We start from the raw sequence: 56,367 nt of genomic DNA, 5'->3' as shown, positions 1-56,367 counted from the left end.
CGGTGCATCTCGATGCGCGGAACGGTTTCCTGCAGGTTACGTCCGCCGCCGTCGGCGGGGCAAGCCTGCCGGCTCGCACTAACCGCGCTTTGCGAGAATCTCCGCCAGCGCGTGCCGCGCGACGATGCCGAGCTCGCCAAGCGTGGTGTGCCCGGCCCGCGCAGCTTCGATCAGGCGTTCGGCGATGAACCTGCGGCTGTCGTGATCGCCGCCATGCGGCAATTGCCGGCACGTCTGCTCCAGGACGACGTCCATGTTCGCTTTGGTCCGCTCACTCAACTCTGGCATGACGCTCGATCGTTACGCGTGGCTTGTAACCGCAAGCATACACAGGCGGATCGGGCATGATTAGCCCGGGCAATCACGGCCATTGTGCATCGCGGTGCGTGTAGTGCCGCAACATTCACGTGTCACGGTGATGCCGCAAACGCCTACCGAAGATTGCACTTGCTGTGATGACAAGCCGTGCATGTGGCGATAGCCTGCCGGCAAAACAAAACATACGGGAGGATGCCATGCCAGATGCGATGGTTGCCACACGTGCCTCCGATGAGCGCGGAACCGCTCAGCAGGTCGATGTCGCCGTGGTCGGCGCCGGCTTTGCCGGCCTTTACCTGCTTCATCGCCTGCGCAAGGCCGGCCTCTCGGCGGTCGGGCTTGAAGAGGCCGGCGACGTCGGCGGCACCTGGTACTGGAACCGCTATCCGGGCGCGCGCTGCGACATCCAGACCATCGACTACAGCTACACCTTCGATCCCGAGCTCGAGGCGGCCTGGACCTGGTCGGAGAAATACGCGACCCAGCCCGAAATCCTGCGCTATCTCGGCTTCGTCGCCGACCGCTACGACCTCAGGGGCGACATCCGCTTCAGCACCAAGGTCACCGAAGCCAGATGGGACGAGAAGGCCGAGCGCTGGCAGCTCACCACCGACAATGGCCCACCGGTCTCCTGCCGCCATTACATCATGGCCACCGGCTGCCTCTCGGCGCCGAAGCCGCCGGAGATCGACGGCGTCAAGGATTTCAAAGGCGAGGTCTATTTCACCGGACGCTGGCCGCATGGCGGCGTCAATCTCGCAGGAAAGCGCGTCGCCGTGATCGGCACCGGCTCGTCGGCGATCCAGTCGATCCCGCTGATCGCCGAGCAGGCCGCGCATCTGACCGTGTTCCAGCGCACGCCGAACTTCGCACTGCCCGCGCATAATGGCCCGGCGCCATCGGACCGCATGAGCCTTTTGCAGGGCGATCGCGCCGCCTATCGTGAGCAGGCGCGCCAGTCGATGGCGGGCGTGCCCTATCCGCAGCAGATGGCAGTGAGCTGGCAGCTCAGCGACACCGAGCGCCGCGCGCGCTTCGAGGAAGCCTGGAGCAAGGGCGATCTGGTCTATATCCTGACCCAGCTCTGGGCCGATCAGGCGGTCGATGTCGACGGCAACAAGCTGATCTGCGATCTCATCCGCGAGAAGATCTCGGCGGCCGTGAAGGATCCCGAAACCGCCGCGGCGCTGATGCCGCACGACCATCCGTTCGGCGCCAAGCGTCCCTGCCTCGATACCAACTACTATGCCACCTACAACCGGCCGAACGTCACGCTGGTCAATCTGCGGCAGGAGCCGATCAAGGCGATCACGGCAAGTGGCATCTCCACGAACGGCCGCAGCTTCGACGTCGACGTCATCGTGTTCGCGACCGGCTTCGACGCCATGACCGGCGCGATCCGCGCCGTGCATCCGATCACCGGGCGCGGCGGCAAGTCGCTGACCGATGTCTGGGCGCAGGGGCCGCAGACCTATCTCGGGCTCACGGTCGAAGGCTTTCCCAACTTCTTCATGATCACCGGGCCGGGCAGCCCGTCGGTGCTGTCGAACATGGCGGTGTCGATCGAGCAGCATGTCGACTGGGTGGTCGACCGACTGGCCGCATTGCGTGATGCCGGTTTCACCACGATCGAGCCGACCGAGACGGCGCAGGCCGGCTGGAACAGACACATGGCCGACTGTTCGATGCTGACGCTGCATCGGCTCGCCAACACCTGGTACACGGGCGCCAACGTCCCCGGCAAGGTACAGGGCCTGATGCCCTATACCGGGGGCGTCGGCCCCTATCGCAGCATCTGCGACGAGGTGGTCAGCCGCGGCATGCTCGGCTTCAGGCTCACCGGCCCTGGCGGCACGGAGCAATGCAATGACGGCGAGGTGGTGCGGCTGCAGCCCGACGTGCGGCTGGTGATGAACCTGCTCACATCGCTGAATCTGCCGCCGATCGAGTCGATGGGCGCGATCGGCGCGCGCGAGTTCGTGAACGAGTTCAACAAGGGCCGGCCCGCCGGACGGCCGATCGGCGACATCATCGACGGCACCCTGCCCGTCACGGGCGGCGCGCTGCGGTACCGCGTCTACAAGCCGGCGACGCCGGGCCCGCATCCGGTCGTGGTCTATTTCCACGGCGGCGGCTGGGTGCTCGGCGACGAGCAGTCGGACGAGCCGTTCTGCCGCGACATGGTGCGGCGGACCGGCATGACGTTCGTCAGCGTCGGCTATCGCCACGCCCCTGAGCATCGCTTCCCGACCGCTGCCGAAGACGGCTATGCGGCCACGCGCTGGATCGCCGAACACGCCACTGAACTCGGCGGCAAGCCGGGCCCGGTAATGGTGGCGGGCTGGAGCGCCGGCGGCAACATCGCCGCCGTCACCTGCCAGCTCGCGCGCGACCGCGGCGGGCCGGAGATCGCTGGCCAGCTCCTGATCTGCCCGGCCACCGACTGCACCTTCGATCGCCCGTCCTATAACGACAATGCGACCGGCTACTTCCTGACGCGATCGCTGATGTACTGGTTCTGGGACCTCTACTGCTCGCCGGCGGACCGCACCGATCCGCGCGCCTCGCCGCTCCGCGGCAGGGTCGAAAGGCTGCCGCCGGCCTTCGTGGCGACCTGCGAGTTCGATCCCTTGCGCGACGAAGGCATCGCTTATGCCGAAGCGATGGCGGCCGCAGGCGTCCCGGTCGAGCAGCTCAGGGCGCACGGCCATTTCCACTCGTCCTTCACCATGGTCGATGTGGTGATCACGGGCGTGCCGGGCCGCGTGCAAATGGCGGAAGCCTTGCGACGCTTCGCCGGGCTGCCGCCGGAGATCAGCCGCGGTGACGAGGACAATCACGGCAACGCCAGCCCAGGGCACAAAATCGCGGCGGCCGCGAGTTGAGCGGAAACGGAGCGGCCGGGAACCTTTTCCCCGCTGCCCCGTTAAGTGCTCGTGGCATTGAGATGCAGCGACAGGTATGGGCCCCGGCACGCAAATCCGCGTGCTGGGGTGTTTTTTGCGTGAGGTGGGACGATGGGGGACGTGGTTGCGGCTTCAAAGGTCGATTTCGATGCGCTGGCGGCCCTGCATAAATGGCCATCGCTGGCAAACCAGCGCCGGCCGGACCGGGAATCATACCCGATAAGGGAAGGCACGCTCGACGAGTGCATATCGGCGTTCATGGGGAAGCCGGCGACGACCCGGCATCTCTATGAGATCCGGACGCGGCGCAGCCGCCGCTCGTGACCGGCATCCTCTCGCCCGAACACGTCATCGAGCTGTCGCGCTGGAGAGAATTTCTCTGACGGCGCTTCACATGCAGGCGCGTTAGGAACCTTCTACCGGTTTTTCCCGTTGGTGGAAATCGGAAGTCAAGGCGTGAGTGCCTCACATGCTTGCAACTGGCGTACTACCCCCGGTCGTGCCCTATGGCGCAGACAAGACCCTGTTCGTGGTGATCGATCGCCTCGACCAGGCGACGGAGATTCGCATCGAGCGGAGCGATCTCGAAACCACGATCGGCGAGTTCGTCGCCGGTTGCTTCAACGACCCCATCAAGGTGATTTCGTTCAACACGCTCGAACATTGGATGAAGGACATCTCGACCGATGTCGCCGGCGCGATAAAGGCGCGCTGCGACATCTATGGCATAGAGCTGCCCGATTATCTCAGCGACTTCGTCGAGAGCCATAGCATGAATGCGGGAGTTAAGCGCGGCGATGCTTGCCGGCGATGACTTCGATCTCGCGGCGACGCTCGCCCGCGAAGGTCAGGAGCCTTTCGATCGTCAGCGTATCCGTGATCCGTTTGGCGAGCCGCTCGGCGCGCGCAGCCTGATCTTCGAGATACTGGATCGTGTTCAAGCGCCGCCTCCCCAGAAGACCCCGAACCTGGAGCCTCGACTTGTTGGACAGCCATGGTGCGACAGAGCAGCTAACAGCCGGTTAAGTGCGCGGGTCGATCTCGACGGGCCGGGCCTCATTGCACGACGTCGAGCCGGACATTGGTGATGCCCCTGTCGACCATGCCGAGCGCCTCGGCCGCGGAAGGCGAGACGTCGACGACGCGTCCGCGGATATAGGGACCGCGATCGTTGACCCTGACGGTCACGAAGCGGCCGGAGGAAACGTCGGTGACGCGCAGCTTGGTGCCGAATGGCAGGGTCGGATGGGCCGCGGTCAATTCGTTCTTGTCGAACTTCTCGCCGCTCGCCGTCTCCGTATCCGAATAGAAGCTGGCAACGCCGTGCGAGGCCGCTTGCTTTGCATCGCCGTTGGAAATGCGCGCCCGGCTGATCGGCCTTGGATGCAGCGCCGCCACCCGGTGCGGCCGCTCGATCGCGGCCTGCCGGCCGGTGCCCCCGAGATCGGCCTTCTGGCGGCCGACAGGCGATTGCGCGCAGGCGGCGAGCGAGGCGGCCCCGACGATGGCCAGCAGCAGCCGGCTCGCGGTTGCCAGTGAAATCCGGGCAGTTTCGGCACGTGCAATGCAAGACATGATGCGCCCTCCGAACTGCCCGGAGTTTCGGTGGGCAATGAGGGCAGAACCTTGTCGGAACAAAAGCGGGCGTGGGGCCGCCGCCGTTTCGCGTCAGCTGTGACGATTCCACCACACCTGCATGTCCTGAATCGGGACGGCGACCGCCCCAGAGGGGCCCTTCCCGTTCAGGCCGGAGGCGGGATCGCGCGCAACACGTCCCGGAAGACGCCGAACTGCAATCGAAACGCTTGCGAGCTGTAGTCCTGATAGTAACCCGCAGTCACTGCGACGACGAGATCGAGTTCCGGGACGATGCGGATCGACTGCCCGCCGCGGCCCAGCGCGCCGATCCAGTTGATCTTGCGGTCATTGAGGCGCGTTTGGCCGCGCCACCACAGATATCCGTAGGTTTGAGAGTCCGTCGCCTTGATCTTCTCTGCCGTCGAAGCCTCGATCCACGCCTTGGAGACGATCTGGCGGCCGTTCCAGCGACCGCCCGCAAGCACGAGCTGGCCGATCTTGGCCATGTCGCGCGGTCGCAAGCGCAATCCTCCTCCGGCATCGGTATCCCCCCTGTACCGGCCCCACGCCGTGCCGGTGATACCCAGAGGCTCGAACAAATTCTCGCGCGCGAATTCATCGAGAGGACGTCCCGTCGCCTTGCGGATGATGGCCGACACAAGCGTGAGCGCGCCGGTGTTGTAGAAGAACTCCTGCCCCGCCGCGGCGGTCACGGGAAGACCGAGAACGTAACGACACGGATCCCATGCCATATGCATGCGCGTCTCGTCATTGTCGTCGTCTCCCGTCGCGGGCGTCGCCTCGACCCACTTCAGGCCCATCGACATGGTGAGCACATGCACCAGCCGGATGCGGTCCTTTTCGGGAGAACGCAAGTCGGACAGCTCGGGGAAGAAGCTGAAGATCGGCTCGTCGACGCCGCGTATCAGCCCGCGATCGATCGCAATCCCGACGACGAGCGATGCAACGCTCTTCGAAACAGACTTCATGTTGTGCAACGTATCGGCATCGAAGGCGATGGTTTCCACACGGCGGCCGTAGATGTAGCCGGGTATCTCGTCGGCGCCCTTGAAGTAACGCTCGAACGCCAGCTTGCCGTCGCGGGCGACCAGCACCGCATGGATATTGGCATCGCTCGCGGCGAGCCGGTCGGCCATCCCGCACAGCGCCTCGCGATTGACGAGACTGTCGCCAGCGACGGAGCCGCCCGGCCAGCCGTCGCCCCGTTCGGGCGGAACACCGCAGCCGTCGGCTGCGTTCGCGCAGACCGCGGAGAGCGGCGCCAGTGCGGCGCCGCCGAGAAGCGAAATGAACTGGCGCCGCCTCATGCGAGCCTCATCCCTGTTGCGGCGCGGAGCCAGCTTCGGCGCCGGCGTATCGGAGCTGCGCGTTCTCCCTGAGGATGCGCGCGAACTCACGCCAATAGAGCCTTTGCCAATTCGTCTTCAAGCTGGCGAGAAAATCGAGCTCTCTTTGCGTCAGCGTGCACATTGCGCCTTCAGGCCACAAGGCCCCCCATCGGCTTGACGTCGGCGCTGCCGGGGAAAACCGCTTCCGCCAGCACCTTCTCCTCGACGCGCAAATGATCCCTGAGCAGGCCCTTGAGCACGGCGCGCAGATCGGTGGTCGGCTTGAGGTCGCGATCCTCGAACAGTTGCGCCGGCTTCAGCCCCGGCCAATCCGCGATCACGCGGCCGCCGGCGAGCCCGCCGCCGATCAGGAACGCGACCGTGCCGGTGCCGTGATCGGTGCCTTGCGTTCCGTTGATGCGCGCGGTGCGACCGAACTCGGTGACCACGGCGACCACGGTCTCGCCCCAGGCCTCGCCCATATTGCTCTCGATGGCGGCGAAGGCGCCGTCGAGCGCGCCGAGCAGATTGTAGAGCTGGCCCGAGGCCGCGCCTTCGGCGATGTGCGTATCCCATCCGACGAAGCCCATGGCGCCGACGCGCGGACCGTCTTGCTTGGCGAGATAGCGCGCGGCGGTGCCGGCGGCGTCGGCGAAGTAGGCGCGCACGCGCGCGATGCCCGGCGGCGCCAGGGTCGGATCGTCCGACATCGCATCGCCCGCGCTGGGTGCCCCGCTGAGCGAAGCGAGCTTCATGCGCGCCTGCAGCACGGTCGCGAGCTTCGGATCGGTGTGCTGGTAGAGATCGAGCAGGCGGCTCTGCGTGTCCTCGCTCGCCGGGAGCAATTTCTGCGGCACCCATGTCATGACCGGCGCCGAGCCGCGCACCACCAGCGGCGTCACCGAGCCGATGCCGAGCGCGCGGCTGCCGCGTGGATCGACGCGGCCGCCCGATTCCAGCGCGAGCAGCGCGCGGTTGAGCCATCCCGAACTGGTCATACCGGGCTTGACGAGCCCGCTCTCCAGCACGTCCTGGCCGTCGAAATGCGAGCGCTCGCGATAGGGCGTCGCAACTGCGTGGACGATCGCCGCCTTGCCGCTCTTGTAGAGCCGGTGCAAATTCGGCATCGCCGGATTGAGCGCGAAGAAGGCATCGAGCGGCAGCGCCGGCGGCTTGCCGTCCAGCACCAGCGCGCGATCGCCGCGCAATGAGATCCAGTCGGGATCGCCGACCGGCGCGACGGCGCCGAGACCGTCGAGCGCACCGCGCAGCACGATGACGAGCAGGCGCGGATCGCGCCCCTCCGCACGCGCGATCCTGGGCATCTGGCTCCATGCGAACAGCGCGCCGGAACCGACCAGAAGCTCGCGTCGCGTGGGCAAATGATTGACGACGCCCATGCTCACCTCCTCTGAAAATCCGCCGACATGAACAGCAGCGCCAGCGCCTGCTGCCGGCTCTCGGCGCGGCCGACCGCCTGCTTCACCTCGGGGGCGATCTGCGATGCAAAGACGTCCTCGATGATGGCTTGCGGATCGGCCATGCCGGTGATGCGCTCCGCGAAATTGTTGGCCACGTCGAGCCGCCGGCCGACGCCGTCGATCCAGCTTGCTTCATCATCCGGATAACCCTTGGGCGCGGGCGGACGCCACAGCGCCTCTCCCAGCAGCTCCTGGCCGCCGGTGAAGCGGACGGGATCGACCTGCGTGATGCCGGTTGCGCGCACCATGCCGACGACCCATTCGCCGGGACGCTTGAGCTTCGACGGCGGCGCGCGCCACGCCTCGTCCGACGACACCATCAGGGTCGCGACCTGCTTGAGATCGCCCTCGGTGTCGCGAAAAACCTTCGCCATCTGTTCGACCAGCGCCGGCGGCGGCTCGTCGGCGACGAAGTGGCGCGCGAGCTTGGTCGCGACATGAGTCGCCGTTGCCGGATGCGTAGCGAGATCGCGCAGCACGGCGCGGCCCTGCTCGACATGCTCCTGCTCATAGCGCTTGCCGAGCACGGTCTGTCCGCCGGGCTCGTGCAGCCGCGGATTGAAGGTGAACTCGCCGCCATGCTGGGGATCGGCGCCCGGCGGCACCAGCGTCCAGCCGGTCAGCACGTTGGCGAAGTTGATGACGTCGTCCTGGGTGTAGCCGGAGCGCACGCCGAGCGTATGCAGCTCCATGATCTCGCGGGCAAAGTTCTCGTTGAGGCCGCTGCTGCGGTTGATGCCCGCGGTCGAATTCGCCCCCATCGAACCGAGATTGTCGAGATAGAACAGCATCGCCGGATGGCCTTCGACGGCCAGCAGGAGATCGACGAACCGGCCAAGCGCATTGGCGCGAACCGCCTCGCGTTCATAGGCGCCGGACATGCTCTGGATCCGGTTGGCCGAGACGCAGAAATGATTTGACCAGAACCAGACCAGCCGCTCGGCAAAGCCGATATCGGCTGCAAGCGCCGCCTCCGTGCGCAGCTTGGCTTCCTGCAAATACATCGGACGTCCGGGATCAGGAATAGCGTCGGCGGCTTGCTTCGCCGCCATCTCGGCGGCGTCCTTTTCCTGGCCCGCTTGCCCCTGCGTCCGCGATTGCGGCTGAGCCTGGTCGTCAGCTGCGGTGGGCGCCGACGCCATCTGCTGCTTCTTGGCCTGCTGCTGCGCTTGCTTGGCGCGGGCCGTGCGCCGCGCATTGGCATCGGCCACGGTGCGATAGGCTTTCGCACTGGAGGGCAGGCTGGCCGCCGCGGCGAGCACGAGCGGCCGGTCGAGCTCGGCGATCAGCGCGCCACGCGGGTCGCTTCCCAGCGCGGCAATCGAGCCTGGCCGCGGCCCCATCCCAAAGCGATGGAGCGCCAGCACGGCTTCGGCCTTTGCGGAATTGCTCATGGCGAATGCCCAATTCTTCGAGCCGGCCCGACGGTGTCCGTTCGAGGCTACGAAATGTAATGCTACAAACCGTAGCACTTGCGCGTCCGGCCGACAAGCGGAGATTGAAACATCTCCATCAAGACATCGGGAGCGGCCGGCGGCCCTAGAAATTCGGCCCGAGCGCGATCTTCGTGATGGTGTCGTTCCTGACGCCGATGCGCCATTCCGCCGAGCCGTTGGCGAACTGGGCGATGTAGATGTCGCTGTCGAGCGCGGTGACGCCGCGGAAGGAGACCGCACGCAACGCACCGAGCCGCGCCAGGATCGCTTGGTCGAACGGCAACTGCTGACGCGTGATGTCGGCCACTTCCGAGGTCATGTGCTCGTAGTCCGGCTGTCCTCTGCCGACGCCCTCGATATAGCGGCGCAGCATCGCCTCGCCATTGGCGATCGGAACGGCGCGGCGCGCGGCGCGACCGGGATGCGCGCCGATATTCGAGGCTTCGACATTGTGGAAGCGGGTCTGCCGGCCCGGCATCAGGATCTCCAGACACCGTCCCGATTTGTCGGCGATCATCCAGGGATTATTTACGGTGGCGGTGGTGAACCAAGTCATGTTGGGCCTGACGATCTGCGCCTTGCGATTGCCGTCCGCGTCCAGCTTGAACACCTGGATGTCGTCGGCCATCTCGTTGTAGAGCATGATCCTGATCGGCGAGGTGCCGGCGCGGCCGCGAACGCTCGCCTCCTCCGCGCAAGGCACGATGCCGCCGAGCTCCTCATTGCCGTCGGCCCGGAACAGCACGTCGCCGGCCTTGCCGTCCGGCTCGATCATCAGGCGAAATTCCGCCGTGCCGTTCTCGAACTTCGCGCCATAGATGTCGTAGCCGCCGGGGCCGACGCCGCGGAAGAAGATCGATTGCACCGCGCCGAGCGCCACGAACGTCGTTTGCGACTCGCTGAGCTGCCGGTGAACCTTGGCCGCCAGCGGCGCACTCATCCGATCGTAGTTGGGCGTACCGCGGCGAAGATCCTCGATGCCGCGCAAGATCATCTCCTTGCCGCCGGGCGCCGGGACCTGCTCCCTGAATCGGTCAGGCACTTCCGCAAGGCGGCGCGCGAAATCCGCCTCGATCGCCTGAGCCACCGCCGCATCGATCCGGGGCGCCAGGCGGGCGCCAAAGACCGAATTGTGCACCAGCACGCGCGAGACCTTTGATTGCTCGTCACGCAGGAAGATCAGGAGATTTTCGCCACGAATTGAGAAGATGTCGGCACCTTCGGCGAGGAGCGTCGCCGGGCCCAGCACGGTTTCCTGCACCCGGAGCCGATCACCGTCACGCCGCACCGTCAGCACGCGGTTCGGCGCAATCCTGTACCAACCGACATACGGATCGAGCGATACCGGCTCGGCTACCGCCGCCGGCATCTCGGCGACACGAACCGCACGAATGTCGCGGCCGTTCATGCGCAGCGTCAGCTCGGACGAGCGGCGCTCCGCATCGAGCGCGAAGGTGATCTCGCCGGACGAGGCCGCGTAGGACGCCGTGCCGTCATTGCCGACCGTCAGGCGCAGCCTGCGCTGGCCCGTGAGCTGGCCATAAAGCTCGTCGCCCTCGCGGAAGACGGCGAACACCGAGGTCGGACCCATGGCGTAGAAATTGACGAACGGGCGGTAATGCTGGACGGGCACCTCGCCGATATCCGCGGCCACGGGCGCCGCGTCCGGCGTGCGATAGGCGATCATGCCGGCGGACACGATCACCACGGGGACGATCGCAGCCGCGATCCACAGCCGCTTGCGCCAGCTGACGGCGACGGGCATCGCGGCAGCCGCGATGATGCGCTCGACACGGGCGCGAACGGTCGAGGCCCGCGCCATCGCGAGCTCGACCGGGCGCGGCTTCACGGTGCTGGCGAAATCGAGCAGGATTTCCGCATAGGACAGCCGGTCGTCGATCACCTCGATCGCCTCGGCGTCGCTGATGATCTCGGCGAGCTCGGCAAGCCGCGCCAGCTGCCACCACGAGAACGGGCTGAACCAGAACACCGCGCGGTTGAACGACGCCAGCAGGAGGACGTAGAAATCGCGGTTGACGACATGCGCGCCTTCATGCGCGAGCACCGCAAGGCGCTTCTTCGCGTCCCAGCTGAAAAATTGCGGCGGCACCAGAATGGTCGAGCCGAAGGTGACGGGGCCGCCGACATCGCGGCTGACGCGCACGTCGGCGTCGATCATCTGCAGGCCCTTCATCGGCTTTGCCGCGCGCGCCAAACGCCAGGTCAGGCAGAGCCCGATCGCGAGCCGCAGCAGCAACAGGCCAGCGACGCCGGCATAGATCACGGTGGCAGCGAGCCACCAATTGATCGAGAGCCCGCTTCTGGCCTGCGGCGCGATGGCAATGCCGGGCGCGACTGGCAGCGCGGGCTGCGGCGTCTCCAGCATCGAGACGTCGGCCGGCAGAAAATCATCCGGCACGGCGACCGGCAAGGGCAGCCGGGTGATCGTGAGCGTCGGCCAATGCATCACGAACGGCATCGCCAGCGAGGCCAGCAGCACGACGACCCAGGCCGTCATGTGAACGTGCGGGTTGCGCACGCGAAACAGATTGAGACCGAACCAGACGACGCCTCCCAGCACAAGGGAGCGCAGTGCCGCCTCCGCCAGAGTTGCGATCATTCTTTCTTCACTCCCCTCGCCTTCTTCGCCTTGGCCACCTGGTCGGCCAGCGTGCGCAATTGCTGCTGGTCGAGCATCTTGTTGTCCACCATGCCGACGAGGACCTCCTCGATCGAGCCGTTGCAGAACCAGTCGACGATGCGCTGCACCGCCTTGGCCGCAACCTTCGCGCGCGGCTCGGCGGCCTGGTAGACGTAGGTACGTCCGTCCACGGTGTGATTAGCATAGCCCTTTTCTTCCAGCCGCCGCAGCACCGTGCGCACCGTCGATTCCTTCAGACGCCGCGACAACCGCTCGCGCACGATTTCGGCCGTGACAGGACCATGGGCCCAAACCAATTGCATAACCTCGTGCTCGAGGTCGCCCAGTTCGGGCAAACGATCGTCCATGGCGGCTTACCTTGCGGATTGAGTTTTCTTGTAGCGCTACAGACTGTCGCATATGCAGCCGCGCGGCACAATGGCGATTCCACCTGGGATGGTGACGCGATGCTGACCTAACGAGGCTTGATTCAGACAGTCGTCACGCCCGGGCTTGTCCCGGGCATCCACGTTCTTCGCACGACGCGGCGAGGCGTGGATGGCCGGGACAAGCCCGGCCATGACGGTGTCGCTCAGTAATGCGGCTCGTACATCTGCGACTGCACGAGCGCCTTGACGTCATTGGGCGCGGGTCCGTCGGCGAGCCCTCGTTGATAGGCGACGTCGGCAACGGCCGCGGCGATGCGGACCGAGACCTCGCGGATGCGCGGCAGGGCCGGATAGAGGCTGCCCTGCGCGAGATCTTCCTTGCCGACGCAATCGGCGAGCGTATGGGCGGCCGCCATGAACATCTCGTCGGTCACCAGCTTCGAGCCGCTGGCGATGACGCCGAGGCCGACGCCGGGGAAGATGTAGGAGTTGTTGCCCTGGCGCGGCACGAAACTGCGGCCGTTCAGCGTCACCGGATCATACGGACTACCGCAGGCGAACAGCGCGCGCCCATCGGTGTAGCGATAGGCGTCCTCCGCCGAGCATTCGGCCTTCGAGGTCGGGTTGGACAGCGCGAACACGATCGGCTGTTCGTTGAGCTCGGCCATCGCCTTGAGCACCTCGGGCGTGAAGGCGCCGCCAACCGCGGCGACACCGATGATCGCGGTCGGCTTCAGCGTCTTGATCGCGGTGAGGAAGTCGGCGATCGGCGCTTGACCCGTATGCGCATAGCGCAGCTTGTGGCCGGAAAGGCCCTCACGGCCGCCGACGACGAGCCCGCGGGAATCCACCAGCCAGTTGCGCCGGAGTGCTTCGGCTTCCGAAGCACCCTCCGCCATCATCGCGGAGACCACGAGATCGGCAATGCCGGTTGCCGCCTCACCTGCGCCGAGGAACAGGATGCGCTGATCCTTCAGCTTGCCGCCGTTCACGCGTAGCGCCGAGAACAGGCCAGCGAGCGCGACCGCCGCAGTGCCCTGGATGTCGTCGTTGAAGACGCAGGCCTCGTCGCGATATTTGTGCAGCAGCTTGAACGCCGAATGATTGGCGAAATCCTCGAACTGGATCAGCACGCCCGGAAAGGTTTTTCGCGCGGCTTGCATGAATTCGTCGACGAAGCTGTCATAGGCCTCGCCCGTCAGCCGCCGCTCGCGCAGGCCGAGATAATAGGGATCGTTCAAGAGCTCTTCGTTGTTGGTGCCGACGTCGAGCACAATCGGCAGGCACGCTTCCGGATGCACGCCCGCGCAGGCCGAATAGAGCGAGAGCTTGCCGACCGGAATACCCATGCCGTTGGCACCGAGATCGCCCAGTCCCAAAATGCGCTCGCCGTCGGTGACGACGATCAGCTTGGCCGCATAGGGCCAGTTCTTCAGAATGTCCGCGATCTGACCGCGGTCGCGCGAGGAGATGAACATGCCGCGCGGCCGCTGGAAGATCAGGCCGAATTTCTGGCAGGCGAGCCCGACCGTCGGGGTGTAGATGATGGGCTGGATCTCGTCGATATTGTCGACGACGACGCGGAAGAACAGCGCCTCGTTGCGGTCATGCAGCGCGTTCAGCGCGACGTATTTTTCCAGATCGGTCGGCAGCGTTCGCAGATTGGTGAGGACGCGCTGAGCCTGCGTCTCCATCGTCAGCACGCAAGGCGGCAACAGGCCGCGCAGGCCCAGCGCCTCGCGCTCGGCTTCCGTGAAGGCGGTCCCCTTGTTGAGCAAGGGATCGCGCAGCAGTGTCATGCCTTGCGGCGGATTGGACGATGTCGGTTGGGCAACGACCCGGGCAGGTCTATTCACGAATTCCCCCAAGAAGCTTCATATTGAACCGCGGACATTGTCGGCCAGCGCTCCATTGAGATCAAGGACGTAGCGACGGAGGCATCGATTGTGATCTCGCACCGCAGCGAGACTCTCGCGAACGACAGGCAGTCGCACGCGAAAAGGTTAACGTCGCAAGGCTATTCCGGCTTGATATCGGCAGCCTTCACGATCGGCCACCATTTCTCGGTCTCGGCCTTCTGGAACGCCGCAAGCGCTGCGGGCGTCTGCTGCGCCGGGTGCGGAATCTCCTGCCCCAGTTCGGCAAAGCGCTGCTTGACGGCGGGCTCGGCGAGCACGGCGATGATGGCCGCGTTGAGCTTGGTGACGATGTCCTTCGGCGTGTTCTTCGGTGCCCAGATGCCGTGCCAATAGGAGATGTAAAGGCCGGGCAGGCCCGCTTCGTCGACGGTCGGCACATCGGGCGCAGACGCGAGCCGCGTCGGCGAAGTCACCGCGAAGGCCTTGATCGCGCCGCTCTTGACGTGCGGCAGCGAGTTCGAGGCCTGGTCGAACATGATGTCGATCTGCCCGGCGACGAGATCGATCATGGCAGGTCCTGCGCCGCGATAGGGCACGAACTGGAAGTCGGTGCCGGTCTTGTCCTTGAAGAAGACGCCGGCGACATGTGCGCCCGTGCCGGCCCCGGCCGTCCCGGCGGTGGCCTTGCCGGGGTTGGCCTTCAGCCAGGCGATCATCTCTTTCAGGCTGTTCGCCTCGAGCGACTTCCTGCCGACGATGAGCTGCGTTCCCATCGCGATCATTGCGACCGGCTCAAAATCGGCGACCACGTCATAGGGCAGCTTGAAGATCGCGCCGTTCAGCACATGGGTGCCCCAATGGCCGATGGTGATCGTGGTGCCGTCGGGTGTCGCGCGTGCAACGCGCGCGCCGGCGATGCTGCCGGATGCGCCCGCCACGTTCTCGACCACGACCGTGGTGTGCAGCGCGGCGGCGATTCGCTCGGACAGGATTCGCGCCAGCGTGTCGGTCGGGCCTCCCGCCGCGAACGGTACGATGAGGGTTATGGGGCGCGATGACTGGGCGCTTGCCGGTGCGCACCACATCGCGCATCCAATCAACGCGCCAACGACGATCACATGACCGCGCAACACGGCCCACAGCCCCCGCATCAGCCTCTCCCACCCTTTTTGCCGCCCGCATGTCGGCAGCGGGCTGTAGGGCGAGTGAACGCTGCCGGGCGGGCCGAGGCAAGCGGTAAGTTGACTGCTATCCGGCGGCCCGCCGCGGCGTCAGATTGGCCGCGCCATCTGCCGGCGGCACGACGTGCATCAGGATGGTCTGGGTGGCGGAAGCGACGTCGATACCGTTCTGCTGGAAGCGCAGCTTCATGCGGCGGTTGAATTCGCGCTGGACCGGCCAGCGCCCGGCCTCGGTGCAGCGGATCTGGCCGACGATCGACACCATCGCGCCGTCGACCTTGTCGATGCCCCACAGATCGAGGTCGCCGCGGATCAGCGGGCGGAATTCCGGTTCGCGGCGCATCTCGTCGACGATGTCCTTGAGGATCTGGCCGGCGCGGTCGGTGTCTTCCTTGTAGGCGACGTTGACGCTGACCGAGGCGTTGCCGGCGCCGCGGCTGGCATTGGTGATGGTCGTGACCGCGCTGAACGGCACGATGTGCACGGCGCCGTCGCCGGCGCGCAGACGGATGGTGCGGATCGAGACGTTCTCGACCACGCCCGACAGCCCCGACACGCTGACATTGTCGCCGACCTGCACCGTGTTCTCCAGCAGCAAAAAGAGACCGGTGATGAGATCCTGCACCAGCTTCTGCGAGCCGAAACCGATGGCGATGCCGACGATGCCGGCGCCCGCGAGCAGCGGCGCGACATTGACGCCGATCTCGCTCAACGCGGTGAGGCCGACGACGGTGGCGATCAGGCACAGCAGCGCCGTGCGCAGCATCGGCTGGAAGGTGCGCAACCGCGCGGCACGGGCGTAGTGCCCGTCCCGCGACAGCGTGTTGATCTGGCGGTCCAGCAGCGCGTTGCTGGCTTCCCAGATCGCCGCTGCGATCAGGACGGCAAGGCCGATCGTCACCACGGCCGAGATCAGCCGGCTGCCGATCTGGCCGCCATAGAACCAGACGATGGCGTCCACGCCCCAGACCTCGAGCACGGCGACGAAGCCGATGAAGCCGATCACGCCGGATACGATCTTGCGCAGCAGCGGCAGATAGCGGTTGGCGCGGATCTCGAGACCGGGAAAGCGCTGGAGGATCTCCGGCTTGATGCGGAAGCCGCGGTCGATCAGGCTGAGCGTCAGCATGATGGCGACGCGCGTGACCAGCGCCACCACGACCGTACCGACGAAATACTGCAAAAGCAGGGAATAGCCGTTGCGGATGTTGAGCGCCCACACCGCCCACAGCGCAAGATCGAGCGCGATGGCGAGATAGTGCCAGCCGCCGGCGACGCGGTTGCGCAGGCGGGCCGCGATGCCCTGCCGCTCGGCCGGCGCACGGATGGCCTCGGCGACCTGCCGGCGGCATTGCAGGATGATGACGACGATGAAGAGGTGCACGACCAGCATCACCATGCGCAGCAGCGCCGCATAACCGGTACGATGCAGGCCGAGCAGCAGGGCCACATTGGCAAAGGCGATGCCGGAGACGCCGACGCCGACGATGCGGCGCGCCCAGATCTCGATATAGGCCGCGGTCTCGGCCCGGACCGGAAACAGCCCGAACGGTCCCGCCAGCGCCCGGATCACGCAGATGAGTCCGCGCGAGAAGGCATAGGCATTGACCACCGCGAGGATCACGAGGCGAACGGTCGTGGGCTCGCCGATCTCGGTGCCGAGCAGCGCGGTGGCGACGCCGACGAAGATGACCACCGGCAGCAGTTCGAGCACGAGACGTCCCAGTACGAAGGGCAGCCGCAACAGAACCTGCCACACGCGCGCGAGGCTGTGGCGTCGCTTATTCAAGTCGGGCGCGGGCGTGACATCGGCCGTTGAGGACGGCGGGTCGGCAATGGGGATCACCTGTGCCGGCAGGTGCGCGGTTTGCGGCACGCGTCCTTCCAGGAACGCAACCGGGCGGCGGATCAGGCGAAAGATCACCCACTCGGCCACAAGGGCGCAGCCGAGCACCAGCGCCAGCTTCCAGGCGATCTCGATCAGAAGATTGTAGGCGGCAGGATCGTTCGCAGTCCGCAGGAACCAGTAGTAGAAGGCCGGGAAGTGCGTGAGCGTCCGCGCCATGCTGGCGATCTCGCTCGAGATCGCGCCGATCTCCTCCGACACCGTGAGCAGGAGTTGCGCGCCGAGGCCGTCGGCGGAGAGCGGGATCGGCGACTTCTGCTCAGGCGCGGGCGGCGCAGGCTGCTGCTGACCGGACGCACTCGCGATCGCGCGCAGCGTATCGATCATCTGCGCGCGCTTCTTGTCGTCCTGGAGCGTCTCCAGCGCGCGCCTGGCTTCGTCGGGCGACAGTGCGGCAGCATTGTTGGTCGCCGGCCGAGGCGTTTCGGCGCGGATGCCGGAGAAAGAGGAGATCGCGAGGAAGAGAGCGGCGAGGACCGCCGGGGCAAGCTTATGCGACACGAGGATTCCCTGGAAAAAATGAATGAGCCGGCGGCGTCGGGACCGTCGCCGCCGAAGCACACGCGTCATGTCGGATCGCAGCTATTCGCCTCCGGCCTGTGTCGGAAGTTGGCCTTTGAGGCGACATTCTCTTGGCATTTGCCGCAATGCGAAGATCGGGGAACCGCAACATCGGCGCGGGTCAGTTGCCTGGCAATTGCGCTGCGGCCATGGCTCGAGACGCGCTCGGGCCAGCCGACGTGCCATGCAACACCCTCCGTCATTCCGGGAGGCGGCCCGGAATGACGGCAAGGAGGAAGGTGGAGGAGAAAAGCAGGATGTCAAAACCACCTGTCGCGGTCAGCCTCGTCTTGGCCATCCGGACACGATCGATGTGATGCAAAATACAGCGCCGGGAAGGTAGGGGCTCTGCCTCACTGATGCAGCCCGCTAAACCTTGACCCGGCGTGCCGTTCGCGGTTTCCGCCGCTATGCGATAGTCCGAACGAGCTCCATCGCACTTAACGCGGCTGGATTTGCGGAGGTGGAGTCATAGACCTCCCCTTGCTCATGAGGTGGACGTTGCGCGTCGCTTGTTTGCGACCAGCGGAATGCTCCTCCTGTGCCACAAAACTGTCAAGCGGGATCGACAAGCGCGCGATCACAATTGGAGGCGTTAGTTCCGCAGGGTTTGGCGCAGCATCTGTTTTGCCCGACGCATCAAGTCCATTTCGCAAAATCCACATTCATACGACACCCGCCGGCAAGCCATTGATTTCGCTGCGCCCGGCTACTGTGCATGGGGTTGTTTTCGTAGTTTTTGTCTGAGGCCTAGAGAAACATGTCGGCCAGGTCCACCGTCGAGGCGATCCCGACCTGGTCGAAGTTGCGCGCCAGCCAGCTTCGCGCCGCCGAACGGCCCTCGTCGCGCAGGCGGCACAACAGGCTCCATTCGGGATGGAATTGCGTGGCCGTGCCGAGCTGCGACATCAGCTGGTCGTTGCCGATCCAGTGCATGTACATGCGGCTGTGCTTGCCGCTGTCGAGCTCGTCATCGTCGATCAGCCGTGTGGCGAAGGCGATCGCGCGCATCTCGCGCATCAGGGACGAATTGAAGCTGATCTCGTTGATGCGATGGAGGACGTCGGCCGCGCTCGTCGGCAGCTCGTCGCGCCGGATGGCCGTGACCTGCACGACGACGACGTCGTGGCTGCCCTTGCGGTAGATCAGCGGGAAGATCGCGGGATTGCCGAGGTAGCCGCCGTCCCAATAATGCTCGCCGTCGATCTCGACGGCCTGGAAATAGGGTGGCAGGCAGGCCGAGGCCAGCACGGTATCTGCGGTGAGATGCGGGCTCTGAAATACCTTGATCTTGCCGGTGCGGACGTTGGTCGCGTTGAGGAACAGTTGCGGTGCCTCGGGCGAGGAATTGAGCCGATCGAAATCGACGACCCGCTGCAAGAGCGACCGGAGCGGATTAAAATGAAAGGGATTGAGCAGACCCGGCGGCAGCGTGTGCGTCAACGTGTGGATGACGGCGTGAACCGGATGATATTCCGGCGGCAGCTTCAGGGCCTGGATCCACTGGTTCAGCGGCGACATCAAATCGTATGCCATGTCCATGCGAGACACTTCGTACCAGAATGCGTGCAGGCTCTCCCGCGCGGCCTCCGCACCCCCGTGCGCCATGCCGGAAGCCATCGCCACCGCATTCATGGCGCCGGCACTGGTCGCGCTGACCGCCTCGATCGTGAGCCTGCCGTCTTCGAGCACCTGGTCGAGCACGCCCCAGACGAAGGCGCCGTGCGCGCCGCCGCCCTGGAGCGCGAAATTGATGGTCTTGCGGTCGGCGGTCCGATTGGCTGTCACTTTGCTTTCTTCTTGCCTCCCGTCCCCTCTTTCTCCAAGGCCTTGCGCACCTCGTCGAACTCCGCCACCGAGGCCTTGTCGGCGCGGGGGAAACGCAGGTCGAGCTTTTCGAGCGCGGCATTGATCACCGAGCCGATCACGACGCGCGCGAACCATTTGTGGTCCGCGGGCACGACGTACCACGGCGCATGCGGCGTAGAGGTGTGCCGGACGATATCCTGGTAGACCGCCTGGTAGCGCGGCCACAGCGCGCGCTCCTTGATGTCGTCCATCGAGAACTTCCATTGCTTGGCCGGCTCCTCCAGCCGGTCGAGGAAGCGCTTGCGCTGCTCCTCTCTGGAGACGTTGAGGAAGAACTTCAGCACCACGGTGCCGTTGCGGCAGAGATATCGCTCCCAGGCGGCAATGTCCTCGAACCGCTCGTTCCAGATGTTCTTGGTGAGGAGCTTTGACGGCAGCTTCTCGTTGGCCAGAAGTTGCGGATGAACGCGCGTGACGAGGCATTCCTCGTAGTGCGAGCGATTGAAGATGCCGATATGGCCGCGTTCGGGCAGCGCGACCGCGTGCCGCCAAAGGAAATCGTGGTCGAGCTCGTTCTTGCTCGGCGCCTTGAAGGCGGTCACCTCGCAGCCCTGCGGGTTGATGCCCTCGAAGATCGCCTTGATGGCGCTGTCCTTGCCGCCGGCGTCCATGGCCTGAAATACGATCAGGAGCGACCAGCGGTCCTGGGCATAGAGCTTCTCCTGAAACCCGATCAGCCGCTTCTTGTTGGCGTCGAGAATCGCCAACGACTTCTCCTTGTCGAGATCGCCCTTCTCGTCGGTCTTGTGCGCCTTGAGATGAAACTTGCCCGATCCATCGTAGCGGAACGGCGTGATGTAGCGGTCAAGTTCCTGGGCGAGCGATTTGGACGGCTTCTTGCTCATGAGCGCGGGGCACCTTGGGTTGCGGCTTCAGTCGGTCGAGCAAGCTACCAAGGATGCCCTTGGGAAGGAATATGATGAAAAGGACCAGCAGCACGCCGTAGACGAGATTGTCCCAGCCGACCGCCTTGGTGCCGAAGCCGATGCGAAGGGTTTCCGCCAGCAGGATGGTGATCACGGCGCCAAAGGTCGGACCGAGCGAGACGAACAGGCCACCCACGATGGCCGCGAACACCATCTGCAGCGACACCGCGATGCCGCTGACGGTGTCGGGCGTGATGAACATCTGGTACTGGCAGTAGATCGCGCCCGCGAGCGCCGTCATCAGGGCACTAAGCAGCGTGATCTTCAGCTTTTCCGCGGTGACGTCGACGCCGGCGGCGGCGGCTGCGTCCTCGTCCTCCGAGATCGCCTCCAGCGCATAGCGGCTCATGCTGCGGTCGACCCAGTGCCAGACCACGATGCCGAACAGCCAGACCCCGAGCGCAATCAGATACCAGGTCGTCTTGTCGTCGAACTGCAGTGCCAGCAGCTTGTTGCCCGAGGTTCGATTCGGCGTGTAGCCCAGCGAGCCGCCGGTGTAGTCGCGCGTCGCAGTGATAACCTGGAGCACGATGCCCGACAGCGCCAGCGTCACCAGCACGAAATAGTGTCCGGTGATGCGGAAGCGGAAGCAGGGATAACCGACGATCAGCGCCAGTGCGCCGGCAGCGACCATGCTGACGGGAATGCCGATCCAGGGCGACACGCCGAGGTGATTCCAGAGCAGCGCGGTGACATAGGCGCCGATCCCCATGAAGCCGCCATGGCCGAGCGAGACGAGGCCGAACCGCCCCATCATCGACCACGACGTGTAGGCGAACGACCAGATCAGGATCAGCACCAGGATGTGCAGATGATAGGGATCGCGATAGACGAAGGGCAGCGCGACCAGCGCCGCCAGCCCAATTCCCCATGCCGCAAGCCGCCCCTGCCCCATCATCGGCGCCTCGCGAGCAGGCCCGCGGGCCGGATGAACATCATGACGATGAAAAAGGCGAAGGCGAGCACATAACCCCATTCCAGGTCGGAGAACAGGCCGCCGAGCGAGATGATCTCGGCGAACACGAAGGCGGCGATGAAGCCGCCGATGAAATTGCCGAGCCCGCCGAGCACGCAGATCAGGAAGGTGATCGGCCCGAAGGACAGGCCGACGAATGGATGCACGTCATATTGCAGCACCAGCAGGCAGGCGGCGAGCCCCGCGAGCGCGCCGCCGAGCGCGGAGGTGATGAGATAGATCCGCTTGGTGTCGACGCCCATCAACGCCATGATCTGCCGGTCCTGCGAGATGGCGCGGATCGCGGTGCCGGTAAAGGTGCGCGTCATGAACAGATAGACGGCGACCATGCCGACCAGCGCGGCCAGGAACGACAGTAGCCGCGCGTAGCTGAAATTCATGTCGCCGAGGGCGAGCACCGGCAGGCGGATGCCGAGATTTCGGAAATCGATGCCGAAGGCGACGGTGGCAAAGCTCTGCAGCACGAACAGCACGCCGCCGGTCGCAAGCAGCTGGTTGATCGGCGGCGCAGTCAACAGCGGCGCGATCACGAGGTAATGCAGCGCCGCGCCGAGGATCGCGACCAGCACGATAGTGAAGGGCGCGGCGACGAAATAGCTGACGCCGTAATACTGCACCATGAAATACATGGCGTACATGCCGATCATCACCAGCTCGGCATAGCAGATCCAGGTCACGTCGATCACGCCGAAGATCAGGTTCAGCCCGAGCGCGAGCAGCGCCAGCACGCCGCCGAGCAGGATGCCGTTGATCACGGCCTCCAGCAGATAGATGTCGAAGACGTCCAAGAATGCCTGCATGCCCCTCACACCCCGAGATACGCCTCTTTGACCGTGTCGCTCGCCAGCATCTCGGCGGACGTGCCGGATGCCCGGATGGTACCTGCCTCGATCAGATAGGCGCGATCGACCACTTTCAGCACTTGCTGCACGTTCTGCTCCACGATCAGCACGGTCAGCCCGCTGGCGCGGATCCGCTTCACCAGCTCGAACACCTGCTGCACCACGACCGGCGCGAGGCCGGCCGAGGGCTCGTCGAGCAGCAGCAGCTTTGGATTGGACATCAGCGCACGGCCGATCGCGCACATCTGCTGCTCGCCGCCAGACATGGTGCCGGCCATCTGGTGGCGCCGTTCCTTCAGGCGCGGAAACAGGTCGAACACCACTTCGAGCCGCTCGGCATACTGACTGCGCGCCTCCTTCATGAAGGCGCCCATCTTGAGATTGTCGTCGACCGAGAGCTGCGGAAACAGCCGCCGGTTTTCCGGCACATGCGCAATGCCGAGGCTGACGATCTTGTGCGGCGGCGTTGCCACGACGTCGGTCACCTCCATCCGGATCGAGCCGCGCGAGGGCCGGATCAGGCCGGAGACGACGCGCATCAGGGTGGTCTTGCCGGCGCCATTGGGGCCGATGACGCCGACGGCTTCGCCGGCCTTCACGTCGAGATTGACATCGAACAGCGCCTGGAACGTGCCATAGCCGGCATTGACCGCGCGGAGCTCCAGCATCGTCTAGCCTCCCGCGCGGCGGCGCGCTTCGGCGGCCGCGGCCTGCGTGGTCTCGGCATCGGTGCCGAGATAGACCTCGATGACGCGCGGATCGCCCGCAACCGCGCTCGGCAGGCCTTCCGAGATCTTCTCGCCGTGATCGAGCACCATGACGCGATCGACGACGCGCATCAGCACGCCCATGATGTGCTCGACCCAGATGATGGTGATGCCGAGCTCGTCGCGGATGTTGCGCAACATGTCGGCGGCCTGATCCATCTCGGTTTCGTCGAGACCGCCGAGGCTCTCGTCGGCCAGCAGCAGCTTTGGCGCCGTGGCGAGCGCTTTCGCAAGCTCGAGCTTCTTCAACCCCGCTGCGCCGAGGCCATCGACGCTGGCATGGCGATCGGTCGGCAGGCCGACCATCGCGAGTGACCGTTCGGCCGCTTCCTCGGCCTTGATGCGGCTGTGGCGACCCTGGCCGTAAAAGCCGGCGAGCGCGACGTTCTCGAAGATGGTCAGGCGGCGGAACGGCCGCGGAATCTGGAAGGTGCGGCCGATTCCGCTGTTGATGATCCGGTGCGGTGCGAGGCCCGCGATCTCGGAGCCGCCGAACACGATCGAGCCCGATGTCGGCGCCAGCGTGCCGGAGAGCATGTTGAAGATCGTGCTCTTGCCCGAACCGTTCGGCCCGATCAGGCCGAGGATCTCGCCCTGATCAACCCGAAACGACACGTTGTTGACGGCGGTGAAGCCGCCGAACCGCTTCACCAGCCCACTGACCTCCAGCACCAGACACTCCGCCGCTATTGGTTGCTGTAGGTGGTGCCTTTCGGCAGCGGCAGCACGGCTTCGCGCTGCGCCTGGCTCTTCGGCCACACCACGGAGGATTTGTCGTCGATGTACTGGATCACGACGGGGAACGAGCGCTCGTTCTGCCCGGCCATGGGGCTGCCCTCGCCGTAGAACTTCACGCCGAAGCCGAGCATGGTGCCGCCTTCGGGGATGTCGGTGTCGAGCGCCGCCTTGCGCAGCGCCTCGGGATCGACACCGCCATATTTCTTGATCGCGCGCGGCAGCACGTCGGCCATGAACACGTAAGTGTTGGACGCGCCGATGCCGACATGGGCGGAGCGGATGGCAACCCCGGGCCTGATCTTGTCAAACTCCTCGCCGACCATCTTGATCACGGGCGGGAGCTTCGGATCCATGGTCTTCTGGTTGGCGAGCCAGATCGAGATCGGGTCGGCGTTGAAGATGTAGGTGGCGTCGGCCCCCATGCCTTCCTTCAGCTTCTCATAGACGCCGTAGCCCGCACCATGGCCCATCAGCGCGCCGAACTTCAGGCCCTGCTCGCGGGCCTGGCGGAGCAGCAGCGTGATGTCGGGGTTGTAGCCGGTGTGGAAGATCACGTCGGGCTTGGCACGCTTGAGCTTGGTCACCAGCGCCGATAGATCGGGCGCGGTCGCCGAATAGCCCTCCTTCATCACGACGTTGAAGCCGGCTTTCTTCGCGCCTGCCTCGTTGCCCTTGGAGACGTCGACGCCATAGGCGCCGTCCTCGTGGATGATGGCGACGCGCAGGTCCTTCGGCTCCTTGTCGAACTTCGCCTTGGCGTTCTGCGCGATGAAATCCATCGTCATCATGCCGAACTGGTCGCCGCTCGCCTGCGGGCGGAAGACGTATTTGTAGCCCTTCTCGTTGAACACGGCGGACGAGATGCAGGTCGTCATCCACATGAACTTCTTGAGCTGCTCGACGCGGGCGGCCACCGGCACGCACTGCGCCGAGGAGAAGAAGCCGAGCACCATGTCGACCTTCTCCTGCTCAAGCAGGCGGACGGATTCGTTGATGGCGATGTCGGGCTTGCTCTGCGCATCGGCATAGACCGCCTCGATCCTGTAGCCTTCGACGCCGGTCTTGGCGAAATGGTCGAGGATGATCTTTGCGCCGATATAGCCGAGTTCGGAACCGCCGCCGGCCAGAGGTCCGGTCAAATCAAAAACGACGCCGATCTTGATCTTCTTGTCCTGAGCCTGGGCGGCCACCGCCAGGCTCGTCGCGGATATCGCGATCACCAGCCCACGTACCAATCGGGCAGCCATGCGCAGGCGCATCAAAACCTCCCTGGACGATTGTGCATTGCATTCGTCTTGCTTTTGGTTGCCCCCATCACATGGGCAGAGCGCAGGGATGTCAAGCCTCGCGCATCAGCGCGAGGCGAACTGCTGCTCGATAAAGGCCGTGACAAATCGCGGCATGGTCGGCGTGAGATCACCCGTCCCGCGCACGAGATGAATCGCCGACAATTCCGGCTCGTGCTCACGGGCGAGATTGGCTTCGATCCGGGCGCGAGCCTCGTCGCCGGGCAAATCGAGGTTGAGCACCTGCATCATCGCAATCGTGGGGCCGCTGACGACGCAATACCAGTCCGGCTCGGCCCGATAGTCCGCCGCCGTCAAGCCGGTCTCTTCCTGAATTTCGCGGACAACGCTGCCGGGAATGTCCAGCATCCCATCCCTGACATCGTCGAGATCGGGCGTGCCCGACGGGAAATAGATGCGGCCTGCGTTCGCGGTGTGCTGCGCCATCTCGCCCATCAGGAAGGCGCCGTCGGACGTGCGCAGCGCGCCCATGCCAAACCCGTTGAACACGGGCGCGCCGGGAAAGCCCCAATCGCGCCAGGCAAGGAAGCTTGCGAAGTCGGTCTCGAAATAGGTCGCAGTGAAATGACCGTCCGCGAATACGGGATCGCGTCCCATCAGGACGCGGCCGTTCCAGATCTTCGGCCGCTCACGCTGCTTTTCGGCGAAGTGCGCCGCGATCTCGGCCCGGCGCTCCTCGGCGAACGGCCAGACGATCGGCCGCACGGCAAGAGCAAGCGTCGTGACGCGATGAATGATCGGTGACGTCATGAGGGGCGACTATCACGCCTTCGCGTCAGCTATTTGGCGTTCCCCGTGGTCTTCTTGGCCTGCTCGACGAACTTGTTGGTGAAGGTCTTGCTGACGTCGATCTTGGCGTTCGCCACCTCGGGCGAGCCGACGCTGAACACCGCGAGCACGGCATCCGCGCCCTTCGGGTCCATCTTGCCGGTCTCCGAGTACATCGGGATCGTGTTCTTCAGCGCGGCGAGATAGAGATCCTTGTTCTTGCCGACTGTCTCCTCCGGCATCTTCGCCATGATCTCCTCAGGGCTGTGCGAATGGATCCAGGCGAGCGTGGCGAGGATCGCGTTGGTGAGCGCCTGTGTCTCCTTCTCGTGCTTGGCAACCCAGGCCGCGGTCGAGTACAGCGCGCCGCCGGGATATTCGCCGCCGAAGGTCTCGAGCGTGTCCTTCTGCGTCCGCGTGTCGGAGAGGATGCGCAAATCCTTGTGGCTGCCCTGCAGCACGGTGACGGAGGGATCGAGCATCACGGCCGCGTCGATCTGGCCCTGCTCCATCGCGGCGACCGCGGTGGCGCCGAGGCCGACGCCAATCACGGCGGCGCTGGTCGGATCGATGCCGTTCTTCTTGAGCATGTACTTCAGGAAGAAGTCGGTCGAGGAACCGGGCGCGCTGACCCCGACCTTCTTGCCGGCGAGATCCTTGACCGACTTGATGTCGTTGGTGCGCGAGGGCGCGACCACGAGCACGAGGCCGGGATAGCGGTCATAGACCACGAAAGCCTGGAGCTCCTGCTTCTTCGCCGCCAGATTGACGCAATGGTCGAAATAGCCGGAGACCACGTCGGCGCTGCCGCCGAGCACGGCCTTGAGCGCGTCCGAGCCGCCCTTGAGGTCAACCAGCTCGACGCTGAGGCCGGCCTTCTCGTATTCGCCGAGCTGCTTGGCCAGCACCGTCGGCAAATAGCACAGGCAGGAGCCGCCGCCGACCGCGATGGTGACCTTGCTTTGCGCCGCGGCAAATCCGGTGGTGAGCGTCAGCGCGAGCAGCGCCGCGGCGAGCCTGGCAATCGTGTTCTTCATTGGTTTCCTCCGTTCGGCCGGCGGCACCATAGAGCAGCGCGACGGGCTTGAGAAGCGTAGCCTAAGGCACTGGCCATCGGCCTTTTGGCGCAATAGCATGCGGGTACAACAACAAACTCGTGATGGGGAGGATCATCCATGAATCGCCTTGCAATCGGGCTGTCGATCGCCGCCGCCTTTGCCGCCGGATGCGCCGCGAACCAGCTGCTCCGACCGGCGCTGGCCGCCGAGAACATCACCGCGCAGATCATCCACACCGGCGAGATGGAAGGCGATGCGCTCGGCGCCGCCAACAATGTCGGCTACCGCTCAAAAATGTTCGCGAGCGCCGACGGCGCCACGATCTCGATCCAGGTCGGCAATGTGCCCAAGCACATGCATCCCAACACCAACGAGATCCAGTACATCCTGGACGGCACCGGCACGATCTGGCTCGGCGACAAGGAAGTCACGGTCAAGCCGGGCGACCTCGTCATCATCCCGAAGGGCACGCCGCATGGCGGCACCAAGCCGATCAGCGGACAGGTCAAGGCGATCGCAATCAAGACGCCGCCGCAGGCACCCGACGACACCAAGCTGCTGGATTGAGGATTCGCGATTGGGGCCCGCGCCGATACGCGGGTCCCGCCTCGCGCCTAGCCGCGCCCATCCGATGCCGTCGGCCGCCACACCAACAGGCGCCGCTCCACCAGCGTGACCCCATAGTCGATCAGGATCACGAACGCCGACAGCACGAACATGCCGGCGAACACGCCGGCGACGTCGAACACGCCCTCCGCCTGCTGGATGAGATAGCCGAGGCCCGCTGCCGATCCCAGATATTCGCCGACGACCGCGCCGACCACGGCAAAGCCGACCGAGGTGTGCAGCGAGGAGAACATCCAGGACAGCGCCGAGGGCCAATAGACGTGCCGCATCAGCTGCCGCTCGCTCATGCCGAGCATGCGGCCATTGTCGAGCACGGTGCGGCTGACCTCCTTGACGCCCTGATAGACGTTGAAGAACACGATGAAGAACACCAAAGTCACGCCGAGCGCGACCTTGGACCAGATGCCGAGGCCCAGCCACAGCGCGAAGATCGGCGCCAGCACCACGCGCGGCAGCGCGTTGACCATCTTGACGTAGGGGTCGAACACTGCCGCTACAATCGGCTGGCGCGCGAACCAGAAGCCGACCAGCACGCCGCCGAGCGAACCGATCACGAAGGCGAGGATCGATTCCGCCAACGTGATGCCGAGGTGCTTCCAGATCACGCCGGAAGAGAACCACTTCACGATCTGGCTGAACACGTCGAACGGGTTGGAGAAGAAGAACGGCGGCAGCAGGATCTTGCCGAACACGGGAACGGTCGACAGCACCTGCCACAGCACGATGCAGACGACCGCGACCAGGACTTGCAGCGCAAACAGCGTCGGGCGCGACATCAGACCGCCTCCGCCGCTTGGGTGGATTGCGCGTAGCCCTTCATCACCTCGTCCTTGAGCACGCTCCAGATCTCGCGGTGGAGCGCATGGAACTCCTTGTCCAGTCGCACCTCGAAGATGTCGCGCGGCCGCGGCAGGCTCACCTGCCAGTCGCCGATGATGCGCGAGGACGGCCCGGCCGACATGATCACGACGCGGTCGGCGAGCGCGATCGCCTCTTCGAGATCATGGGTGACGAACAGCACGGCCTTGCGGTCGGCGTTCCAGAGGTCCAGCAGCAGGTTGCCCATCACCTGGCGGGTCTGCGCATCGAGCGGCCCGAACGGCTCGTCCATCAAGAGGATCTTTGGATCGCGGATCAGCACCTGCGCCAGCGCCACGCGCTTGCGCTGGCCGCCCGAGAGCATGTGCGGATAGCGACCCGCGAACGCGCCAAGGCCGACCGAGGTCAGCCATTTCTGTGCGCGCGGCAGTGCCTCGGCGCGCGGCGTGCCCTTGATCTCCAGCCCGATCGCGACATTGTCGAGGGCGGTCTTCCACGGGAACAGCGCGTCGGCCTGGAACAGGTAGCCGGCATCCCGGTTCAGCCCCGCGAGCGGCCGGTCGAAAATCCTGACGCTGCCGGCGGCCGGCTTCAGCAGCCCGGCCGCAACGTTGAGCAGCGTCGATTTCCCGCAGCCCGTGGGCCCGACGATGGCGACGAACTCGCCTTGCGCCACTGTGAGGTGGGCCTTTTCCACCGCTGTATAGACCCGCCCGTCCCCGAGCCGGAACGCAACCTTGGCATCTTCCAGCGCCACTGCCGTTGGCGTTGACATATATTCCCTCCGAACTTGGCCCGATGCCTTAGCCGCTCGCGCGGCCAAGTTCAATCAAGCCGCCGAGCGTGCTACGCATGGGCGTCGCCGCGCTCTTACCCTCCCCTGGAGGGGGAGAGTCGGCTCACATGAGCGCCAGCGAAATGTGAGACGGGGTGGGGTGACGGTCTCTCCACGTCCAACACTGCCCGGGTTGAGAGACCACCCCACCCCGCTCGCGCAGCGCGCGATCGACCCTCCCCCTCCAGGGGAGGGTAAGAGAAAAGCGAGCTCACCTGCGATGCCTTCCAAACCAGCCATCAGCTATGCCCAGGTCACCAAGAGCTTCGGCTCGCTCAAGGCCGTGGACAATTTGTCGCTCGACATCGCCGAGGGCGAATTTGTGGCGATCGTCGGCGGATCGGGCTCCGGCAAGACCACGCTGCTGCGGCTCGCCAACCGGCTGATCGAGGCCGAGGGCGGCACCATCACGGTCGAAGGCGAGGACGTGCAAAGCGTCGATCCGGTCGCGCTGCGGCGGCGGATCGGCTACGTGTTCCAGAGCGGCGGGCTGTTTCCGCATCTGAGCGTTGCCGACAATATCGGGATCACGCCGAAACTGCTGGGCCAGCCGGCGGCCGATATCGCAGCGCGCGTCGACGAGCTGCTGGAGCTCGTGCAGCTCGACCGTGACGCGCATCGCAGCCGTCTGCCGGAGGCGCTCTCCGGCGGCCAGCGCCAGCGCGTCGGCGTGGCGCGGGCGCTGGCGGCAAGGCCCCGCATCGTGCTGATGGACGAGCCGTTCGGCGCGCTCGATCCCATCACCCGCGATGCGCTCGGCGACGACTATCGTTCGCTGCACCGCAAGCTCGGCCTGACCACCGTGATGATCACGCATGACATGACGGAGGCGATCCTGCTCGCCGACCGCATCGCGGTGATGCGCAGCGGACAGCTGCTCGCGCAGGGCACCCCCACCGAGCTCTCGAACAACAGCGACGCTTACGTGCTGGAGCTGCTGCGTACGCCGCGGCGCCAGGTCGAGCGGCTGAACGCGCTGCTGCCACAAAGCGGTGCGGCATGAGCCTGTTTTCCGATCCACGCTGGGGCGAGGCGCTGGCGCATCTGCCCGATTATCTCGGCAATCATGTGCGGGTGAGCCTCGCTGCGCTCGCGCTTGGCCTTGCCGTCAGCCTGCCGCTGGCGATCCTGACACGCAACCGCCCGGCGCCGCGAGCCATCCTGCTCGCGATCGCCAGCATCGTGCAGACGGTGCCGGGCCTGGCGCTGCTCGCGCTGTTCTATCCGCTGCTGCTGCTGGCCGCCTCGGTGACGCTGGCCTGGTTCGGTGTTGCCTTCTCGGCGTTCGGCTTCCTGCCGGCGATGCTGGCGCTGGCGCTCTATTCGATGCTGCCGGTGCTGCGCAACGGCATCACCGGGCTCAACGGCATCGATCCCGCGCTGATCGAGGCCGCCAAGGGCGTCGGCATGACCGCGCGGCAATCGCTCGTCATGGTCGAGCTGCCGCTGGCGCTGCCGGTGATGATGGCGGGCATCCGCACCGCCGCGGTGTGGGTGATCGGCACCGCGACGCTGTCGACGCCGATCGGGCAGACCAGCCTCGGCAATTACATCTTTGCCGGGCTTCAAACCCAGAACTGGGTGTTCGTGCTGTTCGGCTGCTTTGCCTCGGCGCTGCTGGCGCTCGCCGTCGATCAGCTGCTCGGCCTGATCGAGGGCGGCCTACGCCAACGCAGCCGCGCCCGCACCGCGCTCGGCGCAGCCGGTATCGCGGCGCTGGTCGCTGCAACGCTGGTGCCGACGATGGGACGCTCGTCGCAGGGCTATGTCGTCGGCGCCAAGACGTTCGCCGAGCAATATGTGCTGTCGGCTCTGCTCAGGGACCGCCTCCAGGCCGCCGGTCTGCCCGCGACGACGCGCTCGGGCCTCGGCTCCAGCGTGATCTTCGGGGCGTTGAAGGCCGGCGACATCGATCTCTATGTCGATTATTCCGGCACGCTCTGGGCCAATCAGCTGCATCGCACCGACATCAAGCCGCGCGCAGAGCTGGTGACGGATTTGAAGGCAAGCCTGGCAAAGGACAACATCACCCTGCTCGGCGAGCTCGGCTTCGAGAACGCCTATGCGTTGGTGCTTCCGAAGAAGCGCGCCGAAGCGCTTGGCATCCGGACCATTGCCGATCTCGCGGCGCACGCATCGACGCTATCGATTGCCGGCGACTACGAGTTCTTCTCGCGGCCGGAATGGGCGGCGCTGCAAAAGGCCTACGGCCTTTCGTTCCGCGCCCAGCGCCAGATGCAGCCGGATTTCATGTATGCAGCGGTTGCGAGCGGCGAAGTCGACGTGATCGCCGGCTACACCAGCGACGGATTGATCGCGAAATACGATCTTGTCGCGCTCGACGATCCCAGGCACGCGATCCCGCCCTACGACGCGATCCTCCTGCTCGCACCGAAGCGCGCCGGCGACGAGCGGCTCAAGGCAGCACTGCAACCGCTGCTCGGCAAGATCGACATCGCCACCATGCGCGAGGCGAACCTGCGCGCCAGCGGCAACGACGCGAATTCCTCGCCGGATGCGGTGGCGAAGTGGCTGTGGGAGAAGGTGGGCGGGCGGTAGGTTGAGATTTCGTAGGGTGAGCAAAGGCGCGCAAGCGCCGTGCCCACGGTCGCTGGATTCGTGTGAGAGGTGGTGGGCACGCTTCCGCCTTCGCTCTTCGAGCTACGGCGAACAAGTCGCTTTGCCCACTCAGGATGGCGGTAGAGCCTACAGCCCCCTGATGATCCCCGCGTTGATCAGCAGGCGGTTCAGCCGCCGCGCTTCGACGCCGTCCTTGCAGCTGTAGAACACGCCCTTGCAGCGGAGCATGATCTCCTTCTGCTCGGCGAAGGACGGATCGAGCGGGATGCCGGCGGCCTCCTGGATCACCAGCGGCAGATAGGGGCCGTCGATCGTGTCCATCACGGCAGCACTCTTCACCGGCTCGAAATTGACGGCGTCGATCGCGTAATAGGTCGCGTAGAGGCGCGGATCGTAGGCGTCCAGCTTCTTGCCGAGAGCGCCCTCGTCGAGCCCGGGCTCGAGGATAGCAGGCGCGAACTCGGGTTGATGATCGCCATAGCGCACGATCAGGAAGGGCTCGCCGGGGAACGTCTTCTTCAGGCCCGCGACGAACGCCTTGTATTGCTCGGCGCTGATCGCCTGCCGACGCAGATATTCGTCGATGGACGGCACATTGCCCGGCGCGCGCCAGTTCGGCAGCAGGTCGGGACGGAAGCGCGTCTCCCAGGGGAAATGATTGGCACCGAGATAGATGAAGGTGAACAGCGGCTTGTTGGGCGGCTGCTGGCCCATCAGCTGGAGCGCCTTGTCGTAGAAGAAGCCGTCGGGCTCGACGTCCTTGGCACCGAGGTCCTTGGCGTCGAGGAAGCGCTCTATGCCGGTCGTCAGTTGGAAGCTGCGCGCGGCCATGAAGCCGCCATGGGCGGGATAGAGCGACATCGTGTCGTAGCCGCAACGGCGCAGCGCCAGCGGCAGCCCGCGCTCGACGCGGTTCGAGGCGATGCGCGTCACGAAATAGGCAAAGCGGCCGAACGAGCGCGAGGAGAGGCCTGCAAGCACGTTGTATTCGGTGAACCAGCTCGGCCCGCCATTGCTCTCGGCCAGGAACGTGCGTTGCTTGCCGTCCCAGGATTTGAAGTGGCTGCCATAGCCCTGCGGCACCTTGATGCCCTGGGCGGCGCGGATGTCGAAGCTCGATTCATCATGGATCATGATGATGTTCGGCCGGCGTCCGGCAGGATGGCAGGAATCGACCAGCGGCATGTTGAGGCGCTCGTTGGTCGCGGCGGCCGATTCCATGAAGCCGTACTGCACGAAATCGGAGACCGAGCTGACGCCGGATCGGAAGAACTTCGACAGATAGCCGTCGTCGTAATAGCCGCGCCAGGCTTCGTCCGGATGATAGAGCGAATAGCCGACCAGCGCGGCAAGGCAGGCCAGCTTGCAGGCGAACGCCGGCAGACGGCGGATGCGGAACGGATCGAGCCACCACAGCGCATACATCAGCGGCAGCGTGACGAAGCCGGCCAGGATCACCGACCAGCGCAAATTCGGGAAGATCGTGAACAGGAACGCGACGGTGTCGCGGTCGATCATCATCAGGTCGATGAAGTTGACCGTCATCTGGACGACGTCGTGCTTGAGCCGCGACAGCAGCACCAGCACGACGACCATGGTCAGCGACAGCGCGCCTGATAACGCCGGCCGGCGCAGCAGCGTGATCCAGAAAAAATTGAGGATGCCCCAGGCCAGCGCGAAGGAGAGCCGCGAGCCGAAATCGGTCTCGGTCTGGTACATCAGCGCGAGCGCGGCCAGATGCGGCGCGGCAACCGCGAGCAGCCGCCAGATGCCGAGCGCGGCGACGCTCGCCAGCACGGCGGTCGTGGCAGAAGGACCTGGATTGGGCGCGGACGCCATCGACGACACGCTATACTTCAAGTCCGGCGCGGTGATGCCAGGCCGTCTGGTCCTCGAGACGGTGACGGGGCGTCCGGAGCAGCCGGAAGCCTGCACCGTGTCATAAAACTGTAACGGAACGGTCAAGGACAGGCAACGCATGCGGTGACCCGACCTTCGCTTATTGTTAGTGACCGGCGAAGCCCGCACGGCGGCGGGCCGAGCCGCTCGCTCGGTTAAGGCTTTGCGATGCCGGCGATGAAGAGGTCGAGCACGCCTTCCGCCATCCGCTCGATCGCCCCCTCCTCGACGCCCCAGCGCGGAAAGTGGCCATCGAGATTCATCCGGGCGAAGCCGTAGACCAGGGCGCGGCCGGCGATCTGGATGCGCTTGCGGTCCGCCGACCGCAGCAGGCCCTGCTCCGCCGCCTCGGCCAGGATTCCCTCGGTCAGCGCGATCAACTCGGCATTGTCGCGCGTCAATTCCGCGGAGCTGCCATGGGCGAAATAGCGCCCGGTGGAGATGATCTCGAAATGGGCGGGATTGCGCATCGCCCAGCGCAGGTAAGCAAGGCCAAAGGCACGAAAACGGGCAAGCGGGCCGGCCGCCGGAGCCTCGCTCAGCGCGGCCTCGATCTCGGCACGGAAACGCCGCTGCGCCTCCTCGGCCGCCGCCGCCATCAGTGCATCGCGGTTTGGAAAGTGCCGGAACGGCGCGCCCGGCGACACCGCGGCCCGGCGCGCGGCCTCACGGACGGAGACCTCCGCTCCCTCCGCCGCCAATTGCAGCGCAGCATCGATCAGGACACGGCGGAGGTCGCCGTGGTGATACGGCCTGGCCTGGGCTGCAGGGCGGCGGGCGCGCGGCTTGGACGGCTGGCGGGCGGACATGGCGCTTCCTAGCATCACCCGAACGTGAATGTAAGCGGTGATTACACCATTGACCGCTGCGCGACGCCGAAATGTAATCGATGATTACATAACGGAGGAAGATCACCATGCCGCAACGTCAAAGCTGGTTCGAAGGCTGGCGGCTGCTCGCCGCCCTCACCCTCAGCCTGATCCTTCTCAGCATGTGGATCGCCTCGATGCGGCAGTTCGAGGTCGAGGGCGTGCGGATGGTGATCCGCTTCACCGCACGCAGCTCGCTGCTGCTGTTCTGCCTCGCCTTCAGCGCCGCAGCGATGGCGCGGCTTTGGCCCAACGCATGGACCCGCTGGCAGCGCCGCAACCGCCGCTATCTCGGCCTCAGTTTTGCGGCTTCCCACGCCATCCACGCCGTTGCGATCGTTGTTTTCGCCTGGACGGATCCTGCCAGTTTTGCCGAGGCAACCTCGGCCGTCTCCTACATCTTCGGCGGGATCGGCTATGGCTTCATCGTCGCGATGAGCGCCACCTCGTTCGACCGCACCGCCGCGCTGATCGGCCCCCGCGCCTGGCGCACGCTGCACCTGGTCGGCGGCTATTATCTCTGGTTCCAGTTCATGGTGTCATTCGGCAAGCGCGTGCCGGCGATGCCGCTCTATGCCGCTTTCCTCATTCCGCTGCTGATCGTGATGATGCTGCGCATGATCGCGATGGCCCGCCACCCGCGCGGGCAGACCGTTGCGGCGGGCTGAAGCGCCCGCCTTTACTGCGGCAGCAGTCCGAGCCGCTTGGCGATGATCCGGTCGACCGTCCGTTTCGGCAGTACGGCACCGATCAGATGGCGGAGCGGGTCGGGCGTGATCTGGTAACGTACCTTGGGGCTTACCGCCGTCAGCGCCTCGAACACGATCTCGGCGATCCGCTCGGCCGGCAGGCCCTTCGCGCCGAGATCCATCATGAAGGCCATGACCTTGTTGAGCGCCGGGAGATAGGGCGAGTTCTGGTAGACGGAGAGATCGATCTGCTCGGCCTTGCTCCAGATCGGCGTCTTCACCGCGCCGGGGGCGACGATGATGACGTCGATGCCGAACAGCATCAATTCGCGGCGCAGGCTTTCCGACAGTCCCTCGACGGCGTGCTTGGAGGTGCAGTAGGGCGCCGACAGCGGATTGCCGTTCTTTCCTGCGACCGAGCTGATCATCACGATCCGCCCCTTCGGCCCCTTCAGCGACGGGTCGGCCCCGAGCAGCGGCCGGAACGCCTGCGTCGCGATGACAGGGCCGATGACATTGATGTCCATCTGGCGGCGGAAATCATCCGCCGACAATTCGAGCACGGGACCGGCGACGGCGATGCCCGCATTGTTGACGAGGCCGGCCAGCGTCTCACCGTTCAGCGCTTCGCGAACTTTTCGCGCAGCAGCGAGGACCGCGGCCTCGTCGGTGACGTCGAACAGCAGCGGCGTGAAATTGGCGCCAAACTCACCCTGAAGCCGGTCGGCATCGGCCTGCTTGCGGACGCTGCCGAACACGCGATAGCCGCGCCCGAGCACGAATTTGGCAGTAGCCCAGCCGATGCCTGTGGACGCACCGGTAACGACGACAGATCGCATGGTCTTCCTCCTCTGGAGTTCCCGCGATCATGCCTTGGATTTTTGCCCATGTCCCGGACAAGCGCAGCGAAACGGAGCGCAGAGCCGGGACCCAGGAGCCGCAATGGACCCCGGATCAGCAGCGCACCACTTGCGTGATGCGCTGCGTCCGGGAGACGACTTAGTTCTTCGACTTGTCGACCAGCGCGCCCTTCTTGATCCAGGGCATCATATCGCGCAGCTTCGCGCCGACTTCCTCGATCGGGTGCTGAGCGAGCTTGGCGCGGGTCGCCTTGAACGAGGTCTGGTTGACCTTGTTCTCGAGCATCCAGTCGCGGGCGAACTTGCCGCCCTGGATGTCGGCGAGAACGCGCTTCATCTCGGCCTTGGTCTCGGCGGTGACGATGCGCGGGCCGGTGACGTACTCGCCGTACTCCGCGGTGTTGGAGATCGAGTAGTTCATGTTGGCGATGCCGCCTTCATAAATCAGGTCGACGATCAGCTTCACTTCGTGCAGGCACTCGAAATAGGCCATCTCCGGAGCGTAGCCGGCTTCGACCAGGGTCTCGTAGCCGCCCTTGATCAGCTCGACCAGGCCGCCGCAGAGCACCACCTGCTCGCCGAAAAGGTCGGTCTCGCACTCTTCCTTGAAGGTGGTCTCGATGATGCCGGCGCGGCCGCCGCCGACAGCCGAGGCGTAGGACAGGCCGAGGTCATGGGCGTTGCCCGAGACGTCCTTGGCGATTGCGATCAGGCAGGGCACGCCGCCGCCGCGCTGATATTCCGAGCGCACGGTGTGGCCGGGACCCTTCGGCGCGATCATGAGCACGTCGAGATCGGCGCGCGGGTCGAGCAGGTTGAAGTGGACGTTGAGGCCGTGTGCGAACACGAGGGCGGCGCCCTTCTTCATGTTGTCGTGCAGGTGATCGCGATAGATATCGCCCTGGAGCTCGTCCGGGGTCAGCATCATGACGAGGTCGGCCCATTTGGCGGCTTCGGCGACTTCCATCACCTTGAAGCCGGCGGCTTCCGCCTTCTTGACCGAGCCCGAGTCCTTGCGCAGCGCAATGGCAACATCCTTGACGCCGGAATCCTTCAGGTTGAGCGCATGGGCGTGGCCCTGGCTGCCATAGCCCACGATGGCGACCTTCTTGCCCTTGATCAGGTTCAGGTCGGCGTCGCGATCGTAATAAACACGCATGGGTCGTTTCCTCGTTAGGGGCCAGAATCGGCCGTTGGTCAGGTCCGACTGCTCAAGTCTTGGACGGTGAAATTTGCGGATTTCGGGGGCTGTCTAGAGCATTTTCAGCCGGCTGGGAAACCCGTTTCTGCATGGAAATCCGCGACATCATGCATCCATGAAAACGGGGTAGAGGGAGGCCAGCAGCAGGATCGCCATCAGGATATTGAAGGCGCGGACCAGCCGCTCCGAGGTCAGGACCGGCCGCAATGCGGAGCCGAACAGGGCCCAGACCACGGTCGAGACGGTGCCGACGATCAGGCTGATCACGGTTTGGATCGCGATGTTGAGCGGAAATTGGGCGATCGCCGCATAGGCGGTGATGGTGCCGATGACGATCACCCAGCCCTTGGCATTGATCCATTGGAACATCGCCGCGCTCCAGAAGGTCATCGGACCGCGGCCATCCCCCTCGCCCGGCTTGGCCGGGCCGGACATGGCGATCGCGACGGCAAGATAGATCAGGTAGGCGGCACCGGCATATTTCAGGATGGTCTGGAGGATCGGATAGGCCAGGAACACGGAGCCGAGCCCGAGGCCGACGGCGGCGACCATGAAGGCGAAGCCGAGGACGATGCCGACGATGTGAGGAACGGTGCGCCGGAAGCCGTAGGTCAGGCCCGAGGACAGCAGCATGATGTTGTTCGGCCCGGGCGTGAAGTACATCACGACCATGAAGATCAGGAAGGCATAGAGCAGCGACTGGGACATGCTCACCTCACGCCGTTTTCGGCAACGGTTCTTCGGGTAACGCCTTGGGCCGCTTCGCCAGCACCATCACCGCGATACCACCGATCACGGTCAGCATGCCGGCGAGCCGCAAGGGTCCGAACCGCTCGCCGAACACGATGCTGGAGGCGGCCGAGCCGACGAACGGCACCAGCAGCGCAAACGGCACCACTTGCGCGGCGGGATAGTCGCGCAGCAGCCGGCCCCAGAGCCAATAGGCGATGCTGGTCGAGATGCCGCCAAGCGCCAGCATGCAGAGAGCCGCTGTCAGCGTTATGTGGCTCAGCGATGTCCATGTCGGCGCAGGGCCATTGGCGATCAGCGCCAGCACGAACAGCGGCACGGCCGCGGCGAGGCACAGCCATGCGAACAGTTCGAACATCGGCACGCCGCGGGCGCCGCGCAGCAGCAGATTGCCGACGGCAAAGCTGATCGGCGAGATCATCAGCACCGCAAACGCGGCGACGCTGAAATCATAGCCGACCGTACCGCAGATCATCAGAAGGCCGATCGCAGCGATACCAACGCCGAGCGCCTGCATCGGCGTCGGCCGCTCGCCAAAAGCGATCGCGGCAAAGCCGATCGTGAACAGCGCCTGGCTCTGCACGACGACGCTGGTCAGCCCCACCGGCACGCCATGGGCGATGCCATAGGCCTGGCTCAGGAATTGACCGAGGAACAACGTAAAGCTGATCGCGATCAGCAGCGACCAGGCGATTTTGGGCTTGCGGATGAACAGGCACGGCAACGCGGCGATGGAAAAACGCAGCGCCGTCATCAGCTCCGGCGAAAGCTCGTCGAGCGCGATCCGGCTCGCCACGAAGGCAAGTCCCCAGATGATCGCCACCAGGATGGCGATGAGGATATCGGCCGGCTTCATTGTTGTTCTCGGTTCTGCCCTGTCGTGCAGCCCTGTTGTTGTCGTCTAGCCTTGCTCGCCGGCTCTTGGTTTGCGCAGCAGATAGGTGCCGTGCATCGGTGCGTGGTAATCGGCCGAGACCAGCGTGAAGCCGACGTCGGTCAGCATCCGCTCCATCACCCAGCCGAAGGTGGAGTATTCGTCGCGCATATGCGTGACGACGCCTTCGCGCGAAAAATCGTGGTTCTTGATCTGGTAGTCGGCCCATTGCTCGACGTCGCGCTCGATCGCGTCGGGCATGGAGGCATAGACGATGTCGCGCAGATAGAAGCTCGCGCCCGGCTTCAGAGCCCGATAGATTCGCGACATCGCCACCGCCTTCCAGAAATCCGGCAGGTGGTGCAGCGTGAATTCGCTGACGATCAGGTCGTAGGATTCCGGCCGATAGGCGAAGCTGAGCAGGCCGGCGGACTGTGTGCGCACGGGCGCCTTGCGATCACGCGCGTAGATCTCGGCAAGCGCCAGCATTGCCGGCGAGATATCGATGGCGTCCACCTCCGCGCCCAGCAGTGCGGCTTCGGTCGCCAGAACGCCGTTGCCGCAGCCGATGTCGGCGATGCGCCAGCCGCGCTGGACTCCCAGCATTTTCAGCGCGGCGCGCGCCCGCAGATCGGCATCGTCGTGGGCGTCGTAGATCGAGGCCACCGCGGGCTCGATCCCCATCCGGTTCCGCTCGTTATAGTACCAGTCGCGCGCCAGCATGGTTCACATCCCCTCAGGCCCGCGGCCGATCGCGGCAACGCCGGTGCGCGACACCTCGACGAGGCCGAGCGGGCGCATCAGGTCGATATATTGATTGATCTTGTCCGTATTGCCTGTGATCTCGAACACAAAGCTCTCGGTCGTGGCGTCGATCACCCGGGCGCGGAACGCATCCGCGAGCCTGAGCGCCTCGACCCGATGCTCGCCCTGCCCGCGCACCTTCACCATCGCCAGCTCGCGCTCGATCGAACGCTTGGTCTGGGTCATGTCGACGACCCGGTAGACCGGGATCATGCGGTCGAGCTGGTGCTTGATCTGCTCGATCACCATCGGCGTACCCGTCGTGACGATGGTGATGCGCGACAGGTGCTTCTGGGCCTCGGTCTCCGAGACCGTGAGGCTCTCGATGTTGTAGCCGCGGCCCGAGAACAGGCCGATGACGCGCGCGAGCACGCCCGGCTCGTTCTGCACGAGCACCGAGAGCGTATGCGTCTCGTTGGGATCGTGCCGATCCTCGATGAAGTAGGCGGATGCGGGCTGGTTCATTGTCGTCCCCTCTTGTCTCTTCCTCACGCCATCGCTGACGCGTCCGTCCCGACCCAACGGCGGAACAGATCGAAATCGATATTGCCGCCGGACAGCACGAGACCGACGCGCTTGCCCTTCAACTTGCTCTTTTCCTGAAGCGCCGCGGCGAGCGCGGCTGCTCCCGCGCCTTCGGCGAGATTGTGCGTGTCGGTCCAGAGCGCACGGATCGCGGCCGCGACCTCAGCGTCGGTGACCTCTACGATGCGTGAGGCACGCTTGCGGATCAGCGTGAATGCCTCCGCGTCCGGAATGCGCGTCGCCATGCCGTCGGCGAGCGTGTTGCTGGTTTCGGTCGTCACGATCTTGCCGGCCGCAAACGACAGCGCGTAGGACGGAGCTTCGGTCGACTGCACGCCGACGATCTCGGTCTTCAGGCCGAGCAGGTCGCGCGCCATGATGCAGCCGCAGATGCCGGAGCCCTGCCCGATCGGCACATAGAGCATGTCGAGGTCCGCCGCGGCCTTGAACAGCTCAAGCGCATAAGTGGCGACGCCGAGCACAAGGTCGGGGTGGAACGACGGCACCATATGGAGCCCGGCAAACTGCGCGCGGCGCTCGGCTTCCTCACGCGCGGCCTGGAAATCCTCGCCATGCTCGACGAGCTCGGCGCCAAAGGCCTTCATCGCGCGATTCTTCTCGGCCGAATTGCCGCGCGGCACGTAGATCAGCGCGGGCACGCCGTGGCGGCTCGCCGCGAACGCCAGGCTCTGGCCGTGATTGCCGCGCGTCGCCGAGATGATGCCGGGAATATTCGGCTGCTCGCGCTTCAGCCGCTCGAGATAGACCAGCCCGCCGCGCACCTTGAAAGCCCCGATCGGCGTGTGGTTCTCGTGCTTGACCACGACCTGCGCGCCGAGCCGCTCGGCGAGCAAAGGCCAGGCGTGCGCCGGCGTTGCCGGCACCGCCTGCCCCACGATCGCATGTGCGCGCTCGAGCTCGGTCAGGTCGAACATGGCCTCACACCAGCGCCTTGCCGCCGGCGAACGCCTTGGCGGTGGCCTCGTCGTTGGCCTGCTCCGGCAACAGCATCTCGTTGTGCGCCTTGCCCGAGGGGATCATCGGGAAGCAGTTTTCGAGCGCGGCGACGCGGCAGTCGAACAGCACCGGGCGCTTGACCGAAATCATCTCCTGGATGGCGCCGTCGAGATCGCCGGGCTTGTGGACCTGGATGCCGACGCCGCCATAGGCTTCTGCGAGCTTGACGAAATCCGGCAGCGCCTCCGAGTAGGAATGCGACAGGCGGTTGCCGTGCAACAGCTGCTGCCACTGCCGCACCATGCCCATGTACTGGTTGTTGAGGATGAAGATCTTGATCGGCAGCTCGTACTGAACCGCCGTCGACATCTCCTGCATCGTCATCTGCACCGAGGCATCCCCCGCAATGTCGATGACGAGGCTGTCGGGATGGGCGACCTGCACGCCGACCGCCGCCGGCAGGCCGTAGCCCATGGTGCCGAGACCGCCCGAGGTCATCCAGCGATGCGGCTCCTCGAAACCGAAGAACTGCGCCGCCCACATCTGGTGCTGGCCGACTTCCGTCGTGATGTAGGTATCCCTGCCGCGCGTCGCCTCGAACAGGCTCTGGATCGCGTGCTGCGGCAGGATCACCTCGTTGCTCTTCCGGTAGTAGAGCGAGTTGCGGGCGCGCCACTGCGCGATCTGCTGCCACCACGCCTTGATGTCGGGCTTCTTCGCCTCGGCCTTGAACACCTGGAGGATGTCGCCGAGGATGTTGCCGCAGTCGCCGATGATCGGCACGTCGACGCGGATGTTCTTGTTGATCGAGGATGGGTCGATGTCGATATGGATCTTCTTCGAGCCCGGCGAGAACGCATCGACGCGGCCGGTGATGCGGTCGTCGAAGCGCGCGCCGACGCACAGCATGACGTCGCAATCATGCATCGTCATATTGGCTTCATAGGTGCCGTGCATGCCGAGCATGCCGAGCCAATTCTTGCCCGACGCCGGATAGGCGCCGAGGCCCATCAGCGTCGAGGTGATCGGGAATCCGGTGACCTCGACCAGCTCGCGCAGCAGCTTGGTCGCCTCGGGGCCGGAATTGATGACGCCGCCGCCGCTGTAGATCACGGGGCGCTTGGCATGGGCCAGCAGTGCGACGGCTTTGCGGATCTGCGTCGCATCTCCCTTCACGCGTGGCGCGTAGGAGCGGTGCACGTCGGATTTGCGCGGCGGATGATAGGTGCCGGTCGCGAACTGCACGTCCTTGGGGACGTCGACCAGCACCGGGCCGGGACGGCCGGAGGTCGCGACGTAGAAAGCTTCGTGCAGCACTTTGGCGAGATCGTTGACGTCGCGCACCAGCCAATTGTGCTTGGTGCAGGGACGCGTGATGCCGACGGTGTCGCATTCCTGGAACGCGTCGTTGCCGATCAGATGCGTTGGCACCTGGCCGGAGATGCAGACCAGCGGGATCGAATCCATCAGCGCGTCGGTGAGCGGCGTCACCATATTGGTGGCACCGGGGCCGGAGGTCACCAGCGCAACGCCCGGCTTGCCGGTCGAGCGCGCATAACCTTCTGCGGCGTGGCCGGCGCCCTGCTCGTGGCGGACCAGGATGTGCTGGACCTCGCTCTGCTGAAAGATCTCGTCATAGATCGGAAGCACCGCGCCGCCGGGATAGCCGAAAATGTCGGTCACGCCATGATCGATGAGCGCGCGAACGATCATCGCAGCGCCGGTCATCTGGTTCGGATCGTGGCTCTTGTCGCTCATTGGCTTGCTCCGGATGCGCTGTTGTCAGCGGCTTCGTTCGTGTCTGGTTCGGGAAATAAAAAAGGCCCCGAAGAGGGCCCAGCACACCGCCTGTCATGTGGGTGGCAGCTAGCCACCCCCGGCGGTGTGCCTGGGTACGACGGCGATAAGGAGTTTGGTAATAATGTTACGCATGGCGGGCGCCCGGCTTCCCAAAGGTTGCGCGAAACATAGCGGCCAAAGCCCGGATGTCAAGGCGATGCGGCCGTCCCGCGCGATTTTGGCAAGTGTAGCGGTGTTCCCCGGGTTCGGCGAGAGGTAAATTCGGGAACCCGGACGGAAAAAGCGCCTCAGGCGGGGTCGCGGGCCGCGTTCACAATGGCGGCGAGCCATCCCCTCGCCTCCCCGGGCTTCACCCATTCGAACTCCGGCAACTGGTGCCGGAACCAGGTGAATTGCCGCTTGGCGTAGTGGCGGGTGTCGGCGCGGCCGGTGGTGGCGGCCTGCTCCAGGCTGAGCTCACCGCGCAGATGCCGGATCAGGGCCGGCACGCCATGAGCCTTCATCGCCGGCAGCAGCGGATCGAGGTTTCTGGCGACGAGCTGCTCGACCTCCTTCAACGCACCGGCGCCCAGCATGGCATCGAAGCGGGCATCGATACGGGCATAGAGCTCGTCCCGTTCGGGTGCGAGAAATATCGCGCGAAAACTGTCCTTCGGCAGCAGCGGCGGCTGGCCCTCCTGGTGCCAGTCGAGCAGCGAGCGGCCGGTCGCCTCGACCACTTCGAGCGCGCGCGCGATCCGGGTGCGGTCACGCAGGTTCAATCGCTCGGCCGCACTGGGGTCGCGACGCGCCAGTTCCGCGTGGAGCGCCTCGACGCCGTTGCGTTCCAACCGCGCGCGCACGTCCTCGCGCACCTCGGCAGGGATTGGCGGCACCACGGAGAGCCCCGCCGTCAGTGCCTTGAAATAGAGCCCGGTGCCGCCGATGAAGATCGGCAGACGGCCTTCCGCTTTTGCCTCGTCGAGCGCCTTGGCGGCATCACTCACCCAGGCACCGGCCGAAAAATTCACGGCTGCATCGACATGACCGTACAGGCGATGCGGCGCGCGCGCTTCCTCGCTTTGTGTGGGGCGCGCCGTGATGATGCGCAGGTCACGATAGACCTGCATGGAATCGGCATTGATGACGACCCCGCCCGTGCTGAGGGCAAGCTCCAGCGCCAGCGCCGACTTGCCGCTGGCGGTCGGGCCTGCGATAAGCACGGCCTTGCCAACATGGCTTCTGCTGACTTGCCCCTCGCTCACGAAAACCTCAAATGTCCCTCGTCGCCACGCTGATCTGCAATCCCAACAATCCCGCGCTCGACTCCACCATCGTCGATGGCGCCCGCGCCGTGCTGCCCCAGGCAGCTCCCGCGCACTGGCTGTTCGACGGGGTTGCGGTCGACATTCCCTTCGGCGCCGACAGTAACCTCGAAGCCGACCGTCACGCCATCGAGCAGCGGCTCCGCGAGCTTCGCGGCGACCTGCCCGTCGACATCGTCGTGCAGCCAGTCGGCGCCCGGCGCAAGAAGCTTTTTCTCGCCGACATGGATTCCACCATGATCGGCCAGGAATGCATCGACGAGCTTGCCGATCTCGTCGGGATGAAGGCCCACGTGGCCGCCATCACCGAACGCGCCATGCGCGGCGAGATCGAGTTCGAGCCGGCACTGCGCGAGCGCGTCGCGCTGCTGAAGGACCTGCCCGCCGGCGTGGTCGATGAGGTGCTGGCCAAGCGCATCACGCTGACCCCGGGCGGCCGCGAACTGGTCGCGACCATGCGCAAGCACGGCGCCTATACCTGCCTCGTCTCCGGCGGCTTCACGCTGTTCACGACCGCGGTCGCCGCCAAGATCGGCTTCCAGGAGAACCGTGCCAACGAGCTGGTCGTGCGCGACGGCAAGTTCACCGGCGAGGTGAAGGAGCCGATTTTGGGGCGCGCGGCGAAGCTCGCGACGCTGGTGGATCTGATGGAGTCGTTCGATCTCGACGACATCGATTCGGTCGTGGTCGGCGACGGCGCCAATGATCTCGCAATGATCCAGGCCGCGGGGCTGGGCGTCGCCTATCACGCCAAGCCGGCCGTAGCGGCGGCTGCGGCGGCGCGGATCGATCACGGCGACCTCACCGCGCTGCTGTATGCGCAGGGGTATCGGCGGGACGAGTTCGTGGAGGGGTAGCCTCTTGCCGCATGCTCAGCGGCCGTAGGGTGGGCAAAGGCGCAAAGCGCCGTGCCCACGATCTTTCTCCGACGGCGACAGGTGGTGGGCACGCTTCCGCCTTCGCTCTTCGAGCTACGGCGGACAAGTCGCTTTGCCCACCCTACGGCACCGGCCAGCGACTACTGCACGCTCAGCGCCACAAACCGCAGCTCGCCGTCGGCGTTCGACACCAGCAGCAGCACCGACTTCTTGCCGTCCTTCTTGAGCTGGTCGACCCGCTTCTGGATGTCGGCGCCGCTGGAGACGGCCTCCTGCGCGACCTCGACGATCACGTCGCCGGCGGAGAGGCGCTTCTCGGCGGCGTCGGAATTCGCGTCGACATTGGTGACGACCACGCCCTTGACGCTCTCCTTGATCTTGTAGCGGCTGCGCAGATCCTTGTTCAGCGCCGCAAGATCAAGGCCGAGCGCCTTCTGCGTCACCGGCTTCTCGGACGCGGGCTCGTCGGTCTTCACCGCGGCCTGCACCTTCTCTGGATCCTGGAGGCGGCCGAGGGTGACCTTCTTGGTTTCTTCCTTGCCCTTGCGGATGATGATGACGTCGACTTCCTTGCCGACCGCCGTGTCGGCGACGACGCGGGACAGGTCCTTCGGATCCTTGACGTCCTTGCCGTCGAACTTGACGACGACGTCGCCCGGCTCGATGCCGGCCGGCTTGGCCGGGCCCTTGTCGTCGACGCCCGCAACCAGCGCGCCGCGCGCCGGCTTGATGCTGAGGCTCTCGGCGATCTCGTCGGTGACGCTCTGGATCCGCACGCCGAGCCAGCCGCGGCGCAGCTCGCCGAACTGACGGAGCTGGTCGACGACGCCCGCAACCGTCTTCGACGGCACCGCGAAGCCGATGCCGATCGAGCCGCCCGAGGGCGAGATGATCAGCGTGTTGACGCCGATGACGTCGCCATCGAGGTTGAACAGCGGACCGCCGGAATTGCCGCGGTTGATGGAGGCATCGGTCTGGATGTAGCTGTCATAGGGACCCGAGGAGATGTCGCGGTTCTTGGCCGAGACGATGCCGGCCGTCACCGTGCCGCCCAGGCTGAACGGGTTGCCGATCGCGACCACCCAGTCGCCGAGACGCAGCTTGTCGCTATCGCCGAACTTCACCGCGACCAGCGGCTTGGTCGGCTTGAACTTCAAGACTGCAAGGTCGGTCTTCTTGTCGACACCGACCAGCTCGGCCTTGATCTTGGTACCGTCGTTGAGGATGACGTTGATCTCGTCGGCATCCGCGATGACGTGGTTGTTGGTGACGACGACGCCCGATGTGTCGATGATGAAACCGCTCCCGAGCGAGTTGGTCTTGCGCGGCGGCGGGCCGCCGTCGCCGCGCTCGCCACCCTTGCTGCTGCCGCCCGGACCTTTGCGGTTCTTGAAGAAGTCGTCGAAGAACTCCTCGAAGGGCGAGCCGGGCGGCAATTGCGGCATGGCGTTGCTGCCGCCGCCCTTGGCCTCGACGGTCTGTGAGGTCGAGATGTTGACGACCGCGTCGATCACCTTCTCGGCGACGTCGGCGATGCCCTCCGGTCCGCGCGCATAAGCCGGCGAGCCGAACGCGCTGACAGCAGCGACGGCGAGCGCGGCCAGCCCAATTCGCACACCAAGTCGCGAGCGGGACGGGGCAATGGTGGCAGCGGTCATTGTGATCTCCAGAGAGAGGGATTCGGCGCCAGACTGCGCTTGACGGGGGGACGGCGCAAGCGCGCAGGTTAATGGGCCTCAACACCCCGATAATACGGCGAAAACCGGTCTCTCGCCTTCACTTTGGCGTTGGCACGCCGCCTAAATGGGGCGCCGCATGACCCAGATCAGGACCAGGCCGACGATGGCCGAACCGATCCCGACCGCCCGCAGGATGTTGTCCGGCGTGGCGATGGCGCTCTTCATGGCCTTGCGCATCCAGTTGGGACTTGCCGCGAACATCAAGCCTTCCAGCACGAACAGGATGCCCAAGCCGATGAGGAAGTCGGCGAACGCAATGGACCTCATCGGATTGGAACCTCCCGTTATGCTGTTCTTGTCTGGACGAAGGGCGGCGAGATCCGCCGCCCTTTGTCTAGCTTACGGCTTCGCCGGCGTCTCGGTCGCCGTCTTGCCGGACGGGTTACTGAAGTACCGGAAGAAATCCGAGTCCGGCCGCAGCAGAAAGCGGGTGTCGTTCGAACGCAGCCCGTTCTCGTAAGCCGTCATTGACCGGTAGAAGGCGAAGAAGTCGGCATCCTTGCTGTAAGCTTCGGCGAACAGGCGGTTGCGCTCGGCATCGCCGGCGCCCCGGGTCTGCTCGGCCTGCGAATTCGCCTCGGCGACGATGACGGTCGCCTCACGATCGGCCTTGGACCTGATCTCCTGGGCCTTCTGGCCGCCCTGCGCGCGGAACTCGGCCGCCTCGCGCTCGCGCTCGGTCTTCATGCGCAGATAGACCGCCTGGCTGTTCTGCTCCGGCAGATCGGCGCGGCGGATCCGGACGTCGACGACCTGGATGCCGTAGCCATCGGCCTCGCGATCGAGCTGGTCGCGGATGCGCTGCATCAGCTTCTCGCGGTCGTCGCGCACCACGTTGATGAAGGAGACCTCGCCCAGCACGCGGCGCAGCGCCGCGTTCAGCAGCGTGGTGAGCTGGATGTTGGCAGCCTGGATCGAGCCGACGCTCTGATAGAAGCGCAGCGCATCCTTGATGCGGTAGCGCGCGAAGGCGTCGACCACGAGCCGCTTCTGATCGGAGGCGATCGCTTCCTGCGACGGGTTCTCCAGATCGAGGATCCGCTTGTCGATGTTGATCACCGAATTCCACGGCGCCTTGAAGTGCAGGCCGGGTGCGGTGACGACGTCGACGGGCCGGCCGAACTGGAGCACGATGGTCTGCTCGGTCTGCTGCACCGTGAACAGCGACATGTAGCCGACGATCACGACCAGCAGGAGCCCAACCAGCGTGACGAAACCTGTGACCGGGGACCTCATCGGTTGCCTCCGCTCGACTGCGGACCGGTGGTAGGCGGCCGCTTGGTCGTCAGTTCGCCGAGCGGCAGATAGGGCACGATGCCCTGGCCCGAGGGCCCGCCGTCATAGACCAGCTTGTCGGCGCCGCCGAGCACGCGCTCCATCGTCTCCAGATAGATCCGTTCACGCGTCACGTCGGGCGCCTTCTTGTATTCCTCGTACACCTTCAGGAAGCGCGCGCTCTGGCCCTTGGCCTCGGCGACCGCCTGCTCCTTGTAGCCTTCGGCGTCTTGCAGGATCTTGGCCGAGCGGCCCCGCGCCTGCGGCACCACCTGGTTGGCGTAGGTCTGCGCCTCGTTCTGCAACTGCTCGAGATTGGCGCGCGCCGCCTGGACGTCGCGGAACGCGTCGATCACCTGCGCCGGCGGATCGACCTTCTGCATCTGCACCTGGGTGACCTGAATGCCGGCGCCATAGCTGTCCAGCGTCCTCTGGATCAGCTCCTGCACGCCCTGCTCGGTGACGTTGCGTGCGCCGGTCAGGATCGGCTGGATCTGCGAGCGGCCGATCACCTCGCGCATCGCGCTCTCGGAGACCGCCTTCACGGTGCCCTCGGGATTCTGGATGTTGAAGAGGAAGTCGCCGACGCCGTCCGGCTTGATGCGCCAGAGCACGGTGAAGTCGACGTCGACGATGTTCTCGTCGCCGGTCAGCATCAGGCTCTCTTCCGGCACGTCACGAATGGAGCGGCCGCGCCGCGCCGGATCGTCGATCAGCGTCATGCCGATCGAAATGGTGTTGACGCGCAGCGCTTTGGGCAGCAGCACTGTCTCGATCGGATAGGGCAGATGATAGTTCAGGCCCGGCTGCACGGTGCGAACATGCTTGCCGAAACGCAGCACGACGCCGAGCTCTTCGGACTGCACGCGGAAGAAGCCCGACAGCAGCCAGAACGCGACGATCAGCAGCACGATCAGCGTGATGCCGATGCCGGAGAAATAGCCTCCCGGCATGATCTGCTGGAGGCGGTCCTGGCCGCGCCGCAGAAGGTCTTCCAGATCCGGCGGCCTCGGCCCGACCGGTTGCGGGCCTGAGCCCCATGGTCCCTTCGGACCCGAGCCCCATGGGCCACCGCCCTGATTCTTCCACGGCATTCGACGCTCTCCTCGGCAGGGTGGAATTGCCCCCGCCCGCTTTGTCCGGTCCGGCTTTATAGGGGACAGGCAAGTCCCTTACAACGCAGCGGTGCCCGTCTTCCGAGCTATGCTCGGGCTCGAAAAAGTCAATGTAAACATTGACGAATGCGGTTAATGGCGCGGCCGCCGACGATATGTCACATAGGAGAAGTCGGCGCTGTCCTCGCCTGCGGCAGGATGGCGGACACGTCTCACCTCGTCCCATTCCGCCTTGTCGATGTCGAAATACGTGTCGCCTTCGGGTCGCGCATGCACTTCGGTGATTTCGAGGCGATCGGCGCGATCGAGCCATTGCCGAAAGATCTCGGCGCCGCCGATCACCGCGATCTCAGTGACCGAACGCCGCAGGGCATCGCCGCGCGCGACCGCGTCGGCGTCCGCGGCCGACGTCGTGACGATGGCACCATTGGCGCGATAACCCGCATCGCGCGTGATAAGGATGTTCGTGCGGCCCGGCAGCGGACGGCGGGGCAATGATTCAAAGGTCTTGCGGCCCATGATCACGGGTTTGCCGATCGTGAGCGCCTTGAAGCGCGCCATGTCGGATTTCAATCGCCACGGGATCGCGTTGCCCGCACCGATGACGCCGTTCTCCGCGATCGCAACGACGAAGACGATCTCCATCACGGCGCACTCCCGGCAAGCCGCGTCAGCGCCGGCCCGGTGACGCGGCACAGCGTCCAGTCGTCCATCATCACCGCGCCGAGCGATTTGTAGAACGCGATCGACGGCGCGTTCCAGTCGAGCACCGCCCATTGCAGGCGGGACCAGCCGTTATCGGCGCATTCCTTGGCCAGATAAACCAGCAGCGCCTTGCCGAGCCCCCTGCCGCGATGCGACGGCCGCACGTAGAGATCCTCGAGATAGATCCCGTGACGGCCGCTGAAGGTGGAGAAATTCGTAAACCAGACCGCGAAGCCGACCGGCTCGCCGTTCCACTCGGCGATCGCGCAATAGAGTTGCGGTCGCTCGCCGAACAGCGCATCGGCGATGTCGACCTCGGTCGCTTCGACCTCGTGCGAGAGTTTTTCGTATTCGGCGAGCTCTCGGATGAAAGCGAGAACGAGCCCGGCTTCGCCCGGGCGCACACGTCGGATGTTGAGCGACATCGGCGCTAAACCGCGACTTCCGCCTTGATGTGCGGATGCGGGTCGTAGCCGACGAGCTCGAAATCCTCAAAGCGGAAGGAGAAGATGTCCTTCACATCGGGATTGATCCGCATCACCGGCAGCGCGCGCGGCGCGCGCGTGAGCTGAAGCCGGGCCTGCTCCAGATGGTTGGAATAGAGATGGGTATCGCCGAACGAATGTACGAAGTCGCCGGGCTTCAGGCCGGTGACCTGCGCCACCATCATGGTCAGCAACGCATAGGAGGCGATGTTGAAGGGCACGCCGAGGAAGACGTCGGCCGAGCGCTGATAGAGCTGGCAGGACAGCTTGCCGCCTGCGACGTAGAACTGGAACAGGCAATGGCACGGCGGCAGCGCCATCTTGTCGACTTCGGCTGGATTCCACGCCGAGACGATCAGGCGGCGCGAGTCCGGATTGCGCTTGATCATGTCGACCACGTTCGCAATCTGGTCGATGCTGCGGCCGTCAGGCGCCGGCCAGGAGCGCCATTGATGGCCATAGACCGGGCCGAGATCGCCATTGGCATCCGCCCATTCGTCCCAGATGGTGACACCGTTGTCGCGCAGATATTTGATGTTGGTGTCGCCCTTCAGGAACCACAGCAGCTCGTGGATGATCGCCTTCAGCGGCAGCCGCTTGGTGGTCAGCATCGGGAAGCCGGCCGACAGATTGAAGCGCATCTGATGACCGAACACCGAGAGCGTGCCGGTACCGGTCCGGTCGGTCTTCTCGGCGCCGTCTGAAAGAATCCGCTCGAGCAGGTCCTGATACTGGTGCATGTGCGACTGAGCCTTTGGGGAGGCGGCGAACTTAGCGGCCGCCCCCGCGCTGCAACAGCGGCGATTCGCTGTCCGCTCCGATTATACCCGGAAAAGTGAGTGGTCCCGGCGCAAACGACAAGGGGCGGAACCCAGGTCCCGCCCCTTGCCCTATCGGCTTGATCGCACTGCCTAAGTTGCCGGCTTGAGCACCGGGGTCCATTTCGCGATCTCGTTCTTGACGAGGGTGGCCAGCGCCTCCGGCGTCCGCTCCGCAGGGCCCGGGATGACGCTGCCGAGCTCGAGCAGGCGCTTCTTCACGGTCTCGTCGTCGAGCGCCTTGCTGGCCGCAGCGTTCAGGCTGGCCAGAATCGCCGGCGAAGTTCCTTTGGGCGCGAACATCGCATTCCAGGCCTGGGCCTGGAATTTCGGCAGGCCCGCTTCTGCCGTGGTCGGCACGTTCGGCAGCGACGGATTGCGCTCCGGCGTTGCGATCGCATAGGCCTTGATGGTCCCGGCATTGATCTGCGGCACGGCGTTGACGATCTGGTCGCACATGTAGTCGACCTGCCCCGCCACCAGCGCGTTCATCGCAGGTCCCGTGCCGTTGAAGGGCACGCCGACCGGCTTGATGTCGAGGATCGAGTGCAGGAGCTCGCAGGAAACGTGCGAGACCGAGCCGACGCCGGCATGGGCAGCATTCACCTTCTCGGCGTTGGCCTTCACATAGGCCACGAACTCCTTCAAATCCTTCGGCGGAAAGTCCTTGCGCGCGAGGATCAGGATCGGGGTGCCCGCGAGCAGCGCGATCGGCTCGAAGTCCTTCTCGGGATGATAGGCGAGCTTCGGATAGAGCGGCACCGAGGCGGCATGCGTGCCCATATGCCCGGTGATGAGCGTATAGCCGTCATTGGCCGCGCGCGCGGCGCGGGTGGTTGCGGTGGTGCCGCCGGCGCCGACCACGTTCTCGATGATGATGCTCTGTCCCAGCGTCTGCGCCATATGCCCGGTGACGATGCGCGCGACGACGTCGGTCGGGCCGCCGGCCGCAAACGGCACGATCATGGTGATGCTGCGCGTAGGATAAGTCTGCGCCTCAGCCGGCGCAACAAAAGCGCACAGCGAGGCGAGCGCTGCGGCACATGCGCTCGTGAGCGCGCGAATGAAGGTCATGTCGATCCCCGTCGTTCCCTTGGACACAGCAAAATGCCGGCCCAAAGGCCGGCATTTTCATTTCACGAAGCCGTAACACAAGTCGATTCGACTTCCGAATGCGGCGCGCCGACGCAGGAGCCCCCTAGTTCTCAGACTCGGTGAACACCTGGTCCCGCTTCGACCGCAACACAGGCAGCACCGTGAGCAGCAGCAGGCTCGCCGCGATCGCGAGCAGCACCGCCGACAGCGGACGCGTCAGGAACACGCTCCAGTCGCCGCGCGAGATCAGCAGCGCACGGCGCAGGTTCTCTTCCATCAGCGGTCCGAGCACCATTCCGAGCAGCAGCGGTGCCGGCTCGAAATCGTGCTTGATCAGCCAGTAGCCGACGAGACCGAACACGCCGGCAAGGATGACGTCGACCGGCGCGTTGTTCACCGAGTAGATGCCGATCGCGCAGAAGATCACGATCGAGGGGAACATCAGCCGGTACGGCACGCGAAGCAACCGGACCCAGATTCCGACCAGCGGCAGGTTGATGATGATCAGCATCAGATTGCCGATCCACATCGAGGCGATCATGCCCCAGACGAGGTCGGGCTGCTTCTGCATCACCTGCGGACCCGGCACGATGCCATGGATGGTCATCGCGCCCACCATCAGCGCCATCACCGCGTTCGGCGGGATGCCGAGCGTCAGCAGCGGGATGAAGGAGGTCTGCGCCGCAGCGTTGTTGGCGCTTTCCGGCGCCGCCACGCCCTCGATCGCGCCGCGGCCGAACCGCGACGGGTTCTTGGCGAGCTTCTTCTCGAGCGTATAGGCCGCGAAGGAGGCGATGACCGCGCCGCCGCCGGGGAGGATGCCGAGGATCGAGCCGAGCACGGTGCCGCGCAGGATCGGCGGCGTCGAGTCGAGCAGGTCCTTCTTTGTCGGCATCAGGCCGGTGATCTTCTGCTGCACGAGATCGCGGTTCATCTCGGCGCCATGGTCGAGATTGCGGATGATCTCGGCGAAGCCGAACACGCCCATCGCCACCGTCGCAAAGCCGAGGCCGTCGGCGAGTTCTGGAATGTTGAAGGCCATGCGCGAGGCGCCGGTCTCGATGTCCGAGCCGACCATCGACAGCAGCAAGCCGAACACGATCATCGCGATCGCCTTCAGCACCGAACCCTTGGCCAGCACGACCGCGAAGATCAGGCCGAGCACCATCAGCGAGAAATACTCGGCCGGACCGAACGCCAGCGCGAGCTTGGTCAGCGGCGCGCCGAGCAGGGCAATCAGCACGGTCGCAACGCAGCCGGCGAAGAACGAGCCGATCGCCGCGATCGCCAGCGCCGGGCCGGCACGACCCTGCTTGGCCATCTGGTGACCGTCGATAGCGGTGACGACCGATGTCGCCTCACCTGGAATATTGACCAGGATCGACGTGGTCGAGCCACCATACTGGGCGCCGTAATAGATGCCGGCGAGCATGATCAGCGCGCCAACCGGCGGCAATCCGAAGGTGATCGGCAGCAGCATCGCGACGGTGGCGATGGTGCCGATGCCCGGGAGCACGCCGACCAGGGTGCCGACCAGCGCGCCAATCAGGCACATCAGCAGGTTGATCGGGGTCAGCGCGACGGCAAAACCGTGAGCGAGGTTGGCAAAGATATCCATCACACCCTCACTGGATCATGAAACGCGGGTACATCGGCATCGGCAACCCGAGCACGTAGGGAAAGAGGATCGCGCAGCCGATCGTCAGGCAGGCGCCGACGATGGCGGCCTCCAGCCAGCGCGTCTCATGCGACCCCGTCGCGGCGATCATGAAGCTCGCAAAGGCCGTGACCACGAGGCCGAGCGGCCGGATCGCCAGCGCGAAGAACAGGATCGCGGCCATCACGAACAGCGGCCCGCGCCACGAGTAATGGGCCATCGTCGGCCCATCGGTCAGAAGTCCGGTCAGGGCGATGCCGGCGGACAAGGCGACCAGCAGTCCGCCGAACATCCGCGGCGCGGTGCCGGCGCCGAAGGAGAAGCCGCGCATCCCCTGCAGATCGCTCGAGGCCCACAGCGCAAACAGGGCCAGCGCCATCAGGATGACCCCGCCGACATAGTCCTGCGCCGACCTGATGGTCATGAACAGCGTGACGATCGCGACCACGAAGATCGGATAGGAATAGATCAGCGCCAGCAGCACCTCGGACGACGCCTTCTTGGTGTCACCGGTGGCCGCTCCCATCAACGTACTGGGCGCACCGGCGAGCAACGCGGTGACGTGGCTGATCACGACCGTGGCCGGGCCGCGTCCCGCGCCCCAACCGAAAATCGTCCCTATCGACCAGATGAATTCGAAAATCTGCGGCGCAATCGCCAGCAGACAGAAGCCGAGCGCCACCTGGGTATTTCGGGTGGCTGTCGCCGTGTGGCCCATCGTATCGGCCATGCATGTCTCCTCCGCGACCGGTAAGTCACGAGCACTGTTGTTCTAAATCGGCTGGAACTGGGTCCCCCGCCCGGATCACTGCCTAGCGATTTTCATTACACAATGCCAGCAAAACCCAACAGTCCCCCGGCGAGCAGAAGCCAGAGTGGATTGATGCGCGAGACCGCGGCGATCACCGCAACCATTGCGGTCAGAAGCACTGCAGCAATTGTGCGATCGGTCGACTGGGCCAGGATCAAGGCACTTGCCGCCATCAATCCGATCGAAAGCGGAACCAGTGCAGCCTGGATCAAGCCGGGCCAGCGCGATTTGCTGGGCCGATTCAGGAGGCGGCTGACATAATAAGCAAGCAGCGCCGTCGGCAGGCACATCGCCAGTGCGCCGGGGATGCCGGCGACGGCATAGCCGATTAAGGTCACGATAAGCAGGTTCGGACCTGGCGAGAGCTGCGCGATCGCATAGGCGTCGGTGAACTGCTTGTCGGTCATCCAGTGATGCACCACGACCGCGATGCGGTGCATCGCGCCGCCGCGGCGCCGCCGACCGCGAACAGCGACACCAGTCCAAAGGTGGCGATCAGCGCCCAGATCGGATTCTCGAGCTTCATGCTGCTACTTTCCGCCGCAGGAAAATAGTGGCGCCGACACTGACGAGGATCGCGACCAGCAGCACCGCCGGAAGCGGCAGGCGAAGCACGCCGATGGCGAGAAACACGCCGGCCATCAGGATCAGTGCGAGGGGACCCGTCCGCTTCAGCAGCGGCGTCATCATGCGGACCACTACTGCGATCAGGAGGCCTACCGCCGCGCAGGAGATGCCGGCGAGGCTGCGGCGCAGCACGTCGAGGTCGCCGTAACGGGCGTAGATGATCGCAAGCACCGTCATGATCAGCGTCGGCGGCAGCAACAGGCCTGGCGCTCGGCCGGCCGGTGCTGAATCCTCGGACATCTCAGAAGCTTAGAACGCCGACCGCGACGTCGCTAAGGCCAGGCGCGCCTCCGTCCGGAACCTATCCCAAGGGAACTGCGCGGGAACGTTCAAAACCCCCTGTTTTTCAAACCCTTTGCGCCCTATATTGGGGCTGCCGGTTCGCCGGCTATGGAAATAAACGGTCGTCGCAATAAACCATTCGGACCCGGGGGCGGTACCCGGCGCCTCCACCAAAGCCCACCAACGGGTCATTCCGAAGCGGGCTTTGGCGGGGGCGAAATAGGATCGACGAGGGCGTAAAGGGCGTACTTTTTCCCGGTATTGTTCCGCCGTTATCGGGCTACTGCAATAGTTGCCAACGACAACTTTGCTCCGGTTGCTCAGGCTGCGTAACGCAGTTTGAAAGACCATCTTAAAGTCCTAACGGGTTAAGCTCCGTTAGGCGGGGTTCGGAGGCACCTGGCAACAGAAGCCTCCACTTTACTCTTGATTTCTTCCCCGGCGGGGACTCCTGCTGACCCGTCAGGCGCGGTACTATTGCGGCTTGGCGAGTCGGGTCGGCACGGTCCGGCTTCGGGGATGCAACAGGACCACCATGGCGACCGATCATATCCGATACGATGTGCTGGCCCGCGACGCGCTGCGCGGCGTGCTGCGGAAGGTGCTGACCGATGCCGCGGCCCAGGGCCTG

Annotated in this window: 52 protein-coding genes, 1 other RNA gene and 2 pseudogenes (1 of these 55 cut by a window edge); 10 read left to right on the top strand and 45 right to left on the bottom strand. The window is 65.2% G+C overall.

Features of this window, described 5'->3' with window-relative positions:
- Positions 1 to 78: 78 nt before the first annotated feature.
- The gene (locus A3AS_RS0122190; protein WP_026202245.1) at positions 79 to 288 is read right to left on the bottom strand and encodes a hypothetical protein; all 210 of its coding nucleotides are present in this window, start codon (positions 286 to 288) and stop codon (positions 79 to 81) included.
- 227 nt (positions 289 to 515) lie between these two features.
- On the opposite strand from A3AS_RS0122190, the gene A3AS_RS0122185 reads away from it, so the two are divergent.
- The 3 genes and pseudogenes from A3AS_RS0122185 to A3AS_RS0122175 all read left to right on the top strand — a co-directional run bounded on the left by A3AS_RS0122185 (position 516) and on the right by A3AS_RS0122175 (position 4,038).
- Positions 516 to 3,203 (top strand): alpha/beta hydrolase fold domain-containing protein, encoded by a 2,688-nt coding sequence (locus A3AS_RS0122185; protein WP_018319758.1) that lies wholly within the window; start codon positions 516 to 518, stop codon positions 3,201 to 3,203.
- A 132-nt stretch (positions 3,204 to 3,335) separates the two neighbouring features.
- Positions 3,336 to 3,607, top strand: a pseudogene (locus A3AS_RS0122180) (hypothetical protein).
- Between the two features lie 86 nt (positions 3,608 to 3,693).
- A complete protein-coding gene (locus tag A3AS_RS0122175) occupies positions 3,694 to 4,038 on the top strand; it encodes a hypothetical protein (protein WP_018319757.1) in 345 nt (114 codons plus the stop codon).
- Here the strand turns inward: A3AS_RS0122175 and A3AS_RS48430 are convergent.
- From A3AS_RS48430 to A3AS_RS0122070, 19 genes are all read right to left on the bottom strand, one after another.
- Positions 4,010 to 4,165: a hypothetical protein gene (locus A3AS_RS48430; protein WP_018319756.1), complete on the bottom strand. Its 156-nt coding sequence runs from the start codon at positions 4,163 to 4,165 to the stop codon at positions 4,010 to 4,012. The genes A3AS_RS0122175 and A3AS_RS48430 overlap by 29 nt on opposite strands.
- Before the next feature lie 115 nt (positions 4,166 to 4,280).
- Positions 4,281 to 4,799, bottom strand: a complete 519-nt coding sequence (locus A3AS_RS0122165; RefSeq protein ID WP_018319755.1) for a septal ring lytic transglycosylase RlpA family protein — start codon at positions 4,797 to 4,799, stop codon at positions 4,281 to 4,283.
- A 167-nt stretch (positions 4,800 to 4,966) separates the two neighbouring features.
- On the bottom strand, positions 4,967 to 6,130 hold the full coding sequence (locus A3AS_RS0122160; protein ID WP_018319754.1) for a serine hydrolase: 1,164 nt from the start codon (positions 6,128 to 6,130) through the stop codon (positions 4,967 to 4,969).
- Between the two features lie 170 nt (positions 6,131 to 6,300).
- Positions 6,301 to 7,551: a DUF1501 domain-containing protein gene (locus A3AS_RS0122150; RefSeq protein WP_018319752.1), complete on the bottom strand. Its 1,251-nt coding sequence runs from the start codon at positions 7,549 to 7,551 to the stop codon at positions 6,301 to 6,303.
- A gap of 2 nt (positions 7,552 to 7,553) precedes the next feature.
- Entirely contained in the window at positions 7,554 to 9,026 is a 1,473-nt protein-coding gene (locus tag A3AS_RS0122145; RefSeq protein ID WP_018319751.1) for a DUF1800 family protein, read from the bottom strand.
- A 145-nt stretch (positions 9,027 to 9,171) separates the two neighbouring features.
- Positions 9,172 to 11,688 (bottom strand): M56 family metallopeptidase, encoded by a 2,517-nt coding sequence (locus A3AS_RS0122140; protein ID WP_018319750.1) that lies wholly within the window; start codon positions 11,686 to 11,688, stop codon positions 9,172 to 9,174.
- Entirely contained in the window at positions 11,685 to 12,077 is a 393-nt protein-coding gene (locus tag A3AS_RS0122135) for a BlaI/MecI/CopY family transcriptional regulator (protein ID WP_018319749.1), read from the bottom strand. Before A3AS_RS0122135 ends, A3AS_RS0122140 begins: the two co-directional genes overlap by 4 nt.
- Positions 12,078 to 12,301: 224 nt before the next feature.
- Positions 12,302 to 13,954, bottom strand: a complete 1,653-nt coding sequence (locus A3AS_RS0122130; protein WP_084674887.1) for an NAD-dependent malic enzyme — start codon at positions 13,952 to 13,954, stop codon at positions 12,302 to 12,304.
- A 161-nt stretch (positions 13,955 to 14,115) separates the two neighbouring features.
- Positions 14,116 to 15,108: a tripartite tricarboxylate transporter substrate binding protein gene (locus A3AS_RS0122125; protein WP_018319747.1), complete on the bottom strand. Its 993-nt coding sequence runs from the start codon at positions 15,106 to 15,108 to the stop codon at positions 14,116 to 14,118.
- A gap of 97 nt (positions 15,109 to 15,205) precedes the next feature.
- Positions 15,206 to 17,545 (bottom strand): mechanosensitive ion channel domain-containing protein, encoded by a 2,340-nt coding sequence (locus A3AS_RS0122120; protein WP_018319746.1) that lies wholly within the window; start codon positions 17,543 to 17,545, stop codon positions 15,206 to 15,208.
- A gap of 810 nt (positions 17,546 to 18,355) precedes the next feature.
- Entirely contained in the window at positions 18,356 to 19,393 is a 1,038-nt protein-coding gene (locus A3AS_RS0122110) for a patatin-like phospholipase family protein (RefSeq protein WP_018319744.1), read from the bottom strand.
- Positions 19,390 to 20,319, bottom strand: a complete 930-nt coding sequence (locus A3AS_RS0122105; protein WP_018319743.1) for a polyphosphate kinase 2 family protein — start codon at positions 20,317 to 20,319, stop codon at positions 19,390 to 19,392. Before A3AS_RS0122105 ends, A3AS_RS0122110 begins: the two co-directional genes overlap by 4 nt.
- Positions 20,279 to 21,298 (bottom strand): branched-chain amino acid ABC transporter permease, encoded by a 1,020-nt coding sequence (locus tag A3AS_RS0122100; protein ID WP_026202244.1) that lies wholly within the window; start codon positions 21,296 to 21,298, stop codon positions 20,279 to 20,281. The genes A3AS_RS0122105 and A3AS_RS0122100 overlap by 41 nt, the downstream gene beginning before the upstream one ends.
- Positions 21,295 to 22,176, bottom strand: a complete 882-nt coding sequence (locus tag A3AS_RS0122095; protein ID WP_018319741.1) for a branched-chain amino acid ABC transporter permease — start codon at positions 22,174 to 22,176, stop codon at positions 21,295 to 21,297. Before A3AS_RS0122095 ends, A3AS_RS0122100 begins: the two co-directional genes overlap by 4 nt.
- Before the next feature lie 5 nt (positions 22,177 to 22,181).
- Positions 22,182 to 22,886 (bottom strand): ABC transporter ATP-binding protein, encoded by a 705-nt coding sequence (locus A3AS_RS0122090; protein WP_018319740.1) that lies wholly within the window; start codon positions 22,884 to 22,886, stop codon positions 22,182 to 22,184.
- A gap of 3 nt (positions 22,887 to 22,889) precedes the next feature.
- A complete protein-coding gene (locus A3AS_RS0122085) occupies positions 22,890 to 23,657 on the bottom strand; it encodes an ABC transporter ATP-binding protein (RefSeq protein ID WP_018319739.1) in 768 nt (255 codons plus the stop codon).
- 14 nt (positions 23,658 to 23,671) lie between these two features.
- Positions 23,672 to 24,982 (bottom strand): ABC transporter substrate-binding protein, encoded by a 1,311-nt coding sequence (locus A3AS_RS0122080; RefSeq protein ID WP_018319738.1) that lies wholly within the window; start codon positions 24,980 to 24,982, stop codon positions 23,672 to 23,674.
- 93 nt (positions 24,983 to 25,075) lie between these two features.
- Positions 25,076 to 25,780, bottom strand: a complete 705-nt coding sequence (locus tag A3AS_RS0122075) for an NUDIX hydrolase (protein WP_018319737.1) — start codon at positions 25,778 to 25,780, stop codon at positions 25,076 to 25,078.
- A gap of 29 nt (positions 25,781 to 25,809) precedes the next feature.
- Positions 25,810 to 26,835 carry an ABC transporter substrate-binding protein gene (locus A3AS_RS0122070; RefSeq protein WP_026202243.1) on the bottom strand — a complete coding sequence of 342 codons (1,026 nt, stop codon included), beginning with the start codon at positions 26,833 to 26,835 and terminating at the stop codon, positions 25,810 to 25,812.
- Positions 26,836 to 26,973: 138 nt separating this feature from the next.
- Here A3AS_RS0122070 and A3AS_RS0122065 point away from each other — a divergent pair, with 138 nt between their 5' ends.
- Positions 26,974 to 27,423, top strand: coding sequence for a cupin domain-containing protein (locus tag A3AS_RS0122065; RefSeq protein ID WP_018319735.1), 450 nt, complete (start codon positions 26,974 to 26,976; stop codon positions 27,421 to 27,423).
- Between the two features lie 47 nt (positions 27,424 to 27,470).
- Here the strand turns inward: A3AS_RS0122065 and A3AS_RS0122060 are convergent, their stop codons facing one another.
- Together A3AS_RS0122060 and A3AS_RS0122055 are read right to left on the bottom strand one after the other, a co-directional pair.
- Positions 27,471 to 28,259, bottom strand: a complete 789-nt coding sequence (locus tag A3AS_RS0122060; protein ID WP_018319734.1) for an ABC transporter permease — start codon at positions 28,257 to 28,259, stop codon at positions 27,471 to 27,473.
- Positions 28,259 to 29,077, bottom strand: coding sequence for an ABC transporter ATP-binding protein (locus A3AS_RS0122055; RefSeq protein ID WP_018319733.1), 819 nt, complete (start codon positions 29,075 to 29,077; stop codon positions 28,259 to 28,261). Before A3AS_RS0122055 ends, A3AS_RS0122060 begins: the two co-directional genes overlap by 1 nt.
- Before the next feature lie 280 nt (positions 29,078 to 29,357).
- Here A3AS_RS0122055 and A3AS_RS0122050 point away from each other — a divergent pair, with 280 nt between their 5' ends.
- On the top strand, positions 29,358 to 30,140 hold the full coding sequence (locus tag A3AS_RS0122050) for an ABC transporter ATP-binding protein (RefSeq protein WP_018319732.1): 783 nt from the start codon (positions 29,358 to 29,360) through the stop codon (positions 30,138 to 30,140).
- The gene (locus A3AS_RS0122045) at positions 30,137 to 31,696 is read left to right on the top strand and encodes a glycine betaine ABC transporter substrate-binding protein (protein ID WP_018319731.1); all 1,560 of its coding nucleotides are present in this window, start codon (positions 30,137 to 30,139) and stop codon (positions 31,694 to 31,696) included. Before A3AS_RS0122050 ends, A3AS_RS0122045 begins: the two co-directional genes overlap by 4 nt.
- A gap of 147 nt (positions 31,697 to 31,843) precedes the next feature.
- Here the strand turns inward: A3AS_RS0122045 and A3AS_RS0122040 are convergent, their stop codons facing one another.
- Entirely contained in the window at positions 31,844 to 33,556 is a 1,713-nt protein-coding gene (locus A3AS_RS0122040; protein ID WP_018319730.1) for a sulfatase-like hydrolase/transferase, read from the bottom strand.
- Between the two features lie 215 nt (positions 33,557 to 33,771).
- Positions 33,772 to 34,425 (bottom strand): TetR/AcrR family transcriptional regulator, encoded by a 654-nt coding sequence (locus A3AS_RS0122030; RefSeq protein WP_049814949.1) that lies wholly within the window; start codon positions 34,423 to 34,425, stop codon positions 33,772 to 33,774.
- 107 nt (positions 34,426 to 34,532) lie between these two features.
- Between A3AS_RS0122030 and A3AS_RS0122025 the strand changes: the two genes are divergently transcribed.
- Entirely contained in the window at positions 34,533 to 35,153 is a 621-nt protein-coding gene (locus A3AS_RS0122025) for a hypothetical protein (RefSeq protein WP_018319727.1), read from the top strand.
- 11 nt (positions 35,154 to 35,164) lie between these two features.
- On the opposite strand, the gene A3AS_RS0122020 is transcribed toward A3AS_RS0122025, so the two are convergent.
- The 9 genes from A3AS_RS0122020 to miaA all read right to left on the bottom strand — a co-directional run bounded on the left by A3AS_RS0122020 (position 35,165) and on the right by miaA (position 44,189).
- On the bottom strand, positions 35,165 to 36,013 hold the full coding sequence (locus A3AS_RS0122020) for an SDR family oxidoreductase (protein ID WP_018319726.1): 849 nt from the start codon (positions 36,011 to 36,013) through the stop codon (positions 35,165 to 35,167).
- Between the two features lie 160 nt (positions 36,014 to 36,173).
- Positions 36,174 to 37,193, bottom strand: coding sequence for a ketol-acid reductoisomerase (gene ilvC, locus A3AS_RS0122010; RefSeq protein WP_018319725.1), 1,020 nt, complete (start codon positions 37,191 to 37,193; stop codon positions 36,174 to 36,176).
- Between the two features lie 147 nt (positions 37,194 to 37,340).
- Positions 37,341 to 37,943, bottom strand: a complete 603-nt coding sequence (locus tag A3AS_RS0122005; RefSeq protein WP_018319724.1) for a LysE family translocator — start codon at positions 37,941 to 37,943, stop codon at positions 37,341 to 37,343.
- A gap of 7 nt (positions 37,944 to 37,950) precedes the next feature.
- Positions 37,951 to 38,841 (bottom strand): EamA family transporter, encoded by an 891-nt coding sequence (locus A3AS_RS0122000; protein WP_018319723.1) that lies wholly within the window; start codon positions 38,839 to 38,841, stop codon positions 37,951 to 37,953.
- Between the two features lie 45 nt (positions 38,842 to 38,886).
- A complete protein-coding gene (locus A3AS_RS0121995) occupies positions 38,887 to 39,582 on the bottom strand; it encodes a class I SAM-dependent methyltransferase (protein ID WP_018319722.1) in 696 nt (231 codons plus the stop codon).
- Between the two features lie 3 nt (positions 39,583 to 39,585).
- Positions 39,586 to 40,128: an acetolactate synthase small subunit gene (ilvN, locus tag A3AS_RS0121990; protein ID WP_011089241.1), complete on the bottom strand. Its 543-nt coding sequence runs from the start codon at positions 40,126 to 40,128 to the stop codon at positions 39,586 to 39,588.
- Between the two features lie 23 nt (positions 40,129 to 40,151).
- Positions 40,152 to 41,123, bottom strand: coding sequence for a threonine dehydratase (locus A3AS_RS0121985; RefSeq protein WP_018319721.1), 972 nt, complete (start codon positions 41,121 to 41,123; stop codon positions 40,152 to 40,154).
- Positions 41,124 to 41,127: 4 nt separating this feature from the next.
- Positions 41,128 to 42,903 carry an acetolactate synthase 3 large subunit gene (locus A3AS_RS0121980; protein WP_018319720.1) on the bottom strand — a complete coding sequence of 592 codons (1,776 nt, stop codon included), beginning with the start codon at positions 42,901 to 42,903 and terminating at the stop codon, positions 41,128 to 41,130.
- Between the two features lie 329 nt (positions 42,904 to 43,232).
- Positions 43,233 to 44,189 carry a tRNA (adenosine(37)-N6)-dimethylallyltransferase MiaA gene (gene miaA / locus A3AS_RS0121975; protein WP_018319719.1) on the bottom strand — a complete coding sequence of 319 codons (957 nt, stop codon included), beginning with the start codon at positions 44,187 to 44,189 and terminating at the stop codon, positions 43,233 to 43,235.
- 11 nt (positions 44,190 to 44,200) lie between these two features.
- Between miaA and serB the strand changes: the two genes are divergently transcribed.
- The gene (serB, locus tag A3AS_RS0121970; protein ID WP_018319718.1) at positions 44,201 to 45,106 is read left to right on the top strand and encodes a phosphoserine phosphatase SerB; all 906 of its coding nucleotides are present in this window, start codon (positions 44,201 to 44,203) and stop codon (positions 45,104 to 45,106) included.
- Between the two features lie 161 nt (positions 45,107 to 45,267).
- Here serB and A3AS_RS0121965 read toward each other — a convergent pair whose 3' ends face one another.
- From A3AS_RS0121965 to A3AS_RS43695, 12 genes and pseudogenes are all read right to left on the bottom strand, one after another.
- Positions 45,268 to 46,785: a Do family serine endopeptidase gene (locus A3AS_RS0121965; RefSeq protein ID WP_018319717.1), complete on the bottom strand. Its 1,518-nt coding sequence runs from the start codon at positions 46,783 to 46,785 to the stop codon at positions 45,268 to 45,270.
- A 141-nt stretch (positions 46,786 to 46,926) separates the two neighbouring features.
- The gene (locus A3AS_RS0121960) at positions 46,927 to 47,133 is read right to left on the bottom strand and encodes a DUF2065 domain-containing protein (protein WP_018319716.1); all 207 of its coding nucleotides are present in this window, start codon (positions 47,131 to 47,133) and stop codon (positions 46,927 to 46,929) included.
- Positions 47,134 to 47,205: 72 nt separating this feature from the next.
- A complete protein-coding gene (gene hflC / locus A3AS_RS0121955; RefSeq protein ID WP_018319715.1) occupies positions 47,206 to 48,102 on the bottom strand; it encodes a protease modulator HflC in 897 nt (298 codons plus the stop codon).
- Positions 48,099 to 49,235: an FtsH protease activity modulator HflK gene (hflK, locus tag A3AS_RS0121950; RefSeq protein ID WP_018319714.1), complete on the bottom strand. Its 1,137-nt coding sequence runs from the start codon at positions 49,233 to 49,235 to the stop codon at positions 48,099 to 48,101. Before hflK ends, hflC begins: the two co-directional genes overlap by 4 nt.
- A 153-nt stretch (positions 49,236 to 49,388) precedes the next feature.
- Positions 49,389 to 49,901 carry a dihydrofolate reductase gene (locus A3AS_RS0121945; protein ID WP_018319713.1) on the bottom strand — a complete coding sequence of 171 codons (513 nt, stop codon included), beginning with the start codon at positions 49,899 to 49,901 and terminating at the stop codon, positions 49,389 to 49,391.
- On the bottom strand, positions 49,901 to 50,386 hold the full coding sequence (locus A3AS_RS0121940) for a GNAT family N-acetyltransferase (RefSeq protein WP_018319712.1): 486 nt from the start codon (positions 50,384 to 50,386) through the stop codon (positions 49,901 to 49,903). Before A3AS_RS0121940 ends, A3AS_RS0121945 begins: the two co-directional genes overlap by 1 nt.
- A 5-nt stretch (positions 50,387 to 50,391) precedes the next feature.
- A complete protein-coding gene (locus tag A3AS_RS0121935) occupies positions 50,392 to 51,186 on the bottom strand; it encodes a thymidylate synthase (protein ID WP_018319711.1) in 795 nt (264 codons plus the stop codon).
- Positions 51,187 to 51,357: 171 nt separating this feature from the next.
- A complete protein-coding gene (locus A3AS_RS0121930; protein ID WP_018319710.1) occupies positions 51,358 to 52,338 on the bottom strand; it encodes a tripartite tricarboxylate transporter substrate binding protein BugD in 981 nt (326 codons plus the stop codon).
- Positions 52,339 to 52,462: 124 nt separating this feature from the next.
- The gene (locus A3AS_RS0121925) at positions 52,463 to 53,977 is read right to left on the bottom strand and encodes a tripartite tricarboxylate transporter permease (protein ID WP_026202241.1); all 1,515 of its coding nucleotides are present in this window, start codon (positions 53,975 to 53,977) and stop codon (positions 52,463 to 52,465) included.
- Positions 53,978 to 53,984: 7 nt separating this feature from the next.
- Positions 53,985 to 54,746 carry a tripartite tricarboxylate transporter TctB family protein gene (locus tag A3AS_RS0121920; protein ID WP_018319708.1) on the bottom strand — a complete coding sequence of 254 codons (762 nt, stop codon included), beginning with the start codon at positions 54,744 to 54,746 and terminating at the stop codon, positions 53,985 to 53,987.
- A gap of 95 nt (positions 54,747 to 54,841) precedes the next feature.
- Positions 54,842 to 55,353 (bottom strand): annotated as a pseudogene (locus A3AS_RS0121915) (chromate transporter).
- Positions 55,350 to 55,694, bottom strand: coding sequence for a chromate transporter (locus A3AS_RS43695; RefSeq protein ID WP_018319707.1), 345 nt, complete (start codon positions 55,692 to 55,694; stop codon positions 55,350 to 55,352). Before A3AS_RS43695 ends, A3AS_RS0121915 begins: the two are co-directional and overlap by 4 nt.
- A 96-nt stretch (positions 55,695 to 55,790) precedes the next feature.
- Between A3AS_RS43695 and ssrA the strand changes: the two genes are divergently transcribed.
- Positions 55,791 to 56,156, top strand: a transfer-messenger RNA (tmRNA) gene (gene ssrA, locus A3AS_RS44640).
- Between the two features lie 115 nt (positions 56,157 to 56,271).
- On the top strand, positions 56,272 to 56,367 hold the start of the coding sequence (locus A3AS_RS0121905; protein ID WP_018319705.1) for an SspB family protein. The gene runs 423 nt beyond the window's last position; the window shows 96 of its 519 coding nt (coding positions 1-96); the start codon lies at positions 56,272 to 56,274; its stop codon lies beyond the right edge, outside the window.

The organism is Bradyrhizobium sp. WSM2793, assembly GCF_000379585.1.
Classification (GTDB): domain Bacteria; phylum Pseudomonadota; class Alphaproteobacteria; order Rhizobiales; family Xanthobacteraceae; genus Bradyrhizobium.
This window is presented reverse-complemented; position numbering and strand designations above follow the sequence as displayed.

Bases quoted from the DNA above. Each gene is read 5' to 3' on its own strand.
- A3AS_RS0121940 (WP_018319712.1), bottom strand. From the start codon at position 50,386: ATGTCGCTCAACATCCGACGTGTGCGCCCGGGCGAAGCCGGGCTCGTT.
- A3AS_RS0122050 (WP_018319732.1), top strand. From the start codon at position 29,358: ATGCCTTCCAAACCAGCCATCAGCTATGCCCAGGTCACCAAGAGCTTC.
- A3AS_RS0121925 (WP_026202241.1), bottom strand. From the start codon at position 53,977: ATGGATATCTTTGCCAACCTCGCTCACGGTTTTGCCGTCGCGCTGACC.
- A3AS_RS0122000 (WP_018319723.1), bottom strand. From the start codon at position 38,841: ATGAAGCCGGCCGATATCCTCATCGCCATCCTGGTGGCGATCATCTGG.
- A3AS_RS0122065 (WP_018319735.1), top strand. From the start codon at position 26,974: ATGAATCGCCTTGCAATCGGGCTGTCGATCGCCGCCGCCTTTGCCGCC.
- A3AS_RS0121980 (WP_018319720.1), bottom strand. From the start codon at position 42,903: ATGAGCGACAAGAGCCACGATCCGAACCAGATGACCGGCGCTGCGATG.
- A3AS_RS0121995 (WP_018319722.1), bottom strand. From the start codon at position 39,582: ATGCTGGCGCGCGACTGGTACTATAACGAGCGGAACCGGATGGGGATC.
- A3AS_RS0122160 (WP_018319754.1), bottom strand. From the start codon at position 6,130: ATGAGGCGGCGCCAGTTCATTTCGCTTCTCGGCGGCGCCGCACTGGCG.
- A3AS_RS0122030 (WP_049814949.1), bottom strand. From the start codon at position 34,425: ATGTCCGCCCGCCAGCCGTCCAAGCCGCGCGCCCGCCGCCCTGCAGCC.
- A3AS_RS0122125 (WP_018319747.1), bottom strand. From the start codon at position 15,108: ATGCGGGGGCTGTGGGCCGTGTTGCGCGGTCATGTGATCGTCGTTGGC.
- A3AS_RS0122165 (WP_018319755.1), bottom strand. From the start codon at position 4,799: ATGTCTTGCATTGCACGTGCCGAAACTGCCCGGATTTCACTGGCAACC.
- A3AS_RS0122105 (WP_018319743.1), bottom strand. From the start codon at position 20,319: ATGAGCAAGAAGCCGTCCAAATCGCTCGCCCAGGAACTTGACCGCTAC.
- A3AS_RS0122020 (WP_018319726.1), bottom strand. From the start codon at position 36,013: ATGCGATCTGTCGTCGTTACCGGTGCGTCCACAGGCATCGGCTGGGCT.
- A3AS_RS0122145 (WP_018319751.1), bottom strand. From the start codon at position 9,026: ATGAGCAATTCCGCAAAGGCCGAAGCCGTGCTGGCGCTCCATCGCTTT.
- A3AS_RS0121965 (WP_018319717.1), bottom strand. From the start codon at position 46,785: ATGACCGCTGCCACCATTGCCCCGTCCCGCTCGCGACTTGGTGTGCGA.
- A3AS_RS0122135 (WP_018319749.1), bottom strand. From the start codon at position 12,077: ATGGACGATCGTTTGCCCGAACTGGGCGACCTCGAGCACGAGGTTATG.
- A3AS_RS0122185 (WP_018319758.1), top strand. From the start codon at position 516: ATGCCAGATGCGATGGTTGCCACACGTGCCTCCGATGAGCGCGGAACC.
- A3AS_RS0122095 (WP_018319741.1), bottom strand. From the start codon at position 22,176: ATGCAGGCATTCTTGGACGTCTTCGACATCTATCTGCTGGAGGCCGTG.
- A3AS_RS0122140 (WP_018319750.1), bottom strand. From the start codon at position 11,688: ATGATCGCAACTCTGGCGGAGGCGGCACTGCGCTCCCTTGTGCTGGGA.
- A3AS_RS0122025 (WP_018319727.1), top strand. From the start codon at position 34,533: ATGCCGCAACGTCAAAGCTGGTTCGAAGGCTGGCGGCTGCTCGCCGCC.
- ilvN (WP_011089241.1), bottom strand. From the start codon at position 40,128: ATGAACCAGCCCGCATCCGCCTACTTCATCGAGGATCGGCACGATCCC.
- A3AS_RS0122045 (WP_018319731.1), top strand. From the start codon at position 30,137: ATGAGCCTGTTTTCCGATCCACGCTGGGGCGAGGCGCTGGCGCATCTG.
- A3AS_RS0122150 (WP_018319752.1), bottom strand. From the start codon at position 7,551: ATGGGCGTCGTCAATCATTTGCCCACGCGACGCGAGCTTCTGGTCGGT.
- A3AS_RS0122100 (WP_026202244.1), bottom strand. From the start codon at position 21,298: ATGATGGGGCAGGGGCGGCTTGCGGCATGGGGAATTGGGCTGGCGGCG.
- A3AS_RS43695 (WP_018319707.1), bottom strand. From the start codon at position 55,694: ATGTCCGAGGATTCAGCACCGGCCGGCCGAGCGCCAGGCCTGTTGCTG.
- A3AS_RS0122070 (WP_026202243.1), bottom strand. From the start codon at position 26,835: ATGAAGAACACGATTGCCAGGCTCGCCGCGGCGCTGCTCGCGCTGACG.
- A3AS_RS0121930 (WP_018319710.1), bottom strand. From the start codon at position 52,338: ATGACCTTCATTCGCGCGCTCACGAGCGCATGTGCCGCAGCGCTCGCC.
- serB (WP_018319718.1), top strand. From the start codon at position 44,201: ATGTCCCTCGTCGCCACGCTGATCTGCAATCCCAACAATCCCGCGCTC.
- hflK (WP_018319714.1), bottom strand. From the start codon at position 49,235: ATGCCGTGGAAGAATCAGGGCGGTGGCCCATGGGGCTCGGGTCCGAAG.
- A3AS_RS0122175 (WP_018319757.1), top strand. From the start codon at position 3,694: ATGCTTGCAACTGGCGTACTACCCCCGGTCGTGCCCTATGGCGCAGAC.
- A3AS_RS0122005 (WP_018319724.1), bottom strand. From the start codon at position 37,943: ATGTCCCAGTCGCTGCTCTATGCCTTCCTGATCTTCATGGTCGTGATG.
- A3AS_RS0121920 (WP_018319708.1), bottom strand. From the start codon at position 54,746: ATGGCCGATACGATGGGCCACACGGCGACAGCCACCCGAAATACCCAG.
- ilvC (WP_018319725.1), bottom strand. From the start codon at position 37,193: ATGCGTGTTTATTACGATCGCGACGCCGACCTGAACCTGATCAAGGGC.
- A3AS_RS0122090 (WP_018319740.1), bottom strand. From the start codon at position 22,886: ATGCTGGAGCTCCGCGCGGTCAATGCCGGCTATGGCACGTTCCAGGCG.
- hflC (WP_018319715.1), bottom strand. From the start codon at position 48,102: ATGAGGTCCCCGGTCACAGGTTTCGTCACGCTGGTTGGGCTCCTGCTG.
- A3AS_RS0121935 (WP_018319711.1), bottom strand. From the start codon at position 51,186: ATGCACCAGTATCAGGACCTGCTCGAGCGGATTCTTTCAGACGGCGCC.
- A3AS_RS0122055 (WP_018319733.1), bottom strand. From the start codon at position 29,077: ATGTCAACGCCAACGGCAGTGGCGCTGGAAGATGCCAAGGTTGCGTTC.
- A3AS_RS0122060 (WP_018319734.1), bottom strand. From the start codon at position 28,259: ATGTCGCGCCCGACGCTGTTTGCGCTGCAAGTCCTGGTCGCGGTCGTC.
- A3AS_RS0121960 (WP_018319716.1), bottom strand. From the start codon at position 47,133: ATGAGGTCCATTGCGTTCGCCGACTTCCTCATCGGCTTGGGCATCCTG.
- A3AS_RS0122080 (WP_018319738.1), bottom strand. From the start codon at position 24,982: ATGCGCCTGCGCATGGCTGCCCGATTGGTACGTGGGCTGGTGATCGCG.
- A3AS_RS0122190 (WP_026202245.1), bottom strand. From the start codon at position 288: ATGCCAGAGTTGAGTGAGCGGACCAAAGCGAACATGGACGTCGTCCTG.
- A3AS_RS0122040 (WP_018319730.1), bottom strand. From the start codon at position 33,556: ATGGCGTCCGCGCCCAATCCAGGTCCTTCTGCCACGACCGCCGTGCTG.
- A3AS_RS0121985 (WP_018319721.1), bottom strand. From the start codon at position 41,123: ATGTTCGACCTGACCGAGCTCGAGCGCGCACATGCGATCGTGGGGCAG.
- A3AS_RS0122075 (WP_018319737.1), bottom strand. From the start codon at position 25,780: ATGACGTCACCGATCATTCATCGCGTCACGACGCTTGCTCTTGCCGTG.
- A3AS_RS0121945 (WP_018319713.1), bottom strand. From the start codon at position 49,901: ATGGAGATCGTCTTCGTCGTTGCGATCGCGGAGAACGGCGTCATCGGT.